54 protein-coding genes and 4 pseudogenes (2 of these 58 only partly in view) are annotated in these 57289 nt (G+C 71.1%); 44 read left to right on the top strand and 14 right to left on the bottom strand.

Translation table 11 applies throughout. The annotated features are described in order from the left end of the window. Positions 1-182, top strand: the 3' end of a protein-coding gene (locus AB0I21_RS20660; protein ID WP_360563241.1) for an AAA family ATPase. The gene continues 391 nt to the left of window position 1, outside the view; the window shows 182 of its 573 coding nt (coding positions 392-573); the start codon falls outside the window, past its left edge; its stop codon occupies positions 180-182. Positions 183-287: 105 nt separating this feature from the next. Then, positions 288-605 carry a hypothetical protein gene (locus AB0I21_RS20655; protein WP_360563239.1) on the top strand — a complete coding sequence of 106 codons (318 nt, stop codon included), beginning with the start codon at positions 288-290 and terminating at the stop codon, positions 603-605. Positions 606-812: 207 nt separating this feature from the next. Here AB0I21_RS20655 and AB0I21_RS20650 read toward each other — a convergent pair whose 3' ends face one another. Continuing rightward, positions 813-1073, bottom strand: a complete 261-nt coding sequence (locus tag AB0I21_RS20650; protein WP_360563237.1) for a hypothetical protein — start codon at positions 1071-1073, stop codon at positions 813-815. Positions 1074-1372: 299 nt separating this feature from the next. Between AB0I21_RS20650 and AB0I21_RS20645 the strand changes: the two genes are divergently transcribed. After that, entirely contained in the window at positions 1373-1741 is a 369-nt protein-coding gene (locus tag AB0I21_RS20645; protein WP_360563235.1) for a VOC family protein, read from the top strand. A gap of 251 nt (positions 1742-1992) precedes the next feature. Here the strand turns inward: AB0I21_RS20645 and AB0I21_RS20640 are convergent, their stop codons facing one another. Beyond that, complete coding sequence (locus AB0I21_RS20640) at positions 1993-2454, bottom strand: SRPBCC family protein (RefSeq protein ID WP_360563233.1); 462 nt, start codon at positions 2452-2454, stop codon at positions 1993-1995. Between the two features lie 614 nt (positions 2455-3068). Next, on the bottom strand, positions 3069-5756 hold the full coding sequence (gene mgtA / locus AB0I21_RS20635) for a magnesium-translocating P-type ATPase (RefSeq protein ID WP_360563231.1): 2688 nt from the start codon (positions 5754-5756) through the stop codon (positions 3069-3071). Positions 5757-6066: 310 nt separating this feature from the next. Between mgtA and AB0I21_RS20630 the strand changes: the two genes are divergently transcribed. Continuing rightward, entirely contained in the window at positions 6067-6210 is a 144-nt protein-coding gene (locus AB0I21_RS20630) for a hypothetical protein (RefSeq protein WP_360563230.1), read from the top strand. A gap of 154 nt (positions 6211-6364) precedes the next feature. Here AB0I21_RS20630 and AB0I21_RS20625 read toward each other — a convergent pair. Then, a pseudogene (locus tag AB0I21_RS20625) lies at positions 6365-6682 on the bottom strand (ISL3 family transposase); the annotation flags it as partial. A gap of 300 nt (positions 6683-6982) precedes the next feature. Beyond that, on the bottom strand, positions 6983-7594 hold the full coding sequence (locus AB0I21_RS20620) for a hypothetical protein (RefSeq protein WP_360563228.1): 612 nt from the start codon (positions 7592-7594) through the stop codon (positions 6983-6985). 93 nt (positions 7595-7687) lie between these two features. On the opposite strand from AB0I21_RS20620, the pseudogene AB0I21_RS20615 reads away from it, so the two are divergent. Next, positions 7688-8020: pseudogene (locus AB0I21_RS20615) on the top strand (transposase); the annotation flags it as partial. Positions 8021-8043: 23 nt separating this feature from the next. Here AB0I21_RS20615 and AB0I21_RS20610 read toward each other — a convergent pair. Continuing rightward, positions 8044-8361 (bottom strand): annotated as a pseudogene (locus AB0I21_RS20610) (transposase); the annotation flags it as partial. A 346-nt stretch (positions 8362-8707) separates the two neighbouring features. Between AB0I21_RS20610 and AB0I21_RS20605 the strand changes: the two are divergent. Further along, positions 8708-9217: a hypothetical protein gene (locus AB0I21_RS20605; protein WP_360563226.1), complete on the top strand. Its 510-nt coding sequence runs from the start codon at positions 8708-8710 to the stop codon at positions 9215-9217. Between the two features lie 268 nt (positions 9218-9485). On the opposite strand, the gene AB0I21_RS20600 is transcribed toward AB0I21_RS20605, so the two are convergent. The 5 genes from AB0I21_RS20600 to AB0I21_RS20580 all read right to left on the bottom strand — a co-directional run bounded on the left by AB0I21_RS20600 (position 9486) and on the right by AB0I21_RS20580 (position 14496). Further along, positions 9486-10373 (bottom strand): hypothetical protein, encoded by an 888-nt coding sequence (locus AB0I21_RS20600; RefSeq protein ID WP_360563224.1) that lies wholly within the window; start codon positions 10371-10373, stop codon positions 9486-9488. Between the two features lie 8 nt (positions 10374-10381). After that, positions 10382-11713 carry a hypothetical protein gene (locus AB0I21_RS20595; RefSeq protein ID WP_360563222.1) on the bottom strand — a complete coding sequence of 444 codons (1332 nt, stop codon included), beginning with the start codon at positions 11711-11713 and terminating at the stop codon, positions 10382-10384. After that, positions 11710-12663: a hypothetical protein gene (locus AB0I21_RS20590; protein WP_360563220.1), complete on the bottom strand. Its 954-nt coding sequence runs from the start codon at positions 12661-12663 to the stop codon at positions 11710-11712. The genes AB0I21_RS20595 and AB0I21_RS20590 overlap by 4 nt, the downstream gene beginning before the upstream one ends. A gap of 89 nt (positions 12664-12752) precedes the next feature. Continuing rightward, positions 12753-13286 carry a hypothetical protein gene (locus AB0I21_RS20585; RefSeq protein WP_360563219.1) on the bottom strand — a complete coding sequence of 178 codons (534 nt, stop codon included), beginning with the start codon at positions 13284-13286 and terminating at the stop codon, positions 12753-12755. A 775-nt stretch (positions 13287-14061) separates the two neighbouring features. Continuing rightward, positions 14062-14496 carry an Lrp/AsnC family transcriptional regulator gene (locus AB0I21_RS20580; RefSeq protein ID WP_360563217.1) on the bottom strand — a complete coding sequence of 145 codons (435 nt, stop codon included), beginning with the start codon at positions 14494-14496 and terminating at the stop codon, positions 14062-14064. Between the two features lie 119 nt (positions 14497-14615). On the opposite strand from AB0I21_RS20580, the gene AB0I21_RS20575 reads away from it, so the two are divergent. The 24 genes from AB0I21_RS20575 to AB0I21_RS20460 all read left to right on the top strand — a co-directional run bounded on the left by AB0I21_RS20575 (position 14616) and on the right by AB0I21_RS20460 (position 41567). Then, positions 14616-15428, top strand: coding sequence for a tryptophan 2,3-dioxygenase family protein (locus tag AB0I21_RS20575; protein ID WP_360563215.1), 813 nt, complete (start codon positions 14616-14618; stop codon positions 15426-15428). Continuing rightward, positions 15428-16645, top strand: a complete 1218-nt coding sequence (kynU, locus tag AB0I21_RS20570) for a kynureninase (protein WP_360563213.1) — start codon at positions 15428-15430, stop codon at positions 16643-16645. The genes AB0I21_RS20575 and kynU overlap by 1 nt, the downstream gene beginning before the upstream one ends. Beyond that, on the top strand, positions 16642-17955 hold the full coding sequence (locus AB0I21_RS20565) for an NAD(P)/FAD-dependent oxidoreductase (protein WP_360563211.1): 1314 nt from the start codon (positions 16642-16644) through the stop codon (positions 17953-17955). Before kynU ends, AB0I21_RS20565 begins: the two co-directional genes overlap by 4 nt. Beyond that, on the top strand, positions 17952-19406 hold the full coding sequence (locus AB0I21_RS20560) for a 2-hydroxymuconic semialdehyde dehydrogenase (protein ID WP_360563209.1): 1455 nt from the start codon (positions 17952-17954) through the stop codon (positions 19404-19406). Before AB0I21_RS20565 ends, AB0I21_RS20560 begins: the two co-directional genes overlap by 4 nt. Beyond that, entirely contained in the window at positions 19403-20203 is an 801-nt protein-coding gene (locus tag AB0I21_RS20555; protein WP_360563207.1) for a fumarylacetoacetate hydrolase family protein, read from the top strand. The genes AB0I21_RS20560 and AB0I21_RS20555 overlap by 4 nt, the downstream gene beginning before the upstream one ends. Continuing rightward, entirely contained in the window at positions 20200-21081 is an 882-nt protein-coding gene (locus tag AB0I21_RS20550) for an acetaldehyde dehydrogenase (acetylating) (RefSeq protein ID WP_360563205.1), read from the top strand. Before AB0I21_RS20555 ends, AB0I21_RS20550 begins: the two co-directional genes overlap by 4 nt. Further along, positions 21078-22091, top strand: a complete 1014-nt coding sequence (gene dmpG, locus AB0I21_RS20545; RefSeq protein WP_360563203.1) for a 4-hydroxy-2-oxovalerate aldolase — start codon at positions 21078-21080, stop codon at positions 22089-22091. The genes AB0I21_RS20550 and dmpG overlap by 4 nt, the downstream gene beginning before the upstream one ends. Further along, positions 22088-22828 carry a fumarylacetoacetate hydrolase family protein gene (locus AB0I21_RS20540; protein WP_360563201.1) on the top strand — a complete coding sequence of 247 codons (741 nt, stop codon included), beginning with the start codon at positions 22088-22090 and terminating at the stop codon, positions 22826-22828. The genes dmpG and AB0I21_RS20540 overlap by 4 nt, the downstream gene beginning before the upstream one ends. Then, positions 22828-23241: a RidA family protein gene (locus AB0I21_RS20535; protein WP_360563257.1), complete on the top strand. Its 414-nt coding sequence runs from the start codon at positions 22828-22830 to the stop codon at positions 23239-23241. Before AB0I21_RS20540 ends, AB0I21_RS20535 begins: the two co-directional genes overlap by 1 nt. Then, positions 23234-23752 carry a 3-hydroxyanthranilate 3,4-dioxygenase gene (locus AB0I21_RS20530; RefSeq protein ID WP_360563199.1) on the top strand — a complete coding sequence of 173 codons (519 nt, stop codon included), beginning with the start codon at positions 23234-23236 and terminating at the stop codon, positions 23750-23752. The genes AB0I21_RS20535 and AB0I21_RS20530 overlap by 8 nt, the downstream gene beginning before the upstream one ends. Then, positions 23749-24759 carry an amidohydrolase family protein gene (locus AB0I21_RS20525; protein ID WP_360563197.1) on the top strand — a complete coding sequence of 337 codons (1011 nt, stop codon included), beginning with the start codon at positions 23749-23751 and terminating at the stop codon, positions 24757-24759. The genes AB0I21_RS20530 and AB0I21_RS20525 overlap by 4 nt, the downstream gene beginning before the upstream one ends. Before the next feature lie 867 nt (positions 24760-25626). Further along, the gene (locus tag AB0I21_RS20520; RefSeq protein ID WP_360563195.1) at positions 25627-27261 is read left to right on the top strand and encodes an ABC transporter substrate-binding protein; all 1635 of its coding nucleotides are present in this window, start codon (positions 25627-25629) and stop codon (positions 27259-27261) included. Beyond that, positions 27262-28272: an ABC transporter permease gene (locus AB0I21_RS20515; RefSeq protein WP_360563194.1), complete on the top strand. Its 1011-nt coding sequence runs from the start codon at positions 27262-27264 to the stop codon at positions 28270-28272. Further along, positions 28272-29138, top strand: coding sequence for an ABC transporter permease (locus tag AB0I21_RS20510; protein WP_360563192.1), 867 nt, complete (start codon positions 28272-28274; stop codon positions 29136-29138). Before AB0I21_RS20515 ends, AB0I21_RS20510 begins: the two co-directional genes overlap by 1 nt. A gap of 10 nt (positions 29139-29148) precedes the next feature. After that, entirely contained in the window at positions 29149-31053 is a 1905-nt protein-coding gene (locus tag AB0I21_RS20505) for an ABC transporter ATP-binding protein (RefSeq protein ID WP_360563190.1), read from the top strand. Continuing rightward, entirely contained in the window at positions 31050-33083 is a 2034-nt protein-coding gene (locus AB0I21_RS20500) for a hydantoinase/oxoprolinase family protein (protein ID WP_360563188.1), read from the top strand. The genes AB0I21_RS20505 and AB0I21_RS20500 overlap by 4 nt, the downstream gene beginning before the upstream one ends. Before the next feature lie 80 nt (positions 33084-33163). Beyond that, entirely contained in the window at positions 33164-34828 is a 1665-nt protein-coding gene (locus AB0I21_RS20495; RefSeq protein WP_360563186.1) for a hydantoinase B/oxoprolinase family protein, read from the top strand. Further along, on the top strand, positions 34821-36479 hold the full coding sequence (locus AB0I21_RS20490; RefSeq protein WP_360563185.1) for a hydantoinase B/oxoprolinase family protein: 1659 nt from the start codon (positions 34821-34823) through the stop codon (positions 36477-36479). The genes AB0I21_RS20495 and AB0I21_RS20490 overlap by 8 nt, the downstream gene beginning before the upstream one ends. A 94-nt stretch (positions 36480-36573) precedes the next feature. Then, entirely contained in the window at positions 36574-37797 is a 1224-nt protein-coding gene (locus tag AB0I21_RS20485; protein ID WP_360563183.1) for an amidohydrolase family protein, read from the top strand. Between the two features lie 11 nt (positions 37798-37808). Then, positions 37809-38198: a nuclear transport factor 2 family protein gene (locus tag AB0I21_RS20480; protein WP_360563182.1), complete on the top strand. Its 390-nt coding sequence runs from the start codon at positions 37809-37811 to the stop codon at positions 38196-38198. Then, entirely contained in the window at positions 38195-39169 is a 975-nt protein-coding gene (locus AB0I21_RS20475; protein WP_360563180.1) for an NADPH:quinone oxidoreductase family protein, read from the top strand. Before AB0I21_RS20480 ends, AB0I21_RS20475 begins: the two co-directional genes overlap by 4 nt. A gap of 3 nt (positions 39170-39172) precedes the next feature. Continuing rightward, complete coding sequence (locus tag AB0I21_RS20470) at positions 39173-39496, top strand: TIGR04076 family protein (RefSeq protein ID WP_360563178.1); 324 nt, start codon at positions 39173-39175, stop codon at positions 39494-39496. Continuing rightward, complete coding sequence (locus AB0I21_RS20465) at positions 39493-40512, top strand: LLM class flavin-dependent oxidoreductase (protein WP_360563177.1); 1020 nt, start codon at positions 39493-39495, stop codon at positions 40510-40512. Before AB0I21_RS20470 ends, AB0I21_RS20465 begins: the two co-directional genes overlap by 4 nt. Further along, positions 40509-41567: an alpha/beta hydrolase gene (locus AB0I21_RS20460; protein ID WP_360563176.1), complete on the top strand. Its 1059-nt coding sequence runs from the start codon at positions 40509-40511 to the stop codon at positions 41565-41567. Before AB0I21_RS20465 ends, AB0I21_RS20460 begins: the two co-directional genes overlap by 4 nt. Before the next feature lie 16 nt (positions 41568-41583). On the opposite strand, the gene AB0I21_RS20455 is transcribed toward AB0I21_RS20460, so the two are convergent. Then, positions 41584-42204, bottom strand: a complete 621-nt coding sequence (locus AB0I21_RS20455; protein WP_360563174.1) for a cupin domain-containing protein — start codon at positions 42202-42204, stop codon at positions 41584-41586. Positions 42205-42385: 181 nt separating this feature from the next. Between AB0I21_RS20455 and AB0I21_RS20450 the strand changes: the two are divergent. Continuing rightward, positions 42386-42568: pseudogene (locus tag AB0I21_RS20450) on the top strand (IS6 family transposase); the annotation flags it as partial. A gap of 94 nt (positions 42569-42662) precedes the next feature. Here AB0I21_RS20450 and AB0I21_RS20445 read toward each other — a convergent pair. Together AB0I21_RS20445 and shbA are read right to left on the bottom strand one after the other, a co-directional pair. Next, positions 42663-43424 carry an anti-sigma-D factor RsdA gene (locus AB0I21_RS20445; protein ID WP_360563172.1) on the bottom strand — a complete coding sequence of 254 codons (762 nt, stop codon included), beginning with the start codon at positions 43422-43424 and terminating at the stop codon, positions 42663-42665. A 46-nt stretch (positions 43425-43470) separates the two neighbouring features. Beyond that, positions 43471-44049 carry an RNA polymerase sigma factor ShbA gene (gene shbA / locus AB0I21_RS20440; RefSeq protein WP_360563170.1) on the bottom strand — a complete coding sequence of 193 codons (579 nt, stop codon included), beginning with the start codon at positions 44047-44049 and terminating at the stop codon, positions 43471-43473. Positions 44050-44057: 8 nt separating this feature from the next. Here shbA and AB0I21_RS20435 point away from each other — a divergent pair, with 8 nt between their 5' ends. The 13 genes from AB0I21_RS20435 to AB0I21_RS20375 all read left to right on the top strand — a co-directional run. Continuing rightward, positions 44058-45167, top strand: a complete 1110-nt coding sequence (locus AB0I21_RS20435; protein WP_360563168.1) for an ABC transporter ATP-binding protein — start codon at positions 44058-44060, stop codon at positions 45165-45167. Next, positions 45164-45925, top strand: coding sequence for an ABC transporter permease (locus AB0I21_RS20430; RefSeq protein WP_360563166.1), 762 nt, complete (start codon positions 45164-45166; stop codon positions 45923-45925). The genes AB0I21_RS20435 and AB0I21_RS20430 overlap by 4 nt, the downstream gene beginning before the upstream one ends. Before the next feature lies 1 nt (position 45926). Beyond that, positions 45927-46730 carry an ABC transporter permease gene (locus AB0I21_RS20425; RefSeq protein ID WP_360563164.1) on the top strand — a complete coding sequence of 268 codons (804 nt, stop codon included), beginning with the start codon at positions 45927-45929 and terminating at the stop codon, positions 46728-46730. Then, the gene (locus tag AB0I21_RS20420; RefSeq protein ID WP_360563163.1) at positions 46727-48019 is read left to right on the top strand and encodes an MCE family protein; all 1293 of its coding nucleotides are present in this window, start codon (positions 46727-46729) and stop codon (positions 48017-48019) included. The genes AB0I21_RS20425 and AB0I21_RS20420 overlap by 4 nt, the downstream gene beginning before the upstream one ends. After that, complete coding sequence (locus AB0I21_RS20415) at positions 48016-49053, top strand: MCE family protein (RefSeq protein WP_360563161.1); 1038 nt, start codon at positions 48016-48018, stop codon at positions 49051-49053. Before AB0I21_RS20420 ends, AB0I21_RS20415 begins: the two co-directional genes overlap by 4 nt. Further along, positions 49050-50039 (top strand): MCE family protein, encoded by a 990-nt coding sequence (locus tag AB0I21_RS20410; RefSeq protein ID WP_360563159.1) that lies wholly within the window; start codon positions 49050-49052, stop codon positions 50037-50039. Before AB0I21_RS20415 ends, AB0I21_RS20410 begins: the two co-directional genes overlap by 4 nt. A gap of 1 nt (position 50040) precedes the next feature. Continuing rightward, positions 50041-51261, top strand: coding sequence for an MCE family protein (locus AB0I21_RS20405; RefSeq protein ID WP_360563157.1), 1221 nt, complete (start codon positions 50041-50043; stop codon positions 51259-51261). After that, entirely contained in the window at positions 51258-52667 is a 1410-nt protein-coding gene (locus tag AB0I21_RS20400) for an MCE family protein (protein WP_360563156.1), read from the top strand. The genes AB0I21_RS20405 and AB0I21_RS20400 overlap by 4 nt, the downstream gene beginning before the upstream one ends. Further along, on the top strand, positions 52664-53893 hold the full coding sequence (locus tag AB0I21_RS20395) for an MCE family protein (RefSeq protein WP_360563154.1): 1230 nt from the start codon (positions 52664-52666) through the stop codon (positions 53891-53893). Before AB0I21_RS20400 ends, AB0I21_RS20395 begins: the two co-directional genes overlap by 4 nt. Before the next feature lie 23 nt (positions 53894-53916). Beyond that, positions 53917-54738 carry a hypothetical protein gene (locus AB0I21_RS20390; protein ID WP_360563152.1) on the top strand — a complete coding sequence of 274 codons (822 nt, stop codon included), beginning with the start codon at positions 53917-53919 and terminating at the stop codon, positions 54736-54738. Positions 54739-54753: 15 nt separating this feature from the next. Further along, the gene (locus AB0I21_RS20385) at positions 54754-55245 is read left to right on the top strand and encodes a hypothetical protein (protein WP_360563150.1); all 492 of its coding nucleotides are present in this window, start codon (positions 54754-54756) and stop codon (positions 55243-55245) included. 719 nt (positions 55246-55964) lie between these two features. Continuing rightward, entirely contained in the window at positions 55965-57158 is a 1194-nt protein-coding gene (locus AB0I21_RS20380; RefSeq protein ID WP_360563148.1) for an ABC transporter substrate-binding protein, read from the top strand. A gap of 1 nt (position 57159) precedes the next feature. Further along, a protein-coding gene (locus AB0I21_RS20375; protein ID WP_360563146.1) for a sugar ABC transporter permease crosses the window boundary here: on the top strand, positions 57160-57289 show its 5' end (the start). 797 nt of this gene lie beyond the right edge of the window; only the first 130 of its 927 coding nucleotides appear in the window; its start codon is at positions 57160-57162; its stop codon lies off the right edge, out of view.

Here is a 57289-nt window from a genome sequence, read left to right as displayed (position 1 = left end):
ACCGTCTCATCGAGCTGGGCGGCGGGCATGTCGTGCTCGCAACCATGTATGACAACCTGATGGAGGTCGTACGTTTGCGCCCAGGGACGGTGGTGGTGCCGAGCGCGGTGGGGGCGGTGCAGGAGACCTACGAGCTGTTGGCGGACGCCTTACGCGAGCCGGTGTCCCCAGAGCCCGGTTGAGCATGATCGTGGCGGCTGCTTCACAGTTCGAGGTCGGATACGTCGATCCTGACGAGGGAGAGGTACGCCGGGTTCCCGCGACGGGTTTGTGGACCGGACGATTTCGTGCCGGCCAGCCCGCGGCTGCTGGGTCACGAGAGCGCTGAAAAGGTGGCGCGGGACGACCCGGAGGATCTGACCAACAGCTGCTACGTCCTGGTGGATGGGGGTCACGGCGGCTCGACGGAGCCGCATGTGGTCATCGACTTGTCACCAGAGCGGGTAGGACGCTTCTATGCCACGTCCTGGGATACCTACGGTCTGGTCGGTGAGATGCCAATTGTTGCGACCAGCGTTGTCGAGCTGCTGCAATTCCTTCTGCGCGACGAGGGTAGGGACGCTTTACCCGCTTCGTTGTACGGCGGCGATGCGTACGACCCGTAGACCCGCATGACTGCCCACGCGAACATCATGACGTGAGCCGTCCGGATCTGCAGGTCTCGCGCGGCGGGCGACTCGGAGATCGTCACGCTGCGTACGTCGTTCCGACGGCATGCGTTGTGTTTCCGCTGTGCTCTCGTGCTGATGCCGCCGACTGGCTCGAATCGCTGCGCGGCACCGCGTCGTTGCTCGCCGCCGAGGTGCTCTTCGTCAGCCGTCCGAGTGGCGAGGGCGCCGCATGACGGCATAGAAGTTCTCCTTGGCCAGGATGTTGACCAGCTCCCACGCTTTGCCTTCGAGCACTTCGATTGCGGCGAGCAGCCGAGGCATAGCCTGCCGGGATGCGCTGAAGCCCGTGTCTGCATGGACGAGGAGATAGCGGTGGGGGTAATCGTCGAGGTCCACCGTGCCGTCGAGCACATCCGCAGAGGATACGAGGCGCTGCTCGAACGGATCCTCCCCTCGCCTCATGTCGGCCAGGCTATCCGAATCGTCGGCACTCGATCAAGGACGGCCGGCTCAGACCAGACCGAGCGCAAGTGAGGCGCCCGCTCGTAGCCGCGAGTCGCGCGCCGGCGTCCGGCCGCCACGTCACGCTTGGTGAAGCCACGTGCTGGAGGCGCGGCGCTCGCTCGTGCCGAATACAGTGCACCCGATCTTGCCGTGTGCCGTGGAGATTGCACTGCCGCGCCGCTGATGGCTTCACACCCGCGGACGGGCCGCGTCGATGCCCGAGTTCGCGTAGTCTGGCCGGCATGCATCATAGTCGATTGGCGAGTGTCGTCTTCGACACGCCGGTCGCGCAGGTCGGCCCGGAGGTGGATTTCTGGTCTGCGGCGCTGGGCACTCCGACCTACTCGCCTCCCAGCGAGGAGCAGTTCACCGCTCTCGTCGGCGCCGTCCCCGACTTCTTTACCGTCGTCCAGGCGGTCGGCGACGAACCGCCGCGCTACCACGTCGACATCGAGACCGACAACCTGACGGCGGAGGTAGCTCGCCTGACGGCGCTCGGTGCGGAGTCGCTGACCCGCTGGAAGGACGCCTTCGTGATGCGCTCGCCAGGTGGGCACCTGCTCTGTGTGGTGCCGGTGCACAGCGATCCCGAGACGTTCGCCAGAACAGCGCGCACCTGGCCGTGACCCAGCCGCGCGACTCGAAGCCGGCGCGGTGCACGGCGGGGGAGTCCACGATGGCCACGTGGTCACTTCCCGATCCACGACGTCGACCCGGTCGGCCGTCGCTGGACGAGGTGTCCGCTCCCGCCGATGCAGCCCGGAGCGTTGCACATCGTCGAGAGAGATCAGGTCAGCTGACAACGACCAGCCGCCCGACTATCTCGGTTCCGCAGCCGCCCTCCGATCACGCAGACGATGCGGCATTTGACACTAGGTCATGTCTCGAGGTGCGCTGCGAGGTTGGCCAGCGAGGAAGTCATACCGGCAGCGTGGTCGTCGGCGGAGATGCCGGCCGGGACGTTGTCAGCTCGGAACTCCACGCGTGTGCCCTGGTCCACCGCCGTGACCTCCCAGGTCATCGTCATCGCGCCGGAGTGGGCCGGGTCGTCGGAGACGAAGTCGACGGCCTGTACCACCCGTACGCCAGGGACGATGTCAACGAAGGAAGCCTCCACGACGTCCGAGTCCGCAGTGGTCTTGCCCGGTGCGGTCGAGGCGTCGGCATAGGTCAGCACAAGCCGGTAGGACCCGCCTGGCCTGGCGTCGAACCGCTCGAATCGGCCACTCATGCCCTCGGGTGGCAACCAGATCGTCAGCGCTTCGGGGTCGACGAGTGCCGCATACACACGGTCGGTCGGAGCCGCGATCACCCGGAAAGCCGTGTCTGTCCTTGCCATGATCGGATCCTAAAGGTGCGACGCTTGAAGTTTGCGCCGCCCATGCACCGGATCTGATCCAGCGCATCAACGAAGGTTGCCTCAGGCCAGCACGTTGCACCGCGAAATCCGCGCGCAGGGCTTCGCCGGCAGCTATGCGATCATCCGCAAGTTCGTCGAGCAGTACCGCAGCAAAACCGATCTGACATCGGTGCGCCGTCCGCCTTCGGTGCGGCAGGTGACCGGGTGGATCTGCCGACGGCCCGACGACCTGGTCGACCGCTCCAGGCCTCGCGCATGCTCCAGAACGCGCCCAGACTCGTCCCGGACTTGAAGGTCGATCACCGGACCCACCGTATAGAATCCGCCGCAGCAAGATCAATCACGATTCTTGCGTCAGAGCCGAGAACTGAGCCCGGATGTGCGTGACCTCCGGACCCACGCGCGTCACCGTTCCCTTGATCGTTGTCGGCGAGCTTGGGACCCACCTGGCAGCAGGCGCCGCACCGGATGAGCCCAGGGCAGCGGGTCGTCTGTTGATCTGCCGTCGCGCTGCGCCATAGCTACGTTGGGTAGCGGAAGCGCTGCGGCCCGGGAACGATGTTGCGTTCGCTGTCGTGCGGGCAGCAAGACGGTCACTTCGCCGATGTGTGGGCAGGGGTCGTTGCGGCCTGATCGGGTCCGAACTCGCGGCGGTGGCCGATGCTGAAGTAGGCGGCGCGGCGTCGCAGGTGGCGGCGCCCGACCGGCAGTGCCGGCGGGCCGGTCGGCGCGGGTGCGACGCCGTAGAACAGCCGTTTGCCGACTTCGATGAGGCCGAGGTAGCAGACAACCATGATCGCGAGTGCGGCGAAGAAGCCGCCAGGCAGGGGATGGAACCCCAGCACGTTGGCGAGGGGGGTGGCGGGCAGCAGCGCGCCGACGGTGACCACGCCGACGGTGGCGAGGGTCAGCGGGAGGCTGGGGTGGCTGCGGAAGAACGGGATCTGGCGGGTGCGGATGGCGAAGATGACCAGGGTCTGGGTGGCGAGGGACTCCACGAACCAGCCGGTGCGGAACTGGGTCGGTCCGGAGTGGAACACCCACAGCATGACGGCGAAGGTGGCGAAGTCGAACACCGAACTGAACGGCCCGAAGTAGACCATGAAGCGGCGGATGAACCGGATGTCCCAGTGCGACGGGCGGCGGAGCTGTTCCTCGTCGACGTTGTCGGTGGGGATGGCGAGTTGGCTGGTGTCGTAGAGGAGGTTGTTGAGCAGGATCTGGGAGGGCAGCATCGGGAGGAACTTCAGGAACATCGACGCGCCCGCGGCGCTGAACATGTTGCCGAAGTTGCTGGACGTGCCCATCAGGACGTACTTGATGGTGTTGGCGAAGATTCGCCGGCCCTCGGCGACGCCGTCGGCCAGGACGTTGAGGTTCTTCTCCAGCAGGATGACGTCGGCGGCATCCTTGGCCACGTCGGTGGCGGAGTCGACCGAGATGCCGACGTCCGCCGCGTGCAGGGCGAGGGCGTCGTTGACCCCGTCGCCCAGGAATGCGACGGCCCGCCCGGTCATGCGTTGGAGGCGCACGATGCGTGCCTTGTGCTCGGGGCTGACCCGGGCGAACACCGTCGTGGTCGTGATCGCTGCCGCGAGGTGCGGGTCGTCGAGGTTGTCGATGTCCGCGCCGGTCAGCGTCGTGCCGGCGGGCAGGCCGACGTCCTGGCAGACCTTGGCGGCCACCGCCGGGTTGTCCCCGGTGACGATCTTCACCGTGATGCCGAGTGCGGCGAGACGGCCGAGCGCGGCCGCCGCGTCGGGCTTGGGCGGGTCCAGGAAGATCAGCAGGCCGGCCAGCCGCAGGCTGTGTTCGTCGGCCGTGGTGAGTTGGGTGAGACCGGGAGCGGGGCGGGTGGCGACGGCGACGACCCGGTTGCCGGCGGTGAACTCGGCGGCCAGGGCCGTCGCGGCGGTGGCCGGCACGTTGACGCAATGCGCCAGTACTGCTTCCGGCGCACCCTTGGTGACCATCGTCTGCGCGCCGTGCTGGCCGCGGACGAGGACCGACACCATGCGCCGTTCGTGGTCGAACGGCACGATTGATAGCCGGGTGTCGGCGGCCACGGCAGCGCGCTGGCCCAGCGCGGCCGGCGAGTCCCACAGCGCCATGTCGAGGGGGTTGCCGCCGATCGCGTGGCCGTCCTCGACGGCGGCTTCGGTGCAGGTCAGACCCCACCGCAACAGTTCGTCGGGTGAGTCCGGGCCGGTGGCGACGGCGCGCATGAAGCTGATGCTGCCCTGGGTCAGGGTGCCGGTCTTGTCGGTGAACAGGGTGTCGATGTCGCCGAGGTCTTCGATGCAGACCAGTCGTTTGACCAGGACCTTGCGCCGGGCCATCTGCCGGGACCCGGCGGCCAGGCTCATCGACACCACTGCGGGCAGCAGCTGCGGGGTGATTCCCACCGCGATGGCCAGGGAGAACAGTAGCGCGTCGAGGATCGGCCGGTGCAGCACCACGTTGATGACGAAGATCGAGGTGGTGAGACCGGCGGCGACGTAGACCAGCAGCATCGAGAACCGTCGCAATCCGGCCTGGAACTGCGTCTCGATCGGGTGGCCGCCCAGGCCTCCCGCGATGCGACCGAACTGCGTGCGCGACCCCGTTGCCGTCACCACTCCGCGCCCGCTCCCGGCGTGGATCACGGTGCCCATCAGCGCGCAGCCGGACAGCTCGGCCAGCGGCGTGCCGGCCGGCACCGGTAAGGGGTTCTTGTCGACCGGCAGTGACTCGCCGGTCAGCACCGATTCGTCGCATGCCAGCCCGGATGTCTGCAGCAGCCTGATGTCGGCTGGCACCACGTCTCCCAGCTGCAGGTCGACGACATCGCCCGGGACCAGCGTGGTCACGTCCACCGCGACCGGATGTCCGCCGCGTATGGTCAGCGCCCGGTGGCTGATCTTCGAGTGCAGCGCCTCGGCCGCCTTCTCTGCCCGGTACTCGTTGACCAGTCCCAAGCCGACGGACAGCGCTAGGATCACCCCGATGATGATCGCGTCGCTGTGCTCACCGACGAAGTACGACGCCACCGCGGCGACCAGCAACAGCACCAACAGCGGGGAGCGCACCTGATGCCACAGCACCGGCAGCAGCCGAGCCTGGTGTGTCGAGACCGCGTTGCGTCCGTACCGGGCTAGCCGGCGCGCTGCCTCCCCGGCCGACAGTCCGTCGTGGTCCACGCCGAGGTCGTGCAACACCTGCTCGCTGGGCAGTGCCGCGGCCCTGGACGCGTCCAACCCGGACTCGAGGAGCCCAGGCGGCATCCCGCCGGTCACCGTCACGATCGCTGACCGTTCAACCCGGTACCCCTACCCGCCGTGGTGCCGTCACACTGTCAGCCTGCCACGCACGCCCCCGGCGGATCAGGGCCGTTCGCCCGGACCGGCCGGGACCAACGAACCGTGAGCGTTCGACGCCGGCTGGCCGAAAAGAGATGTTATGCGGTTCATGCGCCTGATTCGGCGCGAATTGGGGACCTTCGGCCCTGCCGTCCGCGCTGAGATCGAGCGACGGTTAAGTGTGTACGGGGCCGAAAAACGCTGCTCCCCGACAGCGAACACGGACGGAGCAAGCCGATGAAAACCTTCATCATTGCCCGTCGTCCTCATCCTGGTCCTCATCACGCTGGCGCTGGCGGTGCGAATCGTCAAGCAGTACGAACGCGGCGTGCTGTTCCGCCTCGGCCGGGTCGTCGGCGCCCGCGAACCCGGGCTGCGGCTCGACCAAGAGTCATGAGCAGCCGTCCATGCGCTGGGTCCTAACGCTGCGCCAGGCTTAGCGCAAAGAACGGGTTGATCAGATGCGCACATCTACCGCAACGCCCTCGCCACGCGCAGGGACGACAACGGGTCTCCGTCGTCCCTGCGCGCCGAACAACGTGTCCGGTCTTGACCCTCCAGCGCGGCTCGGCGGCACGGCTGGTGTCCTGACGCCACACGTGCCTGCAGCCAGTGCGCCGGTAGCGGCGCACGACTACCTCCAGCGTCGTCGGCCGCCAGCCCACCGGTTCGTGCGCCAGCCGCCTGACCACGGTGTCAAGCGGCGTGCCCTCGCAACCGCAGCGGCGGCACCACTGATCGGGCTCGACGACGCGGCAAGCGAGGACTGCGCGACCGGATTCAAGTCGTTGGCCGGTGACTTCGATGCCGAGCTCGTCGAGACGGTAGAACTTTGTCAGGTCCGGACAAGCGAAGGTTGCGTCAGACAAGTCGAGAACTTGTTCATGGGCAGCATAGGGGCTTCCAGATCAGGAGACCTCGGCGGCGCTCTTGACGATGTGCGGTCGATGTCATCCGGGAACGCCATGACGGGGTCACAGCGGTGTTGAGCCTGTGGTGCCGTAGCTTTCCAACCGGTCGGCGAGGTGTCGGTGGAGGGTGAGAGCGATCATGTGGCCGCCGTCGATCTCGTCGGGGATGATGCCTAGTACGGCAGTGACACTTCGTGATGTGCCTTGGGCTGGCGCGGTGTCTGCGGTGCGAAGGCCGGGATCGGCGCCGCCTCCGTGTTATGAGGTGGTGGTCGGTGGTGGGCTAGGCGGGTCCGACGGGGGTTGCTGGAGTCGGCGCCGCACCATCTCCGTGTGCCGGATGAACTGCGCCTCGCCGAGTTCGCGTACTGCGGCGTGCCGGTAGAGGCGCTCGATCTCGTTGTTCAGCAACAGGTCGGGATACGCCTGGGTGCAAAGATCGAGCGCCGCGCGCAGAAACCGAGCCGCGGCGGCGGCTAGTTGCACGTAGCTGGCGGCGCCGGTGGCTGTCACCCGCCACTCTCGGGAGGCTGTCGACTGCCAGTGAGTCACGTCGACAAGGTCTGCGTCGCGGGTGAAACGGATCAGCAGGGACCGATCTGAAAAGGACAAGTCGGATCGGCCGTGCAAGGCGAGGTCGCGCAGTGCGAACTCCAGCGAAAGCCCGAAGTCGAGCAGGGGCATCTGCTCGACCTCTACGAGGAGAGTCCCGACTCGTAACGTCACCGCGCCCAGCATCCACCTTTCGCGGACCTCCCACTCCGGTGCCTGTCGAATGTCATCCGCCTTGGCGCCGGCCGGCAGCAGTTCGGCGCCTCCTGCGCCGTCGAGGATGCGAAAATTGATGTCGACTGGCTCGTCGGGCTTCATGTCACTCTCCATTGCTGACCCGGCAGGTCGACCTGACGCGGGACGGCTACTGCTTGATCATCGGATGTTGTGCTGACAACCAACGATCCGGTGGTGGCCGCGCGCCATAGCGTAGAACCTGCTGGCTGGCAGGTGTTGCTCGACGAGGCCCTCGATTGCGTCGCCGCCCGGCTCGGTCGAGTGGAGCCCCGTCGGACCACCCGGGATCTGGTGCTGGGGCTGCTGTCGCCAGTGGAACGCAAGAACTGCTGGTGGCTGGCGGAGCAGGCCGGACACGACGGGCCGCAACGAATGCAGCGGCTGCTGCGCACGACGCTGTGGGACGCCGACGCGGTCCGCGACGACCTACGCGGCTTCGTCACCGAGCGACTGGGCGAGCCGGGCGGAGTGCTCATCCCGGACGAGACGGGCTTTTTGAAGAAGGGTGTCTAATGCCGAGTTCGGCATTAGGTGCCCTTCTTCAGAAACCCCGTCTCACCCACCACCAACACCCCACGCTCGGCATCCCCGATCGCCTCCACCACCGCCGCACGAACCTCGTCACGGACCCCATCGGTGTCCCACGCGTAAAAGTTCAGCAACCGCTGCATCCGCTCCGGACCAACATCCCCAGCAGCCTCCGCGAGAGTCCACCCGTTCTTACGCTCCACCTCACCGAGCAGACCCCGCACATAGATCCGCATCTGACGCCGCGACTCCACCCTGGGGAACAGACCAGCAAACCGGCCCAGAAACACCACGAACCCCGCCGACCACCCAGCAGCCATCTCCTCCAACACGGCAGATCAAGTACCACAACAGGCGTCTATGTCACAACCTGTCGTTGCAGTATTGGACGGACACCGATGCGGCAAGATGTCCGGATTGTCGGGCGTTCGTTTGGCGGCTTCATGATCACGGAAGTTTTTGGTGGCCTGGAGCCCGCAAAAGTTCCACGATCATGAAGCCGGCCCGAGAAGGACGACATCGGCGTAGGTGTCCACCGGGCCGCAACTCCGTTTCGGGCTTCTGTCCGGGACCGCGAGCCGGACTGTGGACATGGCACGGTTTGGGGAGTGGGCATCGACAGTGGTGTTCGTAGCATCTGGAGAAATTCGTTCCGGAGGGGTTGCCATGACGGACTTCCATGACTTCCGCGACTTCCAGATCAGCGGCTTCCAGCCGGGTGACCCGGGCATACATGACACGCACGCCGAAAGCGACGCGTTCCACTACAGCCCGACGGTGCAGGAGTACGACCGGAACGGTGACGGAGTGGTGGACCTGGTCAGCGCCGACACCGACCACGACGGCGTGGACGACGCCTGGCAGTACGACACCGACGGCGACCGAGTCATCGACACGGTCGGATACGACATCAACGGCGACGGCGCGATCGACAAATGGGACTACGACCACAACGCCGACGGGCTCATCGACGAGGTGAGGATCGACGGTGATCAGGACAACCGGCCGCAGCTCATCGTCGAGGACGACGACTACGACGGGAAGTTCGACCTGGAAACCTGGGACCTTGCCGAGCGAGAAGAAGAGGGTCCGTGGGACCCGCTCGGCCCGCATGACGGCGACACCGCACCCGCCATGCCGCACTGGGGCCCGAACGCTCACTACGGCAACGCCTGATCCAGCGCATCCCGCACCCGGGGAACCTCCAGCCCGGCGAGCCGCCGGGCCTACACCCGCGGCGGCCAACCTGTCCGTCAAGCCACCCTCGAAGCCCACCTCAACCCAGTTGCGCACGCTGCACCGGCTGAACTCTTCTCGCGGGGGGAGCGACTCCGCGGCAGTATCCGCCGCATCGGTCGTGATCGTCATCAGGTGCTACTCCCTTGAGCAGAGCTACACCGTTGCCTTCCAGTCCCTGCTGCGCGGTAGACGCAGACCGTTGCGGTTATGGCTGGTTTGCTGGGTGCTCGGCTGCGTCTGGTGGATGGCGTCGGCGGCCGAGGACTGCGGCGGCGGGAACGGTGACGACCATGCTGGTGACGAGGATTCCGGCGAGTGCGCCGAGGATCGCCGGGTCGTTGTGGAAGGCGAGACCGACGGCGGTGAGCGCTGGGCCGATGTTGCGGGTGGCTGCGACGCCGCCCATGGTGGTGCGGCGAGGAAGGGAGCCGGTGGCTAGGAGGGTCCCGGCGATGCAGGTTGCGGCGGTGAGCACGATGGCGGCGAGGATGGTGCGGGAGCCGAGCAGGGCGGCGATCTGCTGCCAGTTACCGGCGAGCATGCCGGCGAGGACGGCGAGGAAGGTGGCGTTGGACAGGGGGGTGGTGCGCAGCTGCCAGCGGTCGGCGAGTTCCGGCCGAGTGTGGCGAATCAGCAAACCGATGGCGAAGGGGACGAGCTGGAGCAGGGCCACGGTGCGGATGAGCGCGCCTACGTCGAGTGTGAAGCCTTCTGCGATGCCGGCCGCGCGGATGACGATGTTGGCGACGGGTGCGAAGCTGACGCTGCCGACAGCGGCGAGGAGGACCTGCATGGCGGCAGCGGTGGTGGTGTCGCCGCGTTGAATCATGGCGAGTTTGGCGCCGAACGGTCCGCCCGGTGACGCCGCGACGAGAACCAGCGCGATGAACGCCGCAGCGCTCAGGTGGAACAGGATGCCGAGCGCCCACGCGATCAACGGGACGAGACCGATGTTGGCCAGCAGCGTGAGCAGTAGCAGCGGCACATCGGTGGCGACGGCTGTCAACGCGGTGATGGTGGAGCCGAGGCCGGCGGCGAACATGGTGGTGACGATGAAAATGATCGTGACCACGTTGAGCAGCAGGAGCAGCACGTCCATGGCTAACCGGGCAGGTCGCCGAGCCACCGCAGAGCGCGCAGTCCGGGCATGAAGCCGTACTCGCCGCCGCGGGTCACGACGAACTGCGGTAGGCCGTGCAGGCGCCGCCGGACCGGTCGTCGCGGGATGGTGTAGTCATCGTGCTCGGGCCGGTGCCGGCCGGCAATCGGGTCGCGGGCGGCGCCGGCACCGAAGAATACGCCGTCGTTGATCCACTCGGACTGGACGAACTCGAACTGCCGGCCCAGATGCGCGCCGACGAAGGCGAACATGATGCCGCGGTCAGCGCCGTCATCGTCGAGGACGCCGTCGGGCAGCGGCGGGCCGTAGACGGTGCCGCGCCGAATCATCCGGTGCAATCGCGGTTCGCCGGCGACGTCGGCGTCGCGGGGGTTCGCACGCCGGATGTGGCTGCCGGCAGGCGTCACATACCCGGTGGGGTCCTCGGCGTAGCCGAAGGCGTTGCGCCGGTGCGGGTCGCTGCCGAGAACCGGGTCGTCGTGGTGCGGGCTGAGCGCGAGTGGGGCACCGCTGCGCCAGCGACCCATGAATTTGGCGGCCAGCAGGGCCTCCTCGTCGGGCGTGGCGGCGTGTACGGCGAGGTAGCGGCGAAACGCCGCGACCCGCTGATGGAGCTTGCGGAACGCGACGTAGCTGCCGTTGCGGCCGAGGACCTCCGGCTGGACGTGTTGGGTGCCGCCGAGCTCGTCGGGGTGGCCCAGGACGAACTCGCCCGGTTGCAGGGGTGTTTCGAGGGGGTTGGAGCCGGGGAAGCCGCTGCCCTCGACGGCCGGGTGGCTGACCCCGTCGCGGTAGCCGAACGGTTCGGTCTCGTCGGCCGTGGCGTGGCAGTTCTGCCGCCAGATCGCGGTCACGCCGGGCAGCGCTGCGTAGGCTGGGCGGGCGCGGTCGATCGCGGCCTTGAGACGGTCGCTGTCCGGCGCGACCACGGTCAGCGCTATGTGCACGTCCGGCGAACCGAGCGGTGGTTCCCAGTGTTCAGGGGCGCTGTCGCCGGTGTCCCCGAGCGCCGCGGCGCGGGCCGCCATGCCCTGACGGAACTCCCACGCGAACGTGTCGAGCGACTGCTGCGGCACGCCGAGCGCGCGCAACCCGTGGCAGGTGACCGCGACACTGACCGACGTGTCGCCCAGCGGGTTCGCTTCACCGACGGCCGACGTCACGACCCCGGCAGCGCGGCGCATGAATTGGCGACCGTCGGCCTGGTCGTCGATGCGCAACAGCAGGTACGTCGCCGTGTACGGAGTGGGCCGGGGGCTGAGCACTCCGCGCTGGATGTCGTGCAGGTCCAGCTGCGTGGCAGCCCGCGTCATGTCCGGCGCTGCGGGTCGGTGACCAGGTTGCGCCAGAACCGGCGCAGGCTGTCGTCGGCGCCGAAGAGCGTGCTGAAGATCGTCGAGTCGGCGACCAGGACGTCCGCAGCCCGCTGCGCGTCGGGCGGCATCCACAACAGCGCGTTGAACTGACTGTTGCCGGCCTCGACGAACGGGTGCGGCCGCGAGGTGTCGATGGGTTGACGGGCCAGCACCCGCACGACGTCGGGCTCGTCCGTCGTCACGGCGTAGTGCGGCAGGTGCTGGTGGAAGTTGAAGCCGGTGACGCCCTCCAGCCAGCCCCGCTCATCAAGGTCGGAGTCGATCGACAGCGGGGCGATGCCGCCATCGCCACGGACCGCGGGCCGCAGTCCCCACCGGTTGTCCACCGGCACGCCGATCCCGGCCATGACAGAGCGGGTGTACCGGCCGAACCGTTGCTGGCGGGGCACCAGCGGATCGCCGTGATGGTGGTACTCGACATCGCGCTGCTTCAGATCGTCCGTCGCGCCGACGTCATGGTGCGGGCCGAGCACCAGCCGGGCCTCCGGACGGGTCAGGAACTGCCGCAACGCTTCGATCTCGGCGTCGGTGGCCTCCTGGCCGGTCACCATGTGATCGAGGCCGAACAGCAGCAGCACGTCGGTGTCGCCCAGCACGCGCTCGTCCAGCGGCACGGCGACGCCCGCCTGGTCGATGCGCTGATACACCGCCACCGGATGGCCGGTCACCTCCAGCGCGAACTGCTGGAACGGCTCCCAGGCCAGGAAGAACAGTTCCAGCGAGCCAGCGATGCCCCGCAGATACCGGCCCGGGTCCGACCACTGCGGGTCCTCGTAGGCCGGCCACGCCACCCGGCGAACCTCGGTCATGGTCGAGTACCGGTTGTCCAGCTCCGCCGGGTCGCGACCGGCCTCGGCCGGGTAGCTCCAAGCGACGTAGATACTCACCCGCCGACGTCCCGGTGTCGCCGGTCGGCGCTGGTGGCGCTGGTTGTACGTGCGGGCGGTGCTCCATTGGTCCATCGACGGTCCTCGGCCTACTGCAGCTGATCCAGCATGGTGGAAAAAGCGTCCTTGACCTGCAGGGCCCGTTTGATCTCGTCGGCCGTCACATACGGGTACTCGCCGTACTCCATGAAGCTCGGGCACTGGTGTTCCCGCACGAACCTGACGAAGGCCTCCGGATTCGTGCGCCAGTCCTCCGGGAAGCCCTCAAGATTCTCGAACACCGTGGCCACGCCGGCCTTGATGAACAACGCGACGGCGTCCTCGGTGTACTTGTCGAAGTCGGTGTCGAAGATTCCCTGGTACATGAACCGGGTGTCGTTGTCGAACAGCACCCACCGCAGGTAGTGCAACTTCAACGGCGCGAGCAGCTGCGGATCCACCTCCAGCGACTTGGCCAGCGTCTGCCCGTAGGCGCGCACCGCATCCGCGCGCCCCGGCTTGACCGTCGCGATGACCGTGAACCCGTAACACGCCGGTGTCCGCGGATATACCGGCCCATACTTGCCCTGCGGCAGTTGGCTGGTGTCCGCCGGTAGGACAGCGGCCTCGGGCGTGATCTGCATCCAGCTCTCCTACGACGAGCAGCCATGACGGCAGCTTCGGTACCCGCTCAACCATGCAGACGATGAACGTGCCAAGTCCTCATCCGCTGCGGATGACGTCATCGCCTGCCGGCATCCCAACGCCGGTGCGAGTGATCTTGCCGAAGCCGTCGACGCGATGACCACCGGTGTACGCCCCCACTCGGGCAGCCTGCAGGCACCGCGTTCCCCGCAGGCCAGCATCCCAAACTGAGCGGCAGTCCTCTGTACATCTGCGTCGATCTCGACCGCACCCGGTCCCGCTCTCGACACTGCGCTGCACAAGGCCGGCCTGTGGCGGTAGCACGCCCGCTTCGGCGCGCAATATCAGGGCCGGCACGCCGACCCGGTCAAAATGGCTGTCATGCCCCCAGGAGCGCTACGACGACCAGCGAAGCGGAGAACCAAACGGTCCTTGTGGCAAGTGGGGTTTCTGAGGGTGGCCCGCCGCGCCGCGCACCGCAGTGCTCCTCGTCCAATACGGGACCGGCGATGGCGGACGCGTGGTTGGCCACGGGAACGCCCGCAGTCGATCGCCGCCTGCAGGATCACCTCGGCGATCTCCGCGGCTGGAACGCGATGGCCCGGGCGATCGCGACGCGAGTTGCCGGGAAGGGCTGATCGCAGAACTGGGTGACCGGGTCCAGCAGGTCCAACAGCTGCGACGCCCTGCACAACGCCATCCCAGTCAACTATCTGAAATAGGTAGAAACGATGACCGCCACGCCGGTAGCGGCCACCGTTTGACACCAGTCACCTACTGGGGCGACAGGGGGCGCCAGTGCAGCGGGGTCGACAGGACCATGGTGCTCGACGGCTGGCCGTACGGGGCCAAACGATCAATCGTGGACTCGAAGTCCTCCATCGTCGCCGTCACGACCTTCAGGATCGAGCACGCGTCGCCGGTCACGCGGTGGACCTCCAGTACCTCGGGCCACTCCAGCACCTCGGGAGCGCGCAGCACGCAACGTGCGCCGTAGCACGACATCCGGATCAGTCCGACCACGTGCCGGCCGGCCTTGGCCAGGTCGACGTGTGCATGATAGCCAGTGATCACTCCGGCAGTCTCCAGACGGCGCACCCGCTCGGCGACCGCCGGGGGTGAGAGGTGGACCCGGCGGGACAGTTCGGAGTAGGAAAGCCGGCCGTCGTCCTGCAGTTCGCGCAGCAGCGCCCAGTCCATGCTGTCCACGGAGACCTTCCGTTCGAAAAGTCGATCAGGCGGGACGGTTTCCGTCCCGTACGTGAGCAGGGTAAACGACCGTTGATGGACTATTTCGTGGAGGTGGGTCGCGGTACCAGGATTGGGGTGTGAGCGGTCCGATTCTCGACTTTCCCGAGCAGGTCCCATACGACGCGTACGTCCACGCCAGCACCCTGCACTCGCTGCAGCAGCCGCTGAGCAAGGACCCCGGCGAGATGTCGTTCCTGATGGTCAGCCAGGTGATGGAGCTGTGGTTCGGGCTGGCGTGCCACGAGCTGCGCGACACCCAGCGGCTCCTGCGTGAGGACGAGGTGTGGGGCGCCATCGCCCCGCTGCGCCGCATGAAGCTGCACCTGGAAGGGCTCGTCGCCGCCTGGAACGGGCTGCACTGGATGACGCCGTCCGACTTCAACCGGTTCCGCGGGCTGCTCGGCGAGGCGTCGGGCTTCCAGTCGGCGATGTACCGGCACCTGGAGTTTCTGCTCGGGCTCAAGAGCGAGGCGTTGGTCCGGCCGTTCAAGCGGCAGGCCGACCTGCACCAGGACCTGACCGCCGCCCTGGCCGCGCCGAGCGTGTGGGACGACGTCATCGCGATGCTCGCCGGGCGCGGCTACGAGATCCCCGGTGAGGTGCTGGACCGCGACCACGCGCGCGAATACGAGCCATCGCCGGACGTCGAGCGGGCCTGGGTGGAGATCTACCGCGACGATCGCGGCGACAACGCGCTCTACGTGCTCGGCGAGGCGCTGACCGACGTCGCCGAGGTGTTCGGCGACTGGCGGTACAAGCATCTGACCGCGGTGCAGCGGACAATGGGCAACAAGCCCGGCAGCGGCGGCTCCTCCGGCGCGGCCTGGCTGACCCGCAGCATGACGCGGGTCGTCTTTCCCGAGCTGTGGTCGGCCCGGACGGTGATCTGATGGAGCTCGCAGAGGATGAGGCCCGGCGGCTCGACGCCGGCGATCCGGGGCATCGGGAGCTGTTCCACGTGCCACCCGCCGAGGGCGGCGACCACCCCGAGACGGCGTACCTGGCCGGCAATTCGCTCGGCCTGCAGCCCCGCGCCGTGCGGGGCGAGCTGCTGCAGGAGCTCGACGCGTGGGCCCGGCTCGGCGTCGAGGGGCATCTGGAGGCCGAGCGGCCCTGGCTGCCGTACCACGAGTTGCTGCGCGACCCGGCCGCCCGCCTGGTCGGCGCGCTGCCGGCCGAGACGGTGGTGATGAACTCGCTGACCGTCAACCTGCACCTGCTGATGGTCTCGTTCTACCGGCCGGAGGGCGTGCGCACGCTGATCGTCGTGGAGGACACGGCGTTTCCGTCGGACAGCTACGCGGTGCGCAGCCAGGCAGCCTTCCACGGCCTCGACCCGGACGCGACGGTGGTGCGCACGAACGACCCGCTGGGGGCGATCCGCGGGCACGGCGACCGTATCGCGCTGGTCCTGCTGGGCGGCGTCAACTACCTCACCGGCGAGCTGATGGACATTCCGGGGATCACGGCGGCGGGGCACGCGGCCGGCGCGGTCGTTGGGTGGGACCTGGCGCACGCGGCCGGCAACGTGCCGCTGCGGCTGCACGAGTGGGGCGTCGACTTCGCCGCATGGTGCTCGTACAAGTACCTCAACAGCGGTCCGGGAGCGGTGGCGGGCGCATTCGTGCACGAGCGGCACACCGGCCGCGCCATGCCCCGGTTCGAGGGCTGGTGGAGCACCGAGCCGGCGACCCGGTTCGAGATGGCGCCGGTGGCCCGGCCGCCGCAGACCGCCGACGCGTGGCAGGTGTCCAACCCGCCGATCCTCGCGATGAGCCCGGTGCGCACCTCGCTGGAGCTGTTCGACGCGGTGGGCATGCCGGCGCTTCGGGCGCGCAGCGAGCGGCTCACCGCATACCTGCAGTCGCTGCTGGACCCGATCGGCGTCGAGGTCGTGACGCCGCGCGACCCGGCCCGGCGTGGCTGCCAGCTGTCGCTGCGCGTCGCCGACGCCGGCGGGCTGAGCAAGACCCTGCGGCACCGGCACGGGGTGATCGCCGACAGTCGCGAGCCCGACATCGTGCGGCTCGCGCCGGTGCCGCTGTACTCGACGTACCACGACTGCTGGCGGGCCGCCGCCGCGATCGCGCACGAGGTGGGGGCATGACGGACGTCGCCGTGATCGGGGCCGGGCTCACCGGCAGCCTGCTCGCCTGCTACCTGGCCCGACGCGGGCACACCGTGACTGTTTACGAGCGCCGCCCCGACCCGCGCACCACCGCGACGGAGCGCGGCCGGTCGATCAATCTGGCGCTGTCGGAGCGGGGCATCGACGCGCTGCGCCGCATCGGCCTGCACGAGCGGGCGCTCGTCGACGCGCTGCCGATGCGCGGGCGGATGATCCACCCGGTCGCCGGGGAGCTGGACTTCCAGCAGTACAGCCTCGACGGGCAGCGGGCGATCAACTCGATCAGCCGGGGCGCGCTCAACAACGCTGTGCTCGACGCGGCCGCCGCCACCCCCGGGGTGAGCATCGTCTTCGAGCACCGGCTCACCGGGCTCGACCCGCTGGTGTTCGCGACGCCGGCCGGCGAGGCGAAGGCGAGCGCCGACGTCGTCATCGGCGCCGACGGGGCCGGCAGCGCGGTGCGCGGCCAACTGCTCGGCATGGGGCTGCTCGACGAGTCGGTCGACTTCCTCGACTACGGCTACAAGGAGCTGACCATCGCGGCGGGCCCGGACGGCGACTTCGCCCTGGACCCCAGCGCGCTGCACATCTGGCCGCGCGGCACGTCGATGATGATCGCGCTGCCCAACCCGGACCGGACGTTCACCTGCACGCTGTTCTGGCCCAACGGCGGCACGTCGAGCTTCGCCTCGCTGGGCAGCCCGGCCGCGATCGAGCGGCACTTCCGGGCGGCCTACCCGGACGTGGTATCGCTGATGCCGGACCTGGTCGAGGACTACCGGCTCAACCCGGTCGGCCTGCTCGGCACAGTGCACTGCGGGCCGTGGCAGGCGGCGACGCCGGGCGGCCCGGTCGGCCTGATCGGCGACGCGGCCCACGCGATCGTGCCGTTCTACGGGCAGGGCGCCAACTGCGGGTTCGAGGACTGCGTCGTGCTCGACCGGGTGCTCGACGAGACCGGTGACGACTTCGCCGCCGCGCTGCCGCTGTTCGAGGCCCGCCGCCGCGACGACGTCGAGGCGATCGCGACGATGGCGCTCAACAACTTCGTGGAGATGAGGGACAAGGTGGCCTCGCCGGTGTTCCAGCTCGGCAAGAAGCTCGAGCACGCGCTGGAACGCGCGCTGCCCGGCCGGTACGTCTCCCGCTACGAGCTGGTCTCGTTCAGCACCACGCCCTACGCGCAGGTGCGGGACCGGGTGCGGCGGCAGCACCAGGTGCTCGGGGCGGTCGGCGCGCTCATGCTCGGCACGCTCGGCGCTGCGGTGGTCAAGGGGTGGCGGCGATGACGCTGCGGCACTTCGTCGGCGGGCGGTTCGTCGCAACCGGCCGGACGTTCCCGAAGCTCAGCCCAGTCACCGGCGACCTCGTCACGCAGGTCTGCGAGGCGGACCGCTCCACCGTGGACGCCGCGGTGGCCGCGGCGCGGGCGGCCGTGCGCGGCCCATGGGGGCGCACCAGCGAGCTGGAGCGCGCCGCCGTCCTGCGGCGGATCGCCGACGAGCTGGAGCGGCGCTTCGACGACCTGGTCGCCGCCGAGGTCGCTGACACCGGCAAGCCGGTCGCCCAGGCCCGGACGCTTGACATTCCGCGCGGCGCGGCCAACTTCCGGGCGTTCGCCGACATCGTGGCAGCGGCGCCGGCCGAGGCGTTCAGCACCGTCACCCCGTCCGGCGGGCGCGCCCTCAACTACGCGGTGCGCAAGCCGGTCGGCGTGGTCGCGATCGTCGTGCCCTGGAACCTGCCGCTGCTGCTGCTGACCTGGAAGGTGGCCCCGGCGCTCGCCTGCGGCAACGCGGTCGTGGTCAAACCCTCCGAGGAGACGCCGTCCTCGGCGACGGTCCTCGCCGAGGTGATGGCCGCCGCCGGCGTGCCCGACGGCGTCTTCAACCTCGTGCACGGCTTCGGGCCGGACTCGGCGGGGGAGTTCCTCACCCGCCACCCGGACGTCGACGCCATCACGTTCACCGGCGAGTCCGCGACCGGCTCGGCGATCATGCGGGCCGCCGCCGACGGGGTGAAGGCCGTCTCGTTCGAGCTCGGCGGAAAGAACGCCGGCCTGGTGTTCGCCGACACCGACCTCGACGCGGCCGTCGCCGGCTCGGTGCGCTCCAGCTTCACCAACGGCGGCCAGGTCTGCCTGTGCACCGAGCGGCTGTACGTGCAGCGCCCGGTCTTCGACGAGTTCGTCACCCGGCTGGGCAAGGCGGCATCCGCCCTGGCGTGGGGATGGCCGCAGGACGAGGGCACCGGCACGATGCCGCTGATCTCCATGCAGCACCGCGAGAAGGTGCTCGGCTACTACGACCTCGCCCGCACCGACGGCGCCACGGTGGTGACCGGCGGCGGGATGCCGACGTTCGACGACGCCCGCGACGGCGGCGCCTACGTCCAGCCGACCGTGCTCGTCGGCCTCCCGCCGGACGCCCGCACCAACCGCGAGGAGATCTTCGGGCCGGTCTGCCACGTCGCGCCGTTCGACACCGAGGAGGAGGCGTTCGCGCTGGCCAACGACAGCGACTACGGCCTCGCCGCGACCGTGTGGACCCGCGACGTCGGCCGGGCGCACCGGGCCGGCCTGGCGCTGGACGCCGGGCTGGTCTGGGTCAACACCTGGTTCCTGCGCGACCTGCGCTCGCCCTTCGGCGGCGTCAAGGCCTCCGGCATCGGCCGCGAGGGCGGCATCCACTCGCTCAACTTCTACTCCGAGCTCACCAACGTCTGCGTGGACCTCTCATGACCGATGTACAGAAGGCGGCCGACACGCTGCTGGCCGCCTACGAGACCGGCACCCCGATCCCGCCGCTGCGCGGGACGGTGCTGCCGGAGGGCGACGTCGCCACGGCGTACGCCGTGCAGCGGGCCCAGGCCGAGCACTGGGAGGCCGCCGGGCGGCGGCCGGTCGGCGCGAAGATCGGCCTGACCTCGCCGGCCGTGCAGAGCATGTTCGGTGTCTTCCAGCCGGACTTCGGCGTGCTGTACGCCGACATGGCCGTGCCCGACGGCGCCCCCATCCCGGCCGGCAGACTGCTCCAGCCACGCGTGGAGGTCGAGGTCGCGTTCGTGCTCGGCCGCGACCTGCCGCACGAGCAGGTCACCGTCGTCGACGTCATCCGGGCCACCGAATACCTGTTGCCGGCGATCGAGGTGGTCGACTCGCGCATCGCCGGCTGGGACATCTCCATCGTGGACACCGTGGCCGACAACGCCTCCAGCGGCCTGTACGTGCTCGGCACCGCGCCGCGCCGGCTGGCCGACGTCGACCTGCGGCTGTGCGGGGCCGTGGTGGAGCACGCCGGCGAGCCGGTGTCGGTCGGCGCGGGCGCGGCCTGCCTCGGCAACCCGGTGCACGCGGTCGCCTGGCTGGCCACCACGCTGGCCGCCGCTGGCCGCCCGCTGCGCGCCGGCGACCTGGTGCTGTCCGGCGCGCTCGGCCCGATGGTGCCGGTGCCCGTGACGGCCGCCGGACCCGTGTACGAGGCGCGGGTCTCCGGGCTCGGGTCGGTCCGGGCCGTCTTCGAAGGGAGCGCGGCATGACCGTGGGTGTGGCGGTCGTCGGGTCGGGCAACATCGGCACCGACCTGATGATCAAGGTACTGCGGATCTCGGAGTCGCTCTCGATGGTCGCGATGGCCGGCATCGACCCGGACTCCGACGGGCTCGCCCGGGCGCGGCGGCTCGGCGTCACCACGACCGCGGCCGGCGTCGACGGCCTGGTCGCCATGCCCGAGTTCGCCGACGTGCGGATCGTCTTCGACGCGACGAGCGCCGGCGCCCACCGGCACAACAACGCGGTGCTGCAGGCGCACGGCCGCCGGGTCGTCGACCTCACGCCCGCCGCGATCGGGCCGTACGTCGTGCCGCCCGTCAACCTCGACGAGCACCTAACCGCGCCCAACGTCAACCTCGTGACGTGCGGCGGGCAGGCGACCGTGCCGATCGTCGCCGCGGTTGGCGCGGTGAGCCCGGTCGCCTACGCCGAGATCGTCGCCTCGATCGCCTCGAAGTCGGCCGGCCCCGGCACCCGGGCCAACATCGACGAGTTCACCGTCACCACCGCCCGCGCGTTGGAGGTCGTCGGCGGCGCCGCCCGGGGCAAGGCGATCATCGTGCTCAACCCGGCCGACCCGCCGCTGCTGATGCGCGACACCGTGTACTGCGTCTGCCCGGACCGCGCCGCCGACCGGACCGCGATCGCCGCGTCGGTCGAGGCGATGGTCAAGGCGGTCGGCGGGTACGTGCCCGGCTACCGCCTCAAGCAGGAGGTCCAGTTCTCCGCCGACCCCGAGGGGCTGCTCGTGACCGTGTTCCTCGAGGTCTCCGGCGCCGGGCACTACCTGCCCGCCTACGCCGGCAACCTCGACATCATGACCTCCGCCGCGCTCCGGGTCGCCGAGCGGATGGCGGACGCATGACCGACAGGCTCTACATCCAGGACGTGACACTGCGCGACGGCATGCACGCCATCGCGCACCGGTACACCGTCGAGCAGGTCCGCACGATCGCCGCCGCGCTCGACGCGGCCGGGGTCGACGCCATCGAGGTCGCGCACGGCGACGGCCTGGCCGGGTCGAGCGTCAACTACGGCCGCGGCGCCGCCACCGACGCCGAGTGGATCGCGGCCGCCGCCGAGGCGATCACAGACGCGAGGCTGACCACCCTGCTGCTGCCCGGGATCGGCACCATCGCCGACCTCAAGCAGGCCCGGGAACTCGGGGTCACCAGCGTGCGGATCGCCACCCACTGCACGGAGGCCGACATCGCCGCCCAGCACATCGGCTGGGCGCGGGAGAACGGCATGGACGTCGCCGGCTTCCTGATGATGTCGCACCTGAACCCGCCGGCGGCGCTGGCCGAGCAGGCCAGGCTGATGGAGTCCTACGGCGCGCACTGCGTCTACGTCACCGACTCCGGCGGACGGCTGCTCATGCGCGACGTCGCCGAGCGGGTCGACGCCTACCGCCAGGTGCTCGACCCGGCCACCCAGATCGGCATCCATGCCCACCACAACCTGTCGTTCGGCGTCGCCAACAGCGTCGTCGCCGTCGAGCACGGCACCGTGCGGGTCGACGCCTCCCTCGCCGGGCAGGGCGCCGGCGCCGGCAACGCGCCGCTGGAGGTCTTCGTGGCGGTCGCCGACCTGATGGGCTGGGAGCACGGCTGCGACACGTTCGCGCTCATGGACGCGGCCGAGGACCTGGTGCGGCCGCTGCAGGACCGTCCCGTGCGGGTCGACCGGGAGACGCTCTCGCTGGGCTACGCCGGGGTCTACTCCAGCTTCCTGCGGCACGCCGAGCGGGCCTCGGAGCGCTTCGGCGTGGACGTGCGGGACATCCTGGTGGAGTTGGGCCGCCGCCGGATGGTGGGCGGCCAGGAGGACATGATCGTCGACGTCGCCCTCGATCTGGTGAAGGAGCGCGGATGAGCGCGGCAGACCTGGCAGACCTGGCAGAGCGGCTCGATGAGGCCGAGCGGACCCGCACGGCCATCCCCCAGGTGGTCTCGCAGGGCGGCGCCGACGCCGACGAGGCCTACCGCATCCAGGCTGCGCTCGTGGCGCGGCGGGTGGGTCGCGGCGAGCGGCTCGTCGGCCTCAAGCTGGGCCTGACCAGCCGGGCCAAGATGGCGCAGGTCGGCGTCGACCAGGTGATCTGGGGCCGGCTCACCGACGCGATGCGGATCGAGGACGGCGGCACGGTCGACGCCGGCCGGTACATCCACCCCCGCGTCGAGCCCGAGGTGGCGTTCCGCCTCGACGCGACCGGCGCGGCCACCGCCGTCGCGCCCGCGCTGGAGCTGATCGACTCGCGCTACGCCGACTTCAAGTTCGCGCTGCCCGACGTGATCGCCGACAACACCTCGGCGGCCGCGTTCGTCGTCGGCGCCTGGCAGCCGCTGCCGGCCGGCCTGGACAACCTGGGCGTGCTGCTGGAGGTCGACGGGCGGGTCGTCCAGATCGGATCCACGGCCGCCATTCTGGGCGATCCCCGCCGGGCCCTCAGGGCCGCCGCCGCCCTGGCCTCCTCCGCGGGTGTACCGCTGGAGGACGGCTGGGTGCTGCTCGCCGGCGCCGCGACAGCGGCGGTGCCGCTGGCGCCCGGCGCGCACGTGCGCGCGGTCATCGAGGGCCTGGGCACCGCCTCCCTGCGGGCGCTGTCGTGATCGTCGAGGGCGCGGCCCGACCGCGCGGCCGGTTCCCGCACGTGAAGGTCGCGGGTGGCTTCGCGTTCGTCTCCGGCACGTCGTCGCGCCGGCCCGACAACACCATCGCCGGTGCGTCGGTGGACGCGATGGGCACGACCAGCCTCGACATCCGCGAGCAGACGCGGGCCGTGCTGCGCAACATCGACGGCATCCTCGCCGCAGTCGGCGCGTCGCTCGCCGACGTGGTGCAGGTGACCACGTACCTGGTGAACATGAACGACTTCGGCGGCTACAACGAGGTCTACGGCGAGTTCTTCGACGAGGGCGGACCGGCCCGCACCACCGTGGCGGTGCACCAGCTGCCGCACCCGCACCTGCTGATCGAGATCCAGGCCGTCGCGCTGATCCCCCGTGGAGGTGGAGATGACTGACATGTCCCCGGTGAGCTTTCCCGACTGGCTCGCCGAGAACCAGCACCTGCTCAAGCCGCCCGTCGGCAACAAGCAGCTGTTCCCGACCGGGTCGGACTTCATCGTGATGGTCGTCGGAGGGCCCAACCAGCGCACCGACTTCCACGTGGACCCGTACGAGGAGTTCTTCTACCAGATCAAGGGCAACATGCACCTTGACGTCATGACACCCGACGGCCCGGACACGGTGCACATCAAGGAGGGCGGGATGTGGCTGCTGCCCGGCAACATGCCCCACTCGCCGCAGCGTGAAGCCGGCTCGATCGGCATCGTGGTGGAGCGGGTGCGCGAGGAGGGGACCCTGGAGAAGTTCCAGTGGTACTGCCCGTCGTGCGGGAACAAGGTGCACGAGGTCGAGCTGCAGGTCCGCGACATCGTGGTCGACCTGCCGCCCGTGTTCCAGGCGTTCTACGCGGACGAGACGGCGCGCACCTGCACCCGGTGCGGCACCGTGCACCCGGGCAAAGGATGAGGGTCGACGTCCACACCCACCTGGTGCCGTTCGGCTGGCCGGACCTCGCGGCCGAGTGTGGCGGCACCGGGTGGCCGTGGCTGCGCGTCGACTCCGAGCGCGCGGCAATGATCATGGTGGGGTCCACCGAGTTCCGGCCGATCGGCCCGTCGACGTGGGACGCGCCGACGCGCCTGGAGGACATGGACGCCGATGGCGTCGACCTGCAGGTGATCTCCCCGACGCCGGTGTTCTTCTCCTACGAGCGTCCGGCCGCCCAGGCGGTCAAGGTCGCCCGGATCTTCAACGACCTGACGCTGAAGCTGGCCGCCGAGGGCGCGGGCCGGTTCGTGCCGTTCTGCCAGGTGCCGCTGCAGGACCCGGACGCGGCCTGTGCCGAGCTCGACCGCTGCCTGGCCAACGGGCACGCCGGCGTCGAGATCGGCAACCACGTCGGCGAGCGTGACCTCGACGATCCGGGCATCGTGTCGTTCCTGCAGCACTGCGCGGCGGTGGGCGCGCCGGTGTTCGTGCATCCGTGGGACATGCCGGCCGGTCCGCGCCTGGACCGGTGGATGGCCCGCTGGCTGACCGGCATGCCCGCCGAGACCCACCTGTCGATCGTGGCGATGATCCTCGGCGGCGTCTTCGACGCGGTACCACCGTCGCTGCGCATCTGCTTCGCGCACGGCGGCGGCAGCTTCGCCTTCTGGCTCGGCCGGGCCGAGAACGCCTGGCACCGCCGCGGCGACGTGGTCCGGGGCCGCTCGGCCCACCCGCCGTCGCATTACGTCGACCGACTCTCGGTCGACTCCGTTGTGTTCGACCCGGCCGCCCTGCGGCTGCTGGTCGAGACGCTGGGGGAGGACCGCGTCATGGTCGGCAGCGACTACCCGTATCCCCTGGGCGAGCGCCCGGTCGGTGCGGTGGTCGACCGGGCCGGCTTCCTGAGCGAGACGCAGCGCGCGAAGCTGCTGGGCGCCAACGCACTGCGGTTCCTCGGCCGATCATCAGGTGCGTTTTCTTGATCAGGAGTTGCCGGAGCCCGGCCGGTCGAGGGCGACGACGCCGTCGACGAGCGCGCGGCTGGAGGCGCCGGTAACGGGGCCGTACCTGGTCGCGACGTCGGCAGGGCCCGGTAGCCCACCACCTGCCAGCCCGGTAGCTCCACCACGGCGGTCACCGCCGTTTCGCCGCTGATCGCGATCGCCGCCCAGACCGGTGTGCCGGTGGCCAGCAGGCCGCCGAGGAACACGCCGCGGAAGAAGAACTCCTCGACCGCGGCACTGGCCGCCGGGACGGCGTAGCGCCACAGCCGGGGCAGCGCCAGGATCTCGGTGATCCAGCGGACACTGGTGACCGCGCCGGGCACATCGATGCGGGGTCGCAGGGCGTAGAGGGTGGACATCGCGAACGCGGTCAGTGCGCTGGCGCCGACGGCGGTGGGCAGCAAGCCACTGAAAATGGATTTCCGGAGGATGGCGACCGCTGCGGAGGTGGAAGGCGTGAGATATCAGGAAGGCCTCGCCCACCGATGGTGAACACAGCGGGCTGCCGCACGCCCTGGCCGTGGGTCCCGGCGCCCGGTCGGTGCGGTGGCCGAGCGGGCCGGCCTTTGAGCGAGGCGCGGCACGCGAAGCTGCTGGGTGCTGACGCACTGCGGTTCCCCGGACGCTGACGGGCGCCCGCGAACACGCTGACCGCTGCCTCGGGCCGCTCGGACTGCGGTTTCGTGCTTGTGAAATCCTGTGAACAAGCTGATCCGAGGCATCCTCCGTACGGCCGGACAATGCTGCCATGAGCAGTATCTTTCCTGTTCACTGTGGGATGCGTCTTGTTCACTGAACTCATGCCTGATAGAACATCGGGCAGGTCGGGCTAACAGAGGAGTGAACATGGCAGACTCTCCCCTTCTCTCCCGCCGCTCCGTGTTTCAGCTCGGCGGTGTGGGCGCGCTCCTGCTCGCCACCGGCGCCTGCGCGAGCGGCAGCAAGAACAACACCTCGTCGTCGGCCTCCGGCGGCGCCAAGTCGTCGACCCTGAAGATCGCGGTGTCCAGCTACATCAGTAGCTGGGACCAGGACTTCGTCGGCTTCGACCTGACCGCCCTGATGCTGTACAAGAACGTCTTCCCATACATGATCGACTACGGCGTGAAGACCGTCGGCGGCAGCAGGATCCTCGACACCGAGAACATCATGCCGACGTTCGCCGAGTCGTTCGAGCCGGACGCCGAGAAGAAGGTGTGGACGCTCAAGCTCCGCAAGGGCGTCAAGTTCCCCAGCGGCAACGAGCTCAAGGCCGCCGACGTGAAGTGGTCGAAGGACCGGGCGTTCGCCGCCAAGGCCAACGTCGCCGGCATCTACCGCACGATCGGCCTCACCAAGGCCGAGCAGGTCGTCGTCGTCGACGACTACACGGTCGAGTTCCACCAGGAGTTCCCGAGCGCGCTGACCAGGCAGATCCAGGCCATCTCGCTCTACGTCTTCGACTCGGCCGAGGCGAAGAAGCACGTCACCGACGCGGACCCGTGGGCCAAGGAGTGGTTCGCCAAGAACCCGCCCACCGGCGGCTACTTCAACGTCACCAAGGCCACCCAGGGCCAGGAGATCGAGCTCACCGCGAACGACGCCTACCCGGGCGCGGACCCGGCCAAGACGAAGACGATCCGCATCTCGGTCGTGCCGGCCGCCGCCAACCAGCGGCTGCAGCTACAGGCCGGCGACATCGACATCGCGCTGGGCGCGAGCCCGCGCGACATCAAGGACCTCAAGAACGCCTCCGGCGTCACCGTGCTGTCCGCGGCCAGCAACTCGCAGATCGCCATCCAGATGTCGACGACCAACGCGCCGTTCGACGACGTCAACGTGCGTAAGGCACTGGCCTACGCCACGCCGTACGAGCAGATCATCAAGAACGTGTACGGCGGCGACGCCCGGCCGACGAAGAGCGTCGTGCCGCTGGACATGCCGGGATACTCCGAGAAGGGGTACCCGTACACGTACGACATCGACAAGGCCAAGGCGGCGCTCGCCGCGTCGGGCAAGACCTCGGTCACCTCGGAGCTGGTCTTCCAAGCCGACAACGAGGAACAGCAGCAGCTCGCCGTGCTCGTGCAGAGCGAGGCCCGCAAGGCCGGCATCGAGCTCAAGCTGACCCCGCTCGACCCGGCGACGCTCGCCGACCGGCGCGGGAAGAAAAACATCCCGCTGCAGATCACCTCGGGCCAGCTGTGGGTCAACGACGTCGAGTACATGCTGGCGACGAGCTTCGTGCAGGGCGCCAACCTCAACTACTCCAACTACACCAACCCGAAGATCGAGCAGATCTACCAGCAGTCGCACACCACCGTGGACACCGGCGCGCGCAACCAGCTCTGGGTACAGGTGCAGGACATCATGGCCGAGGACGTGCCGTGGGTCGTGATCTGCCAGCCCAACTTCAACCTGCCGGTGCGCAAGTCGGTGGTTGGCTGGGTGCAGCCGATGGACGGCCTGGCCCGCCTGCGCTACCTGGGTGCGTCGGCGTAGATGCGCGTCCTCCGGTTCGTCGCCCGCCGGCTGCTCCAGCTCATTCCGGTCCTGCTCGGGGTGGTCGTGCTGACATTCCTGCTGGTCCGGGTGCTGCCCGGTGACCCGATCCGGACCATCCTCGGGCCCAACGCGACCGCCGCCGACGAGGCGGCGGCGCGTGCCCGCTTCGGCCTCGACCAGCCGCTGTGGCGCCAGTTCACCGACTACCTCGGCGGCCTGATCACCGGGAACTTCGGCACATCCATCCAGAGTGGACAGTCGGTCGGCAGCGAGATGGCGCTGCGGATCGGCCCCACGATGGAGCTGGTCGTGCTGGCGGTGGCGATCGCCGTGGTGATCGCCACCGTCGTGGGGCTGTGGTCGGCCCGGCACGCGAACCGGGCCGGCGACCACGGCATCCGGGTGCTCGCGCTGATCGGCAACTCGATGCCGGAGTTCTGGCTGGGCCTGGTGCTGATCCTCGTCGGCTATGCGGGCCTGGGCTGGTTCCCGGCGCCCAGCGGCCGCGTCGACCCGGACACCGACCTCACCCCGATCACCGGCGCCGACGCGCTCGACGCCCTGCTGACCGGCAACATGCCGGCGCTGACGTCGGCGCTATGGCACCTGGTGCTGCCGGTACTCACGCTCGTCATCGTGATCGTGGCCCCGCTGCTGCGCAGCGTGCGCGCGTCGGCGCTGGAGGTGCTGCGGTCCGAGCCCTACGCGGCCGCCGAGGCCCACGGGCTGCCCGGCCGGCTGCTGCGCCGCGGTTACCTGGTGCGGGCCGCCCTGGTACGCCTGCCGTCGCTGGCCGCCCTCGTCTTCGGCTTCGCGATCGGCTCGACGGTGCTCATCGAGTACGTCTACTCCTGGCAGGGCTTCGGTCAATGGGCGCTGCGCGGCCTGCTCTACCGCGACTACCCGGTGGTGCAGGGGTCGGTGCTGGTCATCGCGTTCTGCTACGTCGTGGTGTTCCTGATCGCCGACGTCGTGCACGCCATGCTCGACCCGAGGGTGAGGATCTGATGTCGTTGCTGCGCACCGGCCGCCGCCGGGAAGGCCGCGACCGCCGCGACGGCCGCTTCGGCACCGTCCTGGTGGCCACCGGCACCGGGATCCTGGCCGTCGTCGCCCTCACCGTGCTGCTCGCCCCGCTGCTCAGCTCGTGGGGGCCGAACGAGATCGACGGGGCCGCCCCCACCCTCGCCGAGCCCGGCGGCGCACACCTGTTCGGCACCGACGTCAACGGCATGGACGTGTGGAGCCGGCTGCTGTACGCGGGCCGCATCGACCTCGGCATCGCCGTCGCCGCGGTCGCAGTCGCCGTCGTGCTGGGCAGCATCCTCGGCGTCGTCGCCGGCTACTTTGGCGGCTGGCTCGACGACGTGCTGATGCGCCTGACCGACATCTTCCAGGCGTTCCCCACGTTCATCCTCGCGCTCACTGTCGCCGCCCTGCTGGGCAGCGGGCCGCTCAACCTGACCGTGGCGATCGCACTGGTGAACGCGCCGGCCTACGCCCGCCTGGTGCGCGCCGAGGTCCGCACGATCCGCGACCTGACCTACGTCGACGCCGCGCGCACTTCCGGCGCCTCGACGATCGGGCTGCTGTGGCGGCACGTGCTGCCGAACAGCATCACCCCGGTGCGGGTGATCGCCCCGCTCAACTGCGGCTGGGCGATGCTCACCCTGGCCGGACTGTCGTTCCTCGGGCTGGGCATCCCGGTGCCCGACGCCGAGTGGGGCGCCATGATCAGCCTCGGTACCGGTGACGTGGTCGCCGGCCGGTGGTGGACCTCGGTGCCGCCCGGCATCGCACTGCTCGTCTGCGTCCTGGGCTTCAGCCTCCTCGGTGAGGGCCTGCAGGAGCGCGCCGACCGGGTCCGACGGTGAGGAGCCGCACGTGAGCCTGCTTTCGATCGACAATCTCTCCGTCGTCATCGGCGGCCGCGTCGCCGCGCTCAGCGACGTCTCGTTCACCGTCGACGCCGGCGAGGTCGTCGGGCTGGTCGGGGAGAGCGGCGGCGGCAAGAGCATGGTCGGCCGGGCGATCGTCGGCATGCTGCCCACCGGCTCGGTGGCGACCGGCCGGGTCGGCTTCGACGGCGTCGATGTGCTGACCATGTCCGCCGAGCGGCTGGCCCACCACCGCGGCCACGGCGCCGCGATGTGCTTCCAGAACCCGCGCGGCGCGCTCAGCCCGACCCGGACCGCGGGGCGGCAGCTGGTCGACCGGCTCCGGACCCATCAGGACATGGACGGCGAGCGGGCCCGCGGGGCGGCGCTGGAGCTGTTCGAGGCGGTCGGCATCCGCAGCGCCCGCCGCCGCCTCGGTGCCTACCCGCATGAGCTGTCCGGCGGCATGGCCCAGCGGGTGATGATCTCGCTCGCCACCGGGTGTGCGCCGCGCCTGCTCATCGCCGACGAGCCGACCACGGGCCTCGACGTCACGCTGACCGCCGAGATCCTGCGGCAGTTCCGCCACGCCGCCGACACCGACGGCCGCGGCGTGCTGCTGATCTCCCACGACATCAACGCGATCGCGGCCGTGTGCGACCGCATTGTGGTCCTCTACGCCGGCACCGTCGTCGAGACCGGCCCGGCCCGGCAGGTGCTGACCGCGCCGGCGCACCCGTACACCCGGGCACTGCTGCGCTCGGTGCCCGACCTCGACGGCCGGCCCGTGGTGGTGACGCCGGGCGCGATGCCGCTGCTGCGCGAGGCCCCGGCCGCGTGCCCGTTCGCGTCGCGCTGCGCGCACGCCGAGGACGACTGCCGGACCTCCCGGCCGCAACCGGCGCAGCAGGGCCGGCGCTGGATGGCGGCCTGCTTCCACCCGCTGCACGACGCCGTCGAGGCGGGGCAGGCGGCCGACGTCACGGTCGGCACCCCGGCCCGGCGGGCCGCCACGACCGCGGACGCCGAGCCCGTGCTCGTCGTGGACGACGCGCACATGGTGTACAAGAGCCGGTTCGGCCGGGGTGGGCACCACGCGCTGCGCGGGGTCAGCCTCACCGTCGCCAAGGGCGAGCGGATCGGCGTCGTCGGCGAGAGCGGGTGCGGCAAGTCCACCCTCGCCCGGCTCATCGTGGGGCTTGCCAAGCCGACCCGCGGCAGCGTCACGGCGGCCCGCAGTTCGCTCGTCTTCCAGGACCCGATCGGCTCGCTCAGCCCGCGCCGGACCGTCGAGGACGCGATCGGCGAGCCGCTGCGTGCGCTCGGTCTCCCCGCGGCCGAGCGGGCCGGCCGGGCGGCCGCCGTGCTCGACCGGATGGAGCTGGACCGCTCGATCCTCGCCCGCCGGCCGCACGAGCTGAGCGGCGGCCAGGCGCAGCGGGTCGGCATCGCCCGCGCGCTCGTCGCCGAGCCGGACCTGATCGTCTTCGACGAGCCGACGTCGGCGCTGGACGTCACCGTGCAGGCGCAGATCCTCGCGGTGATCGACGAGGTCGCCGCGGACCGCTCGCACGGCTCGGTGTTCATCTCGCACGACCTCGCCACCGTCCGCGGGTTCGCCGACCGGGTCGTCGTGCTCTATCTCGGCCGGATCGTCGAGGAGGGGCCGGTCGAGGAGGTCTTCGCGCGGCCGCGGCACCCCTACACGCGGGCGTTGCTGTCGCGCGGCCTCTCGCCCGGCACAGCCCTGGTCCGCGACCTGGAGGAGGCCGACGCGACGGCCGGGTGCGCGCTCGCGGCCCGGTGCCCGTTCGTCACCGACCGGTGCCGGGGCGAGGACCAGCAGTTGCAGCAGTACGGGGAGAGCCGGGCCGCCTGCTGGCGGGTGCCGGAGATTGGGGAGTTGGTGTGAGCCTCAGGCTGGCCGTCGACATCGGCGGTACGTTCGTCGACGCGATGGAGCTGGACACCCGGACCAACCAGGTGCGGTTCCGCAAGGCGTCGACAACCCCGGCCCGCCCGGCCGACGGCGTGCTCGCCGCGGTGGCCGCGCTCGGCACGGATCTGTCCGATGTGGAGCTGTTCATCCACGGTACGACGCTGGGCCTCAACGCGGTGCTGGAGCGCCGCGGCGCGGCGACCGGCATCATCACCAACGAGGGCTTCCGGGACGTGTTCCTGATCGGGCGCGGCAACGTCCCGTCCGACCACATGTACGACTTCCAGTACGAGCGCCCGCCGAGCCTAGTGAAACGCCGGCACACGGCGGGGGTGAAGGGGCGGCTGGACTACAAGGGCCGCGTGGTCGAGGACCTCGACGCCGACTCGGTGCTGGCCGCCGCCCGCGAGCTGGTCGAGGTCCAGGGCGTGCGGTCGATCGCCATCTGCTTCCTGCACGCGTTCCTCGACCCGTCGCAGGAGCGCGCCGCGGCGGCCCTCATCCGGGAGCGGTACCCCGACGTCAGCCTCTCGCTGTCGACCGACATCGCCCGCGAGTACCGCGAGTACGAGCGCACCAGCACCACCGTGCTGGAGGCATACATCCGCCCGATCTTCGAACGCTACGTCGACGAGCTGGAGCAGGGCCTGGCCGACGGCGGCTTCGCCGGGCGCTTCCTCATCATGCGCTCCGGCGGCGGATCGATGACCAGCGAGGCGGCCAAGCGCTCGCCGACCCACACCGTCCTCAGCGGACCGGCCGGCGGCATCGTCGGCGCCGCGTACCTCGCCGGCGCGCTGGGCCGCGACAGCCTCCTCACCTTCGACATCGGGGGCACCTCGCTCGACGCGTGCGTCATCGAGCAGGGCCGCGCGGTCGCCGCCCACGAGGCGCAGCTGGAGCACTTCCCGCTGCTGATCCCGACGTACGACATCCGCACCATCGGCGCCGGCGGCGGCTCGATCGCCTGGCTCGACCGGGGCCTGCTCAAGGTCGGCCCGCAGAGCGCGGGCGCCGACCCGGGCCCGGTCTGCTACGGCCGCGGCGGCACCCGCCCAACCGTCACCGACGCGGCCGTCGCGCTCGGCTACGTGGACCCGGACCGGTTCCTCGGCGGCGAGATGGGGCTGCAGGCCGACGCAGCCCGCAAGGCCCTAGACGAGCAGGTGGCCGCGCCGCTCGGGCTGCCGGTCGAGGCGGCGGCCGCGGGCATCTTCGACGTGCTGCTCGCGCGCACCGTCGGCGCGGTCCGGCAGATCACCGTCGAGCGCGGCCGCGACCCGCGGCAGTTCTCGCTGCTCGCCTTCGGCGGCGCCGGGCCGCTGCTGGCGCCGCTGCTCGCCCGGGAGATGGGCATCGCGGAGGTCATCGTGCCGTTCGCGCCGTCGGGCTTCTCGGCGTGGGGCATGCTCAGCGCCGACATCGAGGACAACTTCAGCCGTACCCTGATGACCCCGCTCGACGAGGTCGAGCCGGCGGCGGTCGAGGCGACCTTCGCCGAGGTCGAGGCCGAGGCGCTGGCCTCGCTCAGCGCGCAGGGCGTGCCCGCGCAGCTGGCGGTCCTGCAGCGCCAGCTGGAGCTGCGCTACCTCGGGCAGGAGCACAGCCTCACGGTCACGATCGGGGGCGAGCTCGACCCCGACGGCGTGCGGGCGGCCTTCCAGGAGCTGCACTCCGCCCGGTACGGCCACGCGATGGCCAACCGCCTGCAGATCCTGAACCTGCGCCTGCGTGCGGTGGGCCGCACGGCGAGCCCGACACTGGTCGAGCCGCCGCCGGGCGACGGCAACCCCGCCCGGGCCCTGCTCGGGCGGCGGGACGCGTTCGACTTCGGCGCCCGCGCGGTCGTGCCGTTCGACGTCTACGACCGGGCGCTGCTCGCGCCGGGCGACGCGTTCGACGGCCCGGCGCTGGTCGACGAGGGCACGTCCACGACGGTGGTCCCCTCGGGCCAGCGGGTGTCGGTCGACGCGCACGGCTACCTGCTGGTGCGTGCGCGATGACCGGTTCGCAGCGAAGCGGAGAGGCCGGTCATCATGGATTCAGCTCGGAGGTCGTGCGGCCGGAGCGAAGCGGAGGGCGCATGACCTCGCTCGACGGCGCCACCGCCGAGGTCGTGCGCTCCTACCTCCTCGCCGCGGCCGAGGAGATGCGCGCGACGCTCATCCGCACCTCGTTCAACCCGGTCATCTACGAGGTCCACGACTTCGGGCTCTCGCTGTACGACGCCGACCTGCGGCTGGTGGCCGAAGCGACCGGGCTGACGTTCTTCCTCGGCGCCAACGACTTCTCGCTGCGCAAGGGCGTGGAGTACGTCGGGCGGGAGAATCTGCACCCGGGCGACGTCGTGCTGCTCAACTACCCGTACTGGAACGCCGCGCACGCCTACGACGCGACGCTGTTCGCCCCGGTGTTCGAGTCCGGCGGGCCGCTGCTGGGCTTCCTCTGCGTCCGCGCGCACTGGATGGATCTCGGCGCCAAGGACCCGGGCTACGTGCTCGACTCCACCGACGTACACCAGGAAGGCATCCTCTTCCCGGGCACCAAGGTGGTGTCGCGCGGCGAGCCGGTCCGCGAGATCCACGAGCTGATCCGGTTCAACTCGCGCATGCCCGACGAGGTGATGGGCGACCTGCACGCCCAGATCGCCGCGCTGCGCACCGGCGAGCGCCGGCTGCTGGAGATCGTCGAGAAGTTCGGCCGGCCGACCGTCGAGGCGACGATCGAGCGGATGATCGCCGACGGCGCCGCCCGCACCCGCTCGGCCCTGACCGCGCTGCCGCAAGGCTCCTGGACCGCCGAGGACGTGCTCGACGACGACGGCATCACCGACGAGCCGATCAACATGAAGGTGACCGTCACGATCGCCGACGGCACGTTCACGGTCGACTTCGCCGGGTCGTCGCCGGCCGTGGCCGGGCCGGTCAACATGCCCTACGGCGCGACCGAGGCGATCTGCAAGGTCATCCTCAAGTCGCTGACGTCGGCCGACCAGCCCTCCAACGCCGGCACCGTCGCGCCGCTGGTGGTGAAGGCGGAGCCCGGCACGCTGTTCCACGCCGTCTACCCGCAGCCGACGTTCACGCTCTGGACCGGCATCGTCGCGGTCGAGCTGATCCTCAAGGCGCTCGCCCAGGGCATGCCCGACCGGCTGCCGGCCTCGTCGGGCGGCGACGTGCCCGGGTTCATGATGGTCGGCATCCACCCCGACACCGGCGCACTGTTCGCGGTGTCCAACAACGAGCCCGTGGGCTGGGGCGGCACGCCGCACCACGACGGCATGAACGCCGCCACCCACGTCTCCGGCAGCACCGGGCGGATCACGCCGATCGAGGTGCTGGAGGCGAAGACCGGCATGTTCTTCGAGCGGATGGAGATTCGCACCGACTCCGGCGGGGCCGGCCGGTTCCGCGGCGGGGCGGGCCTGCACCGCGACATCCGGTTCGTCACGCCGGGGGAGTTCCTGTCGGTCATCAAGAAGACCAAGGCCCGGCCGTGGGCGCTTTCCGGCGGACGGCCCCCGGAGGCGAACCGGGTGATCATCTTCCCGGGTACCGACCGGGAACAGTCGGTCAGCACCAAGCGCACCGTCGTCGCCGTTGGGGACCGGGTCACGCTGCTGACCGCCGGTGGCGGCGGGCACGGCGACCCGCGCGAGCGCGACCCGGAGCTGGTGCGCGAGGACGTGGCCGAGGGGTATGTGTCGGCTGAGCGGGCCCGCGAGGTCTACGGGGTCGAGGATGCCTGAGGTCGACGGCGCCACCGCCGAGGTGGTGCGCAGCTACCTTGTGGCCGCGGCCGAGGAGATGCGCGCCGCGCTCGTGCGCACCGCGTTCAATCCGGTCATCTACGAGGTCCACGACTTCGGCATCTCGATCTACGACGCCGGCCTGCGCCTGGTCGCCGAGTCGACGGGCCTGTCGCGCTTCCTCGGCGCCAACGACTACTCGATCCGCAAGGGCGTGGAGTACGTCGGCCGGGACACGCTGCGGCCGGGCGACATCGTGCTGCTCAACTACCCGTACTGGAACGCCGCGCACGCCTACGACGCGACGCTGTTCGCGCCCGTGTTCGTCGACGACGCGCTTGTGGCCTTCCTCTGCGTCCGGGCCCACTGGATGGACCTCGGCGCCAAGGACCCCGGCTACGTGCTCGACTCCACCGACGTACACCAGGAGGGCCTGCTGTTCCCGGGCACCCGCGTATTCGCGGGCGGCGAGCCGGTCCGGGAGATTCACGAGCTGATCCGCTTCAACTCGCGCATGCCCGACGCGGTGCTTGGCGACCTGCATGCCCAGGTGGCGTGCCTGCGCACCGGCGAGCGGCGGGTCGCCGAGCTGTTCGGTACCTACGGCCGGGAAACGGTGGCCGCGGTGGTCGACACCGTCGTCGCCGCCGCCGAGCGGTCCGCCCGGGAGGCCGTCGACGCCCTGCCCCAGGGCTCGTGGACGGCCGAGGACTGGCTCGACGACGACGGGATCACCGACGACCCGATCCTGATGCGGGTCACCGTGACGATCGCCGGCGGCACGTTCACCGTCGACTTCGCCGGCTCGTCGCCGGCCGTGACGGGCCCGGTCAACCTGCCCCTCGGCGCGACGATCGCCACCTGCCGGGTGGCGTTCAAGGCGATCACCACGCCGACCGAGCAGACGAACGCCGGCCACTTCGCGCCGCTGATCGTGCGCGCCGAGCCGGGCACGCTCTTCCACGCCGTCTACCCGGCCGCGACGTTCACCCAGTGGACCGGCACCGTCGCGCTGGAGCTGATCTACAAGGCGCTGGCGCAGGGCATGGGCGGCCGGCTGCCGGCCTCGTCGGGCGGCGACGTGCCCGGGTTCATGATGGTCGGCGTCCACCCGGACACCGGATCGCTGTTCGCGGTCTCCAACAACGAGCCGGTCGGCTGGGGCGGGGCGCCCGGGCACGACGGCATCGGGCCGGCCAACCACCCGTGCCAGACCCAGGCCCGCATCACGCCGGTCGAGGTGCTGGAGGCGAAGACCGGCATGTTCTTCGAGCGGATGGAGATCCGCACCGACTCGGGCGGGGCCGGCCGGTTCCGTGGCGGACCCGGGCTGCGCCGGGACATCCGGTTCGTGACCCCGGGCGAGTTCCTGTCCGTGATCAAGAAGACCAAGTCCCGGCCCTGGGCGAGCGACGGCGGCGCGTCCCCGGAGGCGAATCGAATCCTGCTGTTCCCCGGCACGGCCCAGCAGCGCGCGGTCAGCACGGCCCGCACGGCGGTGTCACCCGGTGACCGGGTGACGGTACTGACCGCCGGAGGCGGCGGGCACGGGGACCCCGCCGCGCGCGATCCGGAGGCCGTCCTGCAGGACGTGGCCGACGGCTACGTCTCCGCCGCCGCGGCCCGCACGACCTACGGAGTGGATGTATGAGCGGCATGAGCGGTCCGGAGCGGAGCGGAGGGCCCGATCATCATGGGCACAGGGTGAGCTCATGCCATCGGGGGAGCGAAGCGGAGGAGAGGGCATGAGCGTCAGTGTCGTCCTGGAGAACTGTACGGTGGTCGACGGGCGCCTCGCGCCGGTCGAGGACGCAGCCGTCTGGGTGATCGGCGAGCGGATCGCGGCCGTCGGGCCCCGTGAACGGGTGCTGGCCGAGATCGACGGCGACGCGACCCGCATCGACCTCGGCGGCGCCTGGCTCACGCCGGGCCTGACCAACATGCACACCCACCTGTCGCTCACCCTGCCGGGCACCGCCGGCGACCGGCTCAAGCAGATGGGCCCACACGAGCTCGCGCTCTACATGGCCGACGGCGCCCGGCGTACCCTCCACTGTGGAGTGACGACGGTGCGCTGCGTCGCGGAGAAGGACCACGCCGACTTCGCGCTGCGCCGCTCGATCGAGGCCGGCCGCACGCCCGGGCCGCGGATCTTCACCGCCGGCCGCGCGCTGGTCTGCACCGGCGGCCACGGCCACGAGGGCAGCGACACGCTCGAGTGCGACGGCGTCGACGGGTTCCGGCGGGGGGTGCGCCAGCAGATCCGCGCCGGCGCCGACCTGATCAAGGTGATGATCTCGGGCGGTATCGCCGGCGAGCACGAGTCGATCGACACCCGCCAGTTGCACCCGGACGAGCTGGCCGCGGTGCTCAACACCGCGCACGACTGGGGGCGGCGGGTCACCGCACACGCCGGGCCGGCGCCGGTCATCGCCGAGGCGGTCGAGCTCGGCCTGGACTGCGTGGAGCATGGCTACCAGCTGACCGCGGAACTGGCCGCGCGGATGGCCGAGCGCGGCACCGCTCTCGTGCCGACCCTGCTCGTCACCCGGTGCAAGGAGTTCTTCGACGAGCTCGGTGTGCCGGACTGGATGCAGCAGCGGTCGCTTGGCGCCGGCGACCGGCACCTGGAGAGCTTCGCGCTGGCCGTCGCCGCCGGGGTGGAGGTGCTGCTGGGCAGCGACATGCCGCCGTTCTGGCCGTTCGAGGGCACCAACGCGACCGTCCGCGAGCTGGAGCACATGTCCTCGGTCATCGGGCCGCAGCGGGCGCTCTACGCCGGCACGCTCGGGCCCGTTCGCTGGCTGCGGGCCGAGCAGGACCTGGGCACGGTCGAGCCGGGCAAGCTCGCCGACCTGATCGCGATGGACCAGGACCCGTCCGCGGACACCTCAGCGTTGCGGGGCGTGCGATGGGTGATGAAGGGGGGCGCCGTGGTGCGCGACGACCGGGCCGGGGTGCGGCCGTGACGGAGTGCGCGGTGGGCACCGCCGAGATCGCCGCCGCGATCGACGACATGTACGCCGCGTTCCTTGCCGGCGATCGGGGCCGCTTCGACGCCCACCTCGACCCCGACGTCACCACCTGGGAGTCGCACCTGCCGGGGCCGCTGCGCACCCGGGCCGAGCTGGACGAGTACCGCGACCACCGCGACGCCGCCGGCCGGCGGCCCGTGCTGGCCGAGCTGGTCGCCCGCGCCAAGCGTATCGACGTGTGGGGCGACGTCGGCGTGGCCCGCTACGAGCTGTACGCCCGCGCCGAGGACGAGCGGCCGGAGCAGATGTCGGTCACGCGCGTCACCGACGTGCTGCGCCGCACCGGCGACGGCTGGCGGATCGTCCACCACCACGCGGAGCTGGTGCAGCCGTGAAGCGCCTCGTCGCCCACCGCGACGGCGAGCCGCTCGACGTGCTCGCCGTCGCCGACGTGCCGGACGACCCGCAGCCCGGCCCGGGCCGGGTGACCGTCGCGGTCGAGGCGGTCGGCCTCAACTTCCTCGACGTGATGCTGTGCCGCGGGACCTACCCGGTGCGCCCGGAACCTCCGGTCACGCCCGGGGTCGAGTTCAGCGGGCTGGTCCTGACCGGCCCCGACGCCGGCCGTGCGGTGATCGGGTGCCCGGCGCTGCCGCACGGCGCCCTCGGCGAGACCGTCACCGTCGACGCCGGCCTGCTCGTGCCGCGGCCCACCGCGCTCGACCCGGTGATCGGCGCGGGCATCCCGGTGACGTACCAGACCGCGTGGTTCAGCCTGGAGCGCGCCGGAGTGTCCACAGGGGACACCGTGCTGGTGCACGCCGGGGCCGGCGGGGTCGGCGTCGCGGCGACCCAGCTCGCGATCGCCCGCGGCGCGCGGGTGATCTGCACCGCCGGCGGCCCGGCGAAGGCGGAGGTGTGCCGCGCCAACGGGGCCGACGTCGCGATCGACTATCACGCCGAGGACTTCACCCGGGCGGTGGAGGCCGCCACCGACGGCGCGGGGGTCGACGTCGTGATCGACCCCGTCGGCGGCGACGTGTTCGCCCGCTCGCTGGACTGCCTCGCCTTCGAGGGGCGCATCGTCGCCGTCGGCGCCGCGGCCGGACCGCCGCCGGCCGTCGACCCGATGCGCCTCGTCGCCCGCAACGCCACCCTCGTCGGCCTCTCGTGGGGATCGGCCTACCCCTGGCGGCGACCGGACGAGGTCGCCGCCGCCTACGAGGCGCTGTTCGCCCTGTGCGCCTCGGGCGCCGTCCGGCCGCCGGTCAACCGGGTCGAGCCGCTCGAAGGGGCGCCCGCGGCGCTGCAGGACCTGGCCGCCGGGCGTACCACCGGCAAGATCGTCGTCCGAATCGGAGGGTGAGGAATGTCCGAAGACAACGACATGGAGATCTACGACCTCAGGGTCACCGTCGACCACATCGAGGGCCGCTCCGTCTGCGGGATGGCGGTCGGTGACTGCTTCGAGCTGGAGCGCAGCGCCCACCTGCGGCTGCCCGACGGCAAGCATTTCTGCGTGTACGCCCTGGCGGCCGTCCTGCCGTTCCTGGCGGCCAAGCAGCGCGCGCTGCCGGCCGGCGACTGGCTGGAGCGCGACACCCTGTTCTGCTGCCCCGATCCGGAGGAGCGCCTGGTGATGCGGGTCGAGCGCACCCGCCGGCGCGGGATGCGATCGGCGGATCTCACGTGAGTGCCCCGGCGCGGGCCGAAATCGGGCTGGGCATACAGAGCGACAAGCGGCCCGGCGATTACGCCCGCCTCGCCCGGGCGGCCGAGGCGCACGGGTTCGACGTGCTGACCGTCTTCGGCGATCTCATGTTCCAGCCGCCGATCTTCCCGCTGCTGGAGATGGCCGGCGCCACCTCTCGGGTGCGGCTCGGCGCCGCCTGCCTCAACCCGTACTCGATGGCCCCCTACGAGATCGCCGGGCAGGTCGCCGCGCTCGACCTCGCCTCGGCCGGCCGGGCCTACCTCGGGCTGGCCCGGGGCACCTGGCTCGGCGCGGTCGGGATCGATCAGCCCCGCCCGATCGCCGCGCTCGGCGAGGCGGCCGAGGTCGTCTACCGCCTGCTCGGCGGCCGGACCGACGGCTTCGACGGCCGGGTGTTCCGGCTCGCGCCGGGCATCGCCCTGCGCTACCCGGTCCAGCGTCCCGACCCGCCACTGCTGATCGGTGCGTGGGGTGCGCAGGGCGCAGCGCTCGCCGGCCGGATCGGCGCCGAGATCAAGGTCGGCGGCAGCGCCAACCCGGCGATGATCGGAGTGGTGCGCGAGCGGCTACGGGCGGGCGCCGAACCGGCCGGCCGGTCCGTGACCGACGTGCGGATCGTGCTCGGCGCGGTGACCGTGGTCGACCGCGACGGCGCCGCCGCCCGGGCCAAGGCCCGCACCGAGGTCGCGATGTACCTCGCGGTGGTCGCCGAGCTCGACCCGACCGCGGGCGTGCCGGCGGATCTCGTCCGCCGGGTCGCCGAGCTGGTCGACCGGGGCGAGCACGAGGCCGCCGGTCGGCTCGTGCCCGACAACGTGCTCGACCTGTTCGCGTTCTCCGGCACGCCGGAGCAGGTCGCGGCCCAGGCGCAGACGCTGATCGACGCCGGCGTCGGGCGGGTGGAGTTCGGCACACCGCACGGGCTGACCGACGACGGGGGCGTGGACCTGCTGGGCGGCGTGGTGCTGCCCCTGCTGCGACGGGAGGCGGAGTGAACGTCGACGTGATCGTGGGCCCGGACGTGGTCGCCGACCTCGACCTGGTGCGCGAGCTGGCCGCGGCCGAGTTCGCCGGGCTCGGCGTGGACGGCGCCGTCCGCGAGGCAACGGACCTCGGGGCGGCGCTTTCGGGCGCGACCGGCGCCGTCGTCGCGCTGCCCGGGCCCACGGCACCGGCCCGGCGGCTGATGACGGCGCCGGGCCGGCACGCCCCGCGCACGGTGTGGCTCGACCTGACCGCGACCGGCCCGCAGCCCGTCGCGGCCGGGTCGGAGCACCATCAGGGCCGCGAGATCTGGGGTGTCACCTGGGCCGTCCGGCGGGCCGTGCACCGGCTGCGGCACCCGGCCCGGCGCATCGCCTACGGTCCGGACGCGGAGCAGTGGGGCGAGCTGCGGCTGCCCGCCGGCACCGGCCCGGCGCCCGTCGCCGTGCTGCTGCACGGCGGCTTCTGGCGCTCGGTCTGGGGCGCCGACCTCATGGACGCGATGGCGATCGACCTGGCGGAGCGTGGCTTCGCGGCGTGGAACCTCGAGTACCGGCGCTCGGACCGCCACGGCTGGGCGGCCACGACGGCCGACGTGGCCGCAGGCCTGGCCTTCGCGGGCCGCGCCGATGCCCGGGTCGACCCGTCGCGGCTGGTGCTGTTCGGTCATTCGGCCGGCGGGCAGCTCGCGGTGCGGGCGGCGGCCGACGCGCCCGGGGCGGTCTCGGTGGTCGTATCGCAGGCGGGCGTGCTCGACCTGACCGAGGGGCAGCGGCGCGCGATCGGCACCGGGGCGGTCGCCGCGGCGCTGTGCGGCGACGAGGCCGCGCTGGCGGCGGCGGACCCGCTGCTGCGGCTGCCGCTGGGGGTGCCGGTGGTCGTGGTGCAGGGCCGGGCCGACGGCCTGGATCTCGTCGACATGTCCCGCCGCTACGCCCGGGCCGCGCTGGCCGCCGGCGACCGGGTGGTCCGGCTCGAGCTGGCCGGCGACCATTTCGACGTGATCGACCCGCGCACGCCGGCCTGGACGGCCACCATGGAAGCGGTCAACAAGATTTTGACGTGAGAGTGAACAACGATCTTCAGAACAGGCGCGGGGTCACCACCGAGACCACGGTGGTGACCCCGTCCGTGTCGTTGTAGAGCCGGTGCGGGGTGCTGGAGCGCAGGTGCAGGCTGTCGCCCGGGAAGAGCCGATGCTCGATGCCGTTGACCTCGTAGAGCAGTTCGCCCGACACCACGTAGGCGAACTCCTCGCCGGCGTGGCCGTAGGCCTCCTCGCGGCGCCCGCCGGGGGCGATGTGCACGACCATGGGCTCGAGCACCAGGTGCGGGCCGCGGTCGGAGAGCATGCGGTAGGTGGTCTGGCCGGAGACGTACTCCGTCGCGCCGTTCTGGGCGCGGGTCAACGTGAAATGGTCCGGCAGGTCGTCGGTCGGCGCCGGCGGCGGTGCCGCCTGGTCCTCCTCGTGGAAGAACTCGGCGACCGGGCGGTCCAGAGCCGCGGCGACGCCGTTGAGGGCGGTCAGGCCGATCGCCGAGATGCCCCGCTCGACCTGGGAGAGGAACCCGATGGACAGGCCGGACTGGGTGGCGAGGCCCCGCAGCGTGAGCCCGCGCTCCTTGCGGAACTGGCGCATCCGTGCACCGACCAGTGCCTGCCCGTTGCTCTCGACGCGGTCCTGCCTTGCCGTCGTGCGCACCCTACGAACCTCCTGCGGAAACTTGTTCAATCCTATCGAACTTGGCCCGTTGGTGAGCACCCCCGAAAGTCCTTGATCCTCGGTCATCCGCGCCACAGTTGGCGGGGTGCTGTTGCGTTGGCGGTTCGCATGATCGAGGCACGCTTGACCAGTGAAGCGTCGAGCTCAGCGAGGCCCTGTCCTGCCAGCGCGTTCGGCGTTTGCTGGGTTCCGGTTTCCGCCTGAGGCGATCGTGGTGGCGGTCCGCTGGTACCTGCGCTACGGGCTGTCCTACCGCGACGTTGAAGAGCTGCTGCTCGAGCGTGGCACGGAGGTCGACCACGTCACCGTCTTCCGCTGGGTGCAGCGCTTCACGCCGCTGCTCGCGGACGTGGCCAGGTTCGCCCGGCACGCGCCCGGTGACCGGTGGTTGAGGGGGCACCGGATACGGCAACGGCCGACGACGCCCGGGAGTCGGCTCAGCCGGTGAGTCCGGGCGGCAGCGACGGCAGCAGCGGTGGCAGCGGCAGACTCGGCCCGGGCAGCGGCGGCACCTGCGGTGTCGGCAGGCCGGGGACGAGGCCACCGGGACCGGTCGTGGGATCCCCGCCACCCGATCCGGGGGTGTGGCCCGGCGTGGTGACGCCCGGCGACGGCGCCGGGGCCGAGGGGGTGACCGGCGTGGGCGGCGTGCTGGCGGGTGCGGCCGGGCCGGTCGCCGCCGGCAGGGAGCGGCGGATCTCCTCGATCCGGTCTCGCAGCCGCTGCCGCGTCGCCGGGTCTTCGACCCGTTCCACGTCCGTCGCGGCGACGTCGAGCAGGCGGCGGGCGTCGTCGTGGCGTCCGGCCGCCGCCGCGTCGCCGGCCAGCGCGATCGTGTGCTCCACCGCCAGGACGTGGGCCTGCTGCGGGTACAGCACCCGGGTGAGCGGCCAGAGTGGATTGTCCGGTCCCGAATGACGGGCGCCGAGCGCCGCGCCACCGAGGAGCACAGCGGCCGCCACGGCACCGGCGAGCATCCTCCGGACGCCGGTGCGGCGGCGGGCGGGCAGCGGCACCGGGATGCCGGACGGGAGATCCGCGGGTAGGTCGGTGCCGAGGTCTGCCCTCCAGCCCGCCAGGAGGCCGGCGAGGTCGTCGTCGTCCGGTGCCGGTTCGCCGTGGCCGAGGGCGTCGAGCAGCGCGTCGTCGGCCTGGATCTCGGCCAGGTCGACGGGCGGCTCGCCACTGCGCTCCGTCACCACGTCACCTCGCTCCGCTCGACAGCGCGGTCACGCGCCGGCCCGTTCACGCCGCCACCTCGCCCAACGTGTCGCCTGCCAGCGTACGCAGGCGGGCCAGCGCGCGGGACTGCGCGACCCGTACCGCGGGCGCGGACATGCCGACGATCGCGCCGACCTCGTCGGCCGGCAGCCCCACCGCCACCCGCAGGACGAGGATCTCCCGCTGCGGCTCGGGCAGCTGGGCCAGCAGTTCGGACAGGCGCCGTGCCAGATCGGTGCTGAGCGCCCGCTGCTCCGGGCCCGGCGCCGCGTCGGGCCGGTCAGCGAGCGTGTCGAGCGGGGCCGTCCCGGCGTCGCGAACGGCGGCGCGTTGCGCGTCGGCGACCTTGTGCGCCGCGATCCCGTAGACGAAGGCGGTGAACGGCCGCCCCTGGTCACGGTACTTGGGCATCGCCCGCAGCAGCGCGAGGCACACCTCCTGCGCGATGTCGTCGGCGGTCGTGTACGCGCCGCCCACCCGCCCGAGCCTGGCCCGGCAGTAGCGGACGATGCCGGGCCGCAGCCTGGCGAGCAGCGCCGCCGTGGCGTCCGGATCGGCCCTCAGGGCGCGGTCCACGAGCTCTGGTTCGATCGTTGCCGTCATCGCGTTGGGTGTGCACCTTCGTTACCGGGGGGTTTCCGCACGGTAACCGGCGGCGGCCGATCCCACCAGCCGGACGGGCGGTCGCGAAAAAATTCCGGCCGCGGTGTTACGCCGGGCGCCCGTGCCGCGATGTCACAGGCAACGGGTTCAGGCAGGAGGGCCGGATGGGCGTCGAGGTGCGTGTCGAGGCACTGGCGAAGTCCTTCGGTGCCCAGCCGGTGTGGTCCGACGTGAGCCTCACCCTGCCCGCCGGCGAGATCTCGGTCCTGCTCGGCCCGTCCGGTACCGGCAAATCGGTGTTCCTCAAGACGCTGGTCGGCCTGCTCAAGCCGGACCGGGGCGCCATCTGGATCGGTGAGCACGACCTGACCCGTCTCGGCGAGCGGGAGCTGTACGAGGTGCGGAAGCTCTTCGGCGTGCTGTTCCAGGACGGCGCGCTGTTCGGCTCGATGAACATCTACGACAACGTCGCGTTTCCGCTGCGGGAGCACACCCGCAAGCCGGAGCGGGAGATCCGGGCGATCGTCGCGGAGAAGCTGGAGATGGTTGGCCTCGTCGGCGCGGAGCGGAAGCTGCCCGGGGAGATCTCCGGCGGGATGCGCAAGCGCGCCGGCCTGGCCCGGGCGCTGGTCCTCGATCCGGAGATCGTCCTGTTCGACGAGCCGGACTCGGGTCTTGACCCGGTGCGCACCGCCTACCTGAACCAGCTGATCATCGACCTCAACCAGCAGATCGACGCGACGTTCCTGATCGTCACGCACGACATCAACACGGCCCGTACGGTGCCTGACAATATCGGGCTCATCTACCACGGCCACCTGGCGATGTTCGGCCCGCGCGAGATGCTGCTGTCGAGCACCGAGCCGGTGGTTCGGCAGTTTCTCAACGCGCAGCGGGTCGGGCCGATCGGCATGGCCGAGGAGAAGGACGCCGACGAGCTCAAGGCCGAGGCCGACGCCGGTGTCGAGCTTCCGCCCCTGCCGCCGATCCCGCTGCAACTGCAGCCGTCGGACGGCCTGCCGCGCCGGGCGGAGCGACCGCCCGGCGAATGGTGCTTCGAGCACGGCGTCATTCCGCCGCCGGGGTCCTTCCACACCGAACCGGGGTGGGTCCGATGACCGCGCCGCTGCGCCAGTCCGGGCTGTTCTTCGCGTTCTGCCTCGACGCGCTGCGGGGGCTCGGCCGACGGCCGTTCCAGGTGCGCGAGTTCCTGCAGCAGGCATGGTTCGTCAGTTCCGTGTCGATCCTGCCGGCGGCACTCGTCTCGGTCCCGTTCGGCGCGGTGATCGCGCTGCAGCTCGGCTCCCTGGTCCGCCAGCTCGGCGCGCAGTCGTTCACGGGCGCGGCGTCAGTGCTCGCGGTGGTTCGCGAGGCCGGCCCGATCGTCACCGCGCTCATCATCGCCGGCGCGGGCGGCTCGGCGATCTGCGCCGACCTCGGGGCGCGGAAGATCCGCGAGGAGCTGGACGCGATGGAGGTGCTGGGCATCGACCCGCTGCACCGCCTCGTCGCGCCCCGGATCGCGGCCACGATGCTGGTCGCGGTCCTGCTCAACGGCCTGGTCAGCGTGGTGGGCGTGTCCGGCGGCTACCTCTTCAACGTCGTCATGCAGGGCGGCACGCCGGGCGCCTACCTGGCCAGCTTCCAGGCGCTGGGGCAGCTGCCGGACCTGGTCGTCGGCGAGATCAAGGCGCTGTGCTTCGGCGCGGTCGCCGCGCTCGTCGCCTCGTACAAGGGCATGACGGCACGCGGCGGGCCGAAGGGCGTCGGGGACGCGGTCAACCACAGCGTGGTCATCACGTTCATGTTGCTGTTCGCGCTGAACTTCGTCATCACCGCCGTGTACTTCCAGATCGTGCCGCAGAAGGGGAGCTGACATGCCGGTCCTGCGACAGCTCGACAATCTCGGCGGACAGCTGGCGTTCTACCTGCGGGCGTTCGCCTGGACGCCGCGGACGATCCGGCGGTACAAGCGGGAGGTCCTTCGCCTGCTCGCCGAGGTGAGCTTCGGCACCGGAGCGCTCGCCGTCGCCGGTGGCACGGTCGGCGTCATCTGCTTCCTCACCTTCTTCACCGGCACGGAGGTCGGGCTGCAGGGATACCAGGCCCTCGACCAGATCGGCAGCAGCGCCTTCACCGGGTTCATCTCCGCGTACTTCAACACCCGGGAGATCTCGCCGCTCGTCGCGGCGCTGGCCCTGTCGGCGACCGTCGGCTGCGGCTTCACCGCGCAGCTCGGCGCGATGCGCATCTCCGAAGAGGTGGACGCCCTCGAGGTGATGGCCGTGCCGTCGCTGCCATTCCTGGTCACCACCCGGATGATCGCCGGTTTCATCGCGGTGATCCCCCTGTACGTGCTGGGCCTGCTCTCCAGCTACCTCGCCACCCGGACGATGGCAATCGTCTATTTCGGACAGTCGGCCGGCACGTACGACTACTACTTCCACCTGTTCCTCCCGCCGGAGGACGTGCTGTGGTCCTTCGGCAAGGTGCTGGTGTTCAGCGTCATCGTCGTGCTGGTGCACTGCTACTACGGCTACACCGCCACCGGCGGCCCGGCCGGGGTGGGCGTAGCGGTCGGTCGTGCGGTACGCCTGGCGATCGTCTCGGTGAACGTCGTGGACTTCTTTCTGTCGCTGGCCATCTGGGGCGCGACCACCACGGTGCGGATCGCCGGATGAACGCGCGGCACAGATTCCTGGGCCTCGCCTTCGTGGCGCTGCTCGGCGCGGCGCTCAGCCTCGCCGTGCTGCAATACCGCAAGGCGTTCGACGACACGACCTGGGTGACGCTGCGGGCGAGCCGAACGGGCATGCAGCTGAGCCCCGGCGCGGAGGTCAAGCTGCACGGCGTGGTCGTCGGCGAGGTGCGCATCGTCTCCAGCGCCGGCGCCGGCGCCCGGCTGCGGCTCGCGCTCGACCCGGCGCTCGTGCCGCAGATCCCCGCCGACGTCAGCGCCCGGCTGCTGCCCAAGACGCTGTTCGGGGAGCGGTACGTCGCGCTGGTGCCCCCCGCGCAGCAGAGCAGCCGCCCGATCCGCGACGGGGACGTGATCCCGCAGGACCGCAGCGCGAGCGGCGTCGAGCTGGAGCGCGTGCTCGACGACGCGTTGCCGCTGCTGCAGTCGATCCAGCCGGACAAGCTCGCGGCGACCCTGGGCGCGATCGCCACGGCCCTCGACGGCAAGGGCGACCAGCTCGGCGAGCAGCTGGTTTCCCTGGACGGCTACCTCGCCGCGCTGAACAAGGACATGCCGCTGATCGCCGAGGACGTGCGCAGGCTCGCCAACGTCCTGGACGTCTACGACGGCGCGATGCCGGACCTGCTTGCCATCCTGCGCGACGCGTCGGTGACCGCCACGACCGTCACGGACCAGCGTACCCAGCTCGCCGCGTTCCTCGCCGACAGCACGGAGGCCGCCGACGTGACCCGGTTCTTCCTCGAACGCCACGGCGACCAGCTCATCCAGGTCGGTGACGTGAGCCGGCCGGTCCTGGAGCTGCTGGCCGCGTACGCGCCGGAGTATCCCTGCCTGATGCATGGCCTGGTGGCGCTGCAGCCGCGGGTGGAGCAGGTGTTCGCCTCCGGGCGGATGCGCATCACGCTGGAGATCACCCGCGACAACGGCAGGTTCGTGCCAGGCAAGGACGAGCCGGTGCACGGCGCGAGGAACGGCCCCGACTGCCGGGGCCTGCCGGACCCGCACGTCCCCGCGCCGGAGACCCCGATCAACGACGGGTACGACTACGGTGCCGCTCGGCCCGGACCGTCGAAGCTGCCCGTCGGGCTGATCCCGGGCTCGGTCCCTGCGGCGCCGCTGCCCACCGCCGACGCCGGCACCGCCGAGGAGCGCAAGCTGCTGGAGCCGTTGCTGGGCGCGACGATGGGCGTGCCGCCCGCCGAGGTGCCGGACATCGCGGTACTGCTGTGGGGCCCGCTGCTGCGCGGAGCGGTGGTGAACGCGCCATGAACCGGACTGTGCTCGCACCGCTGGTGAAGCTGACCGTCTTCGCGGCCGTGACCGTGCTGCTGACCGCCCTGCTCGCACAGACGCTGGGCGCGTTCTCGACGGGCGGCACCCGCTACCGGGCCCGCTTCACCGACGTCACCGGGCTGCTCGTCGGCGACGACGTGCGCATCTCCGGCGTAAAGGTGGGCGAGGTCCGCGACATCAAGGTCGCCGGCAACACCGTCGCGGAGATCGCCTTCACCGTGGCCGACGACATCCCGCTGACGACGAGCGTCCGGGCGAAGATCCGGTACCGCAACCTGGTCGGCCAGCGGTACGTGGCGCTGAGCGAGGGACCGGGTGACGGCGTGCCGCTGCGGCCGTCCCAGGTCATCCCCGAGTCGCAGACGACCCCGGCGCTGGACCTGACGGTGCTGTTCAACGGCTTCCGGCCGTTGTTCACCGCGCTGACCCCGCAGGCCGTCAACCAGCTCGCCTTCGAGATCATCCAGGTTCTGCAGGGCGAGGGCGGCACGATGGCGAGCCTGCTGCAGCGGACCGCCTCGCTGACCAACACGCTCGCCGACCGCGACGCGGTGATCGGCCGGGTCGTCACCAACCTCAACGCGGTACTGTCCACACTGGACGACCACAGCGGCGATCTCGACGTGACGATCAGCCAGCTGCAGCAGTTCGTGTCGGGGCTCGCGGCCGACCGGTTGGCGATCGGCGACGCCCTGGTGAACCTCGGCCAGCTGACCGGGGCGACCGCCTCGCTGCTCGGTGACGCGCGGCCGGCGATCGCCGCCGACGTGAACGCGCTCGGCACCCTGTCGGGCACGCTCAACGACAACGCCGCGGTCATCGACCGGACGCTCGGCGGGCTGCCGCAGCGGTATGCCGCGCTGACCCGCGTCGCGTCCTACGGCTCGTGGTTCAACTTTTTCCTCTGCGACTTCGACGGCAACGTGAGCGTGGCCGGGGGCGGCGACCTCAACCCGGCCACCTTCAGCTCCCAGGCGGCGCGTTGCCGGCAACCGGGGGGTGGCGCGTGAAACCGTTCCGGGAACGCAATCCGGTCGTGGTCGGCGCGGTCAGCCTGGCCGTCCTGGCGGCGCTGATGCTCGGCGCGTTCCAGCTCGACGCGCTCGCGGCGCTGACCGCTCAGGGTTCGTACCGCGCGGCGTTCCGCGACGCCAGCGGGCTGGTCCCCGGCAACGAGGTCCGCGTCGCCGGGGTCCGCGTCGGCAAGGTCACCGGCGTCGACCTGGCGCAGGGCAACACCGGACCGTACGTGCGTGTGCGGTTCCGGCTGGAGGACCACGACGTGCGGCTGGGCACCCGCACCGGCGCGACGATCCGGATCAAGACCGTGCTGGGCCAGAAGTACCTGGCGCTCGCGCCCGACGGGCCGGGCCGGCTCGCCGACGACGCCGAGATCCCGCTGGAGCGCACCGCCGGGCCGTTCGACGTGGTCCAGGCGGTGACCGGCCTGGCCGACACGCTCGACTCGATCGACACCACCCAGCTGGCGAACGCGTTCACCACGCTGGCGCAGACATTCGCCGACACGCCGGCGAGTGTGCAGCTGTCGCTGGACGGGCTGTCGCGGCTGTCCAAGACGGTCGGCGACCGCGACGCCGAGCTGCGCGAGCTGCTCGCCCGCGCGCACAACGTCACCGGGGTGCTCGCCGCGCGCGACGAGGAGTTCCGCAAGCTCGTCACCGACGGCAACGCGTTGCTGGCCGAGGTCAGCCGCCGCAAGGACGCCATCCACGACCTGCTGGTCGGCACCAATGCGCTCGCGACGCAGCTGTCCGGCCTGATCGCCGACAACCGGCAGCAGCTGGAGCCGGCCCTGCGGCAGCTGCGCGGCGTGGTGGCCACGTTGCAACGCAACCGCGACAACCTCGAGCAGACCATCCAGAGGATGGGGCCGTTCGTCGACGCGTTCGCCAACGTGGTCGGCAACGGCCGCTGGTTCGACTCCTACGTCAGCGGGCTGCTCCAGCCGTACCAGCCGACGACGGGAGGGCGCTGAGATGCGCAGGCGTCGTCTCATCGCGGCGGGTGTGGTGCTCGCCGTCGCCGCGGCAGCAGCCGTCGTGTTCCCGGCCGGGCGGCCGCAACGGCGTCTCGTCGCGCATTTCAGCCGCACGGTCGGCATCCACGAGGGCTCATCGGTCAGGGTGCTCGGGGTGCGCATCGGCGAGGTGGTCTCGGTGACTCCGGAGGGCCGCACCGTCCGCGTGGAGATGCGGTACGACGCCGACCGGCGGATCCCGGCCGGCGCCCAGGCGCTGATCATCCCGCCCAGCGTCGTCAGCGACCGGTACGTGCAGCTCACCCCCGCGTACAACGGTGGCGCGGCCCTGAGCGACGGCGCCGACGTGCCGGTGGAGCGCACGGCCGCGCCGATGGAGATCGACGACATCTACCGTGCGCTCGACGACTTCAACCGGGCGCTCGGGCCGGGCGGCGCCAACGCCGACGGCGCGCTCAAGGACCTCGTCGCTGCCGGTCGGGCGAATCTCGAGGGCAATGGCGACAACCTGCACGCCACGCTCGACGGGCTCGACCGCGCACTGTCCACTGTGGCCGACGGGCGGCAGGACCTCTTCGGCACGGTCGTCAACCTCCAGCTGTTCACCACCGCTCTCGCTGAGAGCGACCAGCAGGTGCGGGGGTTCAACCAGCAGCTCGCCGCAGTGGCCGGGCAGCTCGCCGGCGAGCGCGACGAGCTGGCCGCCGCCCTGCGCAGCCTCGCGACGGCGCTCGGCGACGTCACCACGTTCATCCGGGAGAACCGCGACGCGCTGAAGTCCGATGTGGACGCCCTGGCCGACGTGACGGGCATCCTGATACGGCAGCAGAAGGCGATCATCGAGATCCTCGACGTCACCCCGCTGGCTTTGTCGAACCTCAACCTGGCCTACAACGCCACGTCGGGGACGCTCGACACGCGGGACAACGCGCTCGGGCCGTACGACCCGGCGAGCTACGTGTGCTCGGTCATGGTCGACCTCGTGCCGACGGCGCAGATCCCCAAGGAGTGCTTCGCACTCGCCCAGACCCTCAACGCCCGGGGACTGCCGATGACCGACCAGCTGCGCAAGCTTCTCGGCCTGCCGGCCGCCGCGAACGGCGCCGCGGCGCCCGCCCAGCCGGCCGCGCCCGGACTGCCGGCACCACCTGGACTGCCCGAGCTGCCCGGTGTCACGCGGGATCTCACCGTCGGTGGCATCCTGGGAGGCACGCCGTGAAGCGCGCCGGACGGCACCTGGTCGCGCTGCTCGCCGGCGCGCTCCTCGTGGGTGGCTGCGGGCTGCCCGACGTCGCCGGGCTCCCGCTGCCGGGCGGGGCATCCGGCGGCGACGGGTACCACGTGACGGCCGAGTTCGCCGACGTCCTCGACCTGGTGCCGCAGGCCGCGGTGAAGGTCGACGACGTGACCGTCGGCAGCGTGGAGAAGATCTCGCTGTCCGGCTGGACGGCCCGCGTTCGGCTGCGGATCGCCCGGGACGTGCGGCTGCCCGCGAACGCGACCGCGGCGGTGCGCCAGACCAGCCTGCTCGGCGAGAAGTACGTGGCGCTCGACCCGCCGGCGACCGAGCCGCCGCGGGGCCGGTTGACCGACGGCGCGGTCGTGCCGCTGGACCGGACCCGGCGGGCGGCCGAGGTCGAGGAGGTGCTGGCCGCGCTGGGCATGCTGCTCAACGGCGGCGGCCTGGCGCAGCTCAAGACGATCAACGAGGAGCTGGCCAAGGCTCTCGACGGGCGCGAGCCGGAGGCGAAGGACGTGCTGCACCAGCTCGACACCTTCGTCGGCGGCCTGGACGAGCAGAAGGCCGACATCGTGCGCGCGGTCGACTCGCTCGACCGCCTGACCGGGCAGCTGTCCCGGCAGCGGGACGTCATCGGCACGGCGCTGGGCTCCCTCGCCCCGGGCCTGACCGTTCTCGAGGAGCAGCGGGAGCAGCTCACTCTCGCGCTGACCGCCCTGGGTGAGCTGGGCCGGGTCGGCACCCAGGTGGTCAACCAGAGCCGCGACGACACCCTGGCGTCCCTGCGCGCGCTCCAGCCGATCTTCGAACAGCTGGTGAAGGCGGGCGACGCGCTGCCGAAGTCCCTGGACTTCATGCTGACGTTCCCGTTCCCGCCCAACGTGACCGGCGCGATCGTCGGGGACTTCGTCAACCTCGGAGCGACCGCGGACCTCGACGCCCCGACGATCCTTTCGAACCTGCTCGTCGCGACCGCGCCGGCCGGTCCGGCGCCAGCGGCGACCGGTGGCGCACAACCGGGGAAGTCCAACCCGGCGACGGGTGGGAAGAGCCCGAAGCCGCCGGTCACCACGCCGCCGCTGCCGGGCGTACTGCCGCTGCCGTGCCTGCCGGTCGGCGGGGTACTGCCGCCCGGTTGGCGGCCCCCGTCCGGCTGTGACCTGCCGAAGGACTGCACCCTGCTGCCGCCCGGCAGCGTCCCGCCGCCCGGCAGCCTGCTCCCGCCCGGCGGCATCGTGCCGCCCGGCACCGTCTTCCCGCCCGGAACGGTGCTGCCGCCCGGCACCGCACTGTCGCCCGGCTGCCTGCTGCCACCCGCGACCGGCGCCGTCACCGGGCGGCAGGGCGGGCTGCCCGACGTTCTCGGAGGAGGGCTGCTGCCATGATCCGACGCTCCGCCAAGCTGCAGGTCCTGGCGTTTCTCGTGGTCGGGCTGGTCGGCGTCGTCTATGTCGGCGTCACGTACGTCGGGCTAGGCGACCGGCTCCTCGGCCGCGGGTACGTCGTCTACGCCGACTTCGCCGAGGCGGGCGGCCTCTTCGCCAACGCGCCGGTCACGTACCGCGGGGTGCCGGTCGGCCGGGTCGAGGCCGTCACGCTGCACGACGGCAATGCCCGGGCACGGCTGCGGCTGGACGACGGCGTCCGGGTCGCGAGCGACACCCGGGCCGTCGTCGGACAGCGCTCCGCCGTCGGCGAGCAGTTCCTGGACCTGCGCCCGGCCACCGACGCCGGCCCGTACCTCCGGGACGGCTCGGTCATCCCGCGCAGCCGCACCGGCGTCCCACTGGCCCCCGAGACGCTGCTGGCCAACCTCGACGCGCTCGTGCGCTCCGTCGACCCGGCCGCCCTGTCCATCGTCATCGACGAGTTCGGCACCGCCTTCGAGGGCAACGAGCAGGCGCTGCGCCGCATCCTCGACGCCGGCGACCTGATCCTGCGGGAGGCGTCGGCGAGCCTGCCGCAGACGCTCACCCTGCTGCGCGACGGCCGCACCGTGCTCACCACCCAGGAGGAGTCCGCGGCGGCGATCCGGCAATGGGCGAGCGGACTGGCGCAGATCGCCGCGACACTGCGCTCGTCCGACCCCGACCTGCGGCGGCTCATCACCGATGCGCCACCCGCCGCCCGAGAACTCGTGACGCTGCTGGACGCGCTCGACCCCACGATCGGCACGCTGCTGGGCAACCTCGTGTCGGTCAACGGCGTCGCAGCGCGCCGCCTGCCCGGCATCGAGCAGATCCTCGTCGTGTATCCGCTGGCGGTCGCCGGCGGCTTCACCGTCACGCCCGGGGACGGCACCGCCCACCTCGGTCTGGTGCTCAACGTCGACGACCCACCGCCCTGCAAATACGGGCAGGGCACCCGCTGCGGCGCCGCCGACCAGGCCCAGGGCTCGAGCGTCCGGGGCACGAACAACGCACCGCGCCCCAGCGGCAGCGACCCACCACCGCCCGGCCCATCGGGCGAGACCGGCGGGTACGACCCGGCGTCCGGGTTGGCGTTGAGCACGGACGGCCACCCGCTGCTGTTCGGCACGACCGGCGGGCAGTACGAACTCGCCGGGGACCAGTCCTGGAAACAGCTCCTGCTGGCCGGGCTCACCCCGTAGCGCACCTTCGGATGGAGGCAGTTGTGTCCGCACCTGAGCACCCGACCCTGAAGCTCGTGCACGGCGGCGCGGCCAGGACAGAGCTCCCGCCGCGCAGCGTCCGGCGCCGCACGGCCACCCGCCGCACACGGCGGCAGCGTGACCCGATCACCGCCGTCCTGCGACATCTCGACGAGGAGCCCGTCCTGTCCGACGACTCCCTGGCCCCACCGGACGCGGCGGAGGCCACGACCGAGTCCACGATCGAGTCCACGACGGAGCAGAAGCGCGCGCCGGAACCGGGTAAGCGTGTCAGGCCGCGACCGCACCGCCGCACGGTGCAGCGTCGCGAGTCGGCCCCGCGCAGCCGGATCCGGTTCTCCCGGCCCGCGCTCAGCACCATCGTCTTGGTGGTCGTCATGTGCGCGGCCGTCACAGGGGCGGGCGTCTTCGGCAGCCGCTGGTACGACGACCGGATGCTCGACCGCGCCCACCAGCAGGCCCTCGCCGCGGCGAAACAGACGACCGTCAACTTCGTCTCGGTCAGCGCCGCCAGCGTCGACCGCGACCTGCAGCGGATCGTCGCCGGCGCCACCGGCGACTTCCGCGACGAGTTCACCCGCGGCCAGACGCAGGTGCGGGCCGCGGTCGTGGAGAACAACGTCGAGTCGCGCGGGACGGTGCTCCGCGCAGCACTGGTCTCCGGCGACCGCAGCACCGCCGTCGTGCTGGTCGCCGTCGACGCGACCGTCCGCAACGCCAAGTCGCCGGAGGGGCGCGCCTCGCACTACCGCATCCAGGTCGACGTCGCCCACGACCGCGGATCGGGCCGCTGGCTCGTGTCCCGACTGCAGTTCGTCGGCTGAAGCAGGAGGTCCGTCATGCCGATGTTTCCGAAGGGGTACCGCAAGGGCGTCGTCGCGCTCGCCCTTGCCATCGCGCTGGGTCTGGGTCTCGCCGGCGCGGGCTGGTACGAGCACCAGCAGGCGCACCAGCGGGACGTGGCGGTCCGCCAGTCGCTCGCCGCCGCAACCGCCGCCGCGCAGGCGATCTTCTCGTACGACTACCGCAGCTTCGACACCAGCGTCGCGAACGCGCGGACGTTTGTGACCGGCCAATTCGCCGACGAGTACGGCCGGACGACCGCCGCACTCAAACCCAACGCAGTGTCGGAACAGGCAATCGTCCGCGCGGCCGTGTCCGCCTCCGGCGTCGTCAGCGCCGGCCCGGAACGCGTCGAGTTGTTGCTCTACCTCAACCAGTACCGTCGCAACACGAATATCACGGGTGAGAAGGTCGACCAGAACCGCGTGGTACTCACCATGGTGCCCGTCGACGGGGCGTGGAAGGTCTCGAACGCCGTCGCCATCTGAGCGTCCGGCCTTGCAGGTGCGAGGATTTCAGCGTCCCTGGCACGGTCGCTCATGGGCAGCAGGCGCAGCATCGCCAGCGTGTTGGTCACGCCGAGGTAGGCCAGTCGGAGCAACACAACCAGACATCCTCGCCCAGCGGTCGTCAGCGGTACGACAAACCCGGGCACGTTGACAGACGCAAGATCTCGTTGTGGCGGTCAAAGTGACCGTGAACAGGGCGGACGTCATTGTCGGCACCCGCAACCCTACGGGGCGCAGAACTCGCTGAAGTGGCAGACCGACCACGCCGGGCGGGCGCTCGATCGCGTCCGGGTCGCCGCCGGCGCGCCGGGCCAGCAGTTCGATCAGGCGGTCCGTGGCACGTCGGCAGGTGGCGGGCAGGGCGTGTTGCGGCACTCGACGTGAATGGCGCGGTCCGGATCCGGGACCCGTCCGACCCCAACTCGATGAAGCGTCTCTTGCTTGCGCCTCACTGACCTGGTACGAATGCTCATCTCAGAACTTAGGTTCATGTATATGAACCATCTGGCCGGCCGGAGGGTCACATGGATGAGCGGCGCCCAATCCCGGGTTTGTTCTCCACCAGCACGTCGATCTCTCGTCGGAGCCTGCTGCGCGGCGCGCTTGCGGCGGGCCTGACCGTTCCCACGGCGTCGCTGTTCGCTGCGTGCGGCGGTGCGTCCACTCCGAAGACCAACGACACTCCCGGGACGCTGTCGATGACCGCCTGGGAGGCGTACCCGGATCAGATCCGCACCCTGCTGTCGTCCTTCAAGGACCAGTCCGGCGTGGGCGTGGATCTGTCCCTCATCCCGAACGTCGGCTACGGCCCGGCCCTGCAGACGCGGCTGCAGGGCGGCCAGGCGATCGACGCCTTCTACAACTTCGCCTACGCCTCGACCAAGTACGTCGACGCGGGCTGGGCCGGAACGCTCAACAAGTTCGCCGGCGTCGAGGACATGCTCAACGACATGTTCCCCGCGTCGGCGGCCCGGCACCGGCTCGCGGACGGCCGGATCATCAGCGTCCCGTACTTCTCCGCGGTGCACAGTCTCATGTACAACCAGAGCCACCTACAGAAACACGGCATCAGCGCACCTCCGACCACGAAGGAGGAGGTGTACGAGCAGTGCAAGAAGCTCAAGGCCGCCGGGGTGGCCAGCCCGTACGCGGGCTACTGGACCAAGCAGTTCCTTGAGGAGTACTTCCTCGTCTACCTGCTGGCCGACGGGATCACGCCGTTCGACGCCAAGGGTGCCCCGGTCTTCGCCGACGACGCCAAGACGCTCGGCGTCATGGAGTGGTGGAAGGCGATGTACCAGGAGGGACTGACGTCCAAGGAGGTGCTCACCGCCGACCCGGGCGCGCACGTCACCGCGATGGCACAGGGCAACTCCACGTTCTTCGAGTTGCACCACTACTTCCTGCAGATCGTGCGCACGGCCGACGGTCCGGAGTCGAAGAACGTCACGATGCTGTATCGCCACCCCGGCACGGCCGGCAAGACGCTGCAGATCGGTGAGGTCATCCAGATCGGGGCCACGGCGGGCGGCGCGCGGGCCGAGGAGGCCTGGAAGCTGCTGAAGTTCTACGGCTGGAAGGACGAGGCCGGCAAGTACTCCACGTTCACGTCCTGGGCGAAGGCGGCGGCGCTGCTCGGCCCGTACCCGGGGCTGTTCAAGGACAAGGACTTCCTGGCCGCGTTCCCGGACTACTACGACATGCCGAAGCTGGAGGACGCCTTCGCCAACCAGAGCGACGTGGTCCCGGCGCGGGTCGCCCCGTGGTACGCCTCGTTCCAGGTCAAGGTCGGCGACCGGCTCCAGGCGATGCTGCTCGGCCAGGCCGGCGTCAAGGACACCGTCGTCGGGCTCGCCGCGGACGCCAAGAACCTCGCCGCCGCGGGCAGCTAGCATGGCCGAGACGATGGCCCCGGCCCCGCGGCGGCGCACGTCGCCGCGGGCCCGGGCCGACGCCCGGTTCGGGCTGGTCCTCGCCACCCCGGCGCTGGTGTTCGTGCTGGGACTGGTCGCCTGGCCGGCGA

Origin of the sequence: Dactylosporangium sp. NPDC050588 (genome assembly GCF_040654975.1) — a bacterium.
Taxonomy (GTDB): domain Bacteria; phylum Actinomycetota; class Actinomycetes; order Mycobacteriales; family Micromonosporaceae; genus Dactylosporangium; species Dactylosporangium maewongense.
This window is presented reverse-complemented; position numbering and strand designations above follow the sequence as displayed.

Excerpts from the sequence above, each read along its gene's own strand:
- AB0I21_RS20650 (WP_360563237.1), bottom strand. The coding sequence starts at position 1,073 with ATGAGGCGAGGGGAGGATCCGTTCGAGCAGCGCCTCGTATCCTCTGCG.
- AB0I21_RS20640 (WP_360563233.1), bottom strand. The coding sequence starts at position 2,454 with ATGGCAAGGACAGACACGGCTTTCCGGGTGATCGCGGCTCCGACCGAC.
- AB0I21_RS20620 (WP_360563228.1), bottom strand. The coding sequence starts at position 7,594 with ATGAAGCCCGACGAGCCAGTCGACATCAATTTTCGCATCCTCGACGGC.
- AB0I21_RS20605 (WP_360563226.1), top strand. The coding sequence starts at position 8,708 with ATGACGGACTTCCATGACTTCCGCGACTTCCAGATCAGCGGCTTCCAG.
- AB0I21_RS20595 (WP_360563222.1), bottom strand. The coding sequence starts at position 11,713 with ATGACGCGGGCTGCCACGCAGCTGGACCTGCACGACATCCAGCGCGGA.
- AB0I21_RS20585 (WP_360563219.1), bottom strand. The coding sequence starts at position 13,286 with ATGCAGATCACGCCCGAGGCCGCTGTCCTACCGGCGGACACCAGCCAA.
- kynU (WP_360563213.1), top strand. The coding sequence starts at position 15,428 with ATGGAGCTCGCAGAGGATGAGGCCCGGCGGCTCGACGCCGGCGATCCG.
- AB0I21_RS20565 (WP_360563211.1), top strand. The coding sequence starts at position 16,642 with ATGACGGACGTCGCCGTGATCGGGGCCGGGCTCACCGGCAGCCTGCTC.
- AB0I21_RS20560 (WP_360563209.1), top strand. The coding sequence starts at position 17,952 with ATGACGCTGCGGCACTTCGTCGGCGGGCGGTTCGTCGCAACCGGCCGG.
- AB0I21_RS20555 (WP_360563207.1), top strand. The coding sequence starts at position 19,403 with ATGACCGATGTACAGAAGGCGGCCGACACGCTGCTGGCCGCCTACGAG.
- AB0I21_RS20550 (WP_360563205.1), top strand. The coding sequence starts at position 20,200 with ATGACCGTGGGTGTGGCGGTCGTCGGGTCGGGCAACATCGGCACCGAC.
- dmpG (WP_360563203.1), top strand. The coding sequence starts at position 21,078 with ATGACCGACAGGCTCTACATCCAGGACGTGACACTGCGCGACGGCATG.
- AB0I21_RS20540 (WP_360563201.1), top strand. The coding sequence starts at position 22,088 with ATGAGCGCGGCAGACCTGGCAGACCTGGCAGAGCGGCTCGATGAGGCC.
- AB0I21_RS20530 (WP_360563199.1), top strand. The coding sequence starts at position 23,234 with ATGACTGACATGTCCCCGGTGAGCTTTCCCGACTGGCTCGCCGAGAAC.
- AB0I21_RS20525 (WP_360563197.1), top strand. The coding sequence starts at position 23,749 with ATGAGGGTCGACGTCCACACCCACCTGGTGCCGTTCGGCTGGCCGGAC.
- AB0I21_RS20520 (WP_360563195.1), top strand. The coding sequence starts at position 25,627 with ATGGCAGACTCTCCCCTTCTCTCCCGCCGCTCCGTGTTTCAGCTCGGC.
- AB0I21_RS20515 (WP_360563194.1), top strand. The coding sequence starts at position 27,262 with ATGCGCGTCCTCCGGTTCGTCGCCCGCCGGCTGCTCCAGCTCATTCCG.
- AB0I21_RS20510 (WP_360563192.1), top strand. The coding sequence starts at position 28,272 with ATGTCGTTGCTGCGCACCGGCCGCCGCCGGGAAGGCCGCGACCGCCGC.
- AB0I21_RS20495 (WP_360563186.1), top strand. The coding sequence starts at position 33,164 with ATGACCTCGCTCGACGGCGCCACCGCCGAGGTCGTGCGCTCCTACCTC.
- AB0I21_RS20490 (WP_360563185.1), top strand. The coding sequence starts at position 34,821 with ATGCCTGAGGTCGACGGCGCCACCGCCGAGGTGGTGCGCAGCTACCTT.
- AB0I21_RS20485 (WP_360563183.1), top strand. The coding sequence starts at position 36,574 with ATGAGCGTCAGTGTCGTCCTGGAGAACTGTACGGTGGTCGACGGGCGC.
- AB0I21_RS20470 (WP_360563178.1), top strand. The coding sequence starts at position 39,173 with ATGTCCGAAGACAACGACATGGAGATCTACGACCTCAGGGTCACCGTC.
- shbA (WP_360563170.1), bottom strand. The coding sequence starts at position 44,049 with ATGACGGCAACGATCGAACCAGAGCTCGTGGACCGCGCCCTGAGGGCC.
- AB0I21_RS20430 (WP_360563166.1), top strand. The coding sequence starts at position 45,164 with ATGACCGCGCCGCTGCGCCAGTCCGGGCTGTTCTTCGCGTTCTGCCTC.
- AB0I21_RS20425 (WP_360563164.1), top strand. The coding sequence starts at position 45,927 with ATGCCGGTCCTGCGACAGCTCGACAATCTCGGCGGACAGCTGGCGTTC.
- AB0I21_RS20420 (WP_360563163.1), top strand. The coding sequence starts at position 46,727 with ATGAACGCGCGGCACAGATTCCTGGGCCTCGCCTTCGTGGCGCTGCTC.
- AB0I21_RS20415 (WP_360563161.1), top strand. The coding sequence starts at position 48,016 with ATGAACCGGACTGTGCTCGCACCGCTGGTGAAGCTGACCGTCTTCGCG.
- AB0I21_RS20405 (WP_360563157.1), top strand. The coding sequence starts at position 50,041 with ATGCGCAGGCGTCGTCTCATCGCGGCGGGTGTGGTGCTCGCCGTCGCC.
- AB0I21_RS20395 (WP_360563154.1), top strand. The coding sequence starts at position 52,664 with ATGATCCGACGCTCCGCCAAGCTGCAGGTCCTGGCGTTTCTCGTGGTC.
- AB0I21_RS20385 (WP_360563150.1), top strand. The coding sequence starts at position 54,754 with ATGCCGATGTTTCCGAAGGGGTACCGCAAGGGCGTCGTCGCGCTCGCC.
- AB0I21_RS20380 (WP_360563148.1), top strand. The coding sequence starts at position 55,965 with ATGACCGCCTGGGAGGCGTACCCGGATCAGATCCGCACCCTGCTGTCG.